The sequence below is a fragment of the Streptomyces sp. NPDC057302 genome (assembly GCF_042667685.1).
GTDB lineage: Bacteria > Actinomycetota > Actinomycetes > Streptomycetales > Streptomycetaceae > Streptomyces.
Map to the genome: position 1 here is coordinate 1 of NZ_JBHUZJ010000060.1, position 56,850 is coordinate 56,850.

Here is a 56,850-nt window from a genome sequence, read left to right on the forward strand (position 1 = left end):
GATGGTTCACCGGCGGCCCGGGTGAACCATCCGCGGACGGGCGCCGTAGGTCCCGTCAGTGGCACGGGAGCCGCCGGGTGCGGCTGCCGAGCCCCCATTCACGCTGGCTGGAGGACGTTTTCGTGTCGTTGATGTTGACCGTGGTCGAGGAAGGCGGTGACGCGTTCGACGTCCATCTCGACGCCGACCCCGACACGCCCGTGAGCGCTGTCGCCCAGGCGCTGGGCGGGGCGGGAGGCGTCCACCTGCCTCCGGAGGGCCTTGGCCTCTACGCCGACGGGCGGCTGCTGCCCGCCGACCTGCGGCTGCGGGACGCACCCCTCCACCACGCGGCCATCGTGGGCCTCGGCCGCCCCGCGGGCACCGCCTCGGCCGAACCCGCCGGTCTGGTCGAGGTCCGCACGGTCGGCGGGACCGGCGCGGGCACCGTGCACCGGCTCGACATGGGCGAGTACCGGATCGGTCTCGCCCACGACGGATCCGCCCAGGTGCTGCGCGCCGTGCCGGACCGCCCCTTCGCCGTCCTCGCGGTGGGCCCCGGCGGACGCTGCCGCATCGCGCCCGACCCCTCCGCGCCGGGCGGCGGCACCCTGCAACTGGACCGCGAGGACCTCACCGAGGCGACCGCCTGGCAGGCCGGCGCGCAGCTCCTCGCCGGCGAGTGCCTGCTCGAACTCGCCCTGCCGCAGAAGCCGGACGCGGCCGTGCAGCCCTCCGAGGACGGCACCGGCTGGGACTACAACCGGCCGCCGCGGCTGCGTCCCGCCGAGAACGCCACCCGCTTCACCCTGCCGTCCCCGCCCGCACCGCCCGCCGCCCGGCCCCTCCCGTGGATCACCGCGCTGGCCCCGCTGGTGATGGCGGGGGCCGGGGCGCTGATCTTCGGCCGCATGACGATGCTGCTGTTCGGGCTGCTCTCCCCGGTCGCGATCCTCGGCAACTACCTGATGAGCCGGCGCACCGGGCGCCAGACCCACTCCGGCAGCGTCGCCGCCTACGAGGAGAAGAAGGCGCGCATCGAGGGCGACGCGGCGAAGGCCCTGGCGGCCGAACGCACCGCCCGGCGCAGCGGCTTCCCCGACCCGGCCGAGGTCGTCCTGACCGCCGTCGGCCCCCGGCGCCGCCTGTGGGAACGCCGCACCTCCGACGCGGACTTCCTCGAACTGCGCGTCGGGACCGCCGACATGGACTCCGACGTGGTGCTCCAGGACCCCACGAAGGACGAGCACCGCCGCGAGGACCCCTGGACCGCGTACGACGTCCCGGTGACCGTTCCGCTGCGGGAGCACGACGTCCTGGGCATCGCGGGCGAAGGCCCGGCCGCACGAGCCGTGGCCCGCTGGGCGGTCGCCCAGGCCGCCGTCCTGCACAGCCCCCGCGACCTCCAGATCCACCTCCTGACGACCGGCGAACAGGGCCGCGACGGCTGGTCCTGGCTGCGCTGGCTGCCGCACGTGCGCAAGAAGTCAGGCGACACCCCGGCCAGCATCGGATACGGAACGGAGACCTGCGCCCGGCGGGTCGCCGAACTCACCGCGCTGATCGTCGAACGCGCCGGACGCCAGGACCGGCGCAGCCGTCCCGCGGGCCCCGACGTGCTCGTCATCCTCGACGGCGCCCGCAGGCTGCGTTCGCTGCCCGGCGTGGCGCAGATCCTGCGCGACGGACCGGCCGTCGGCGTCCGCGCGGTCTGCCTGGACGCCCAGGAGCGCCTGCTCCCCGAGGAATGCCAGGCCGTCGTCGCCGAGGAGCCCGGCGGGACCGTACGGGTGGGACGCTCCGGGCGGGGCACCGTCGGGGGCATCCGGCCCGACGCGGTCTCCCTGGACTGGTGCCGTTCCCTTGCCCGCGCGATGGGCCCGCTGCGGGACCCGGGCGGCGCCGACGAGGAAGCCGCGGTGCTCCCCGGCTCCGCGCGGCTGCTCGACGTGCTCGCCCTCGACCCGCCGCAAGCCGCGGCTATCCGGGCGCGCTGGACGGCCGGGGGCCGCTCGACCCGGGCGGCCGTCGGCGTGTCCCTGGACGGCCCCTTCCACCTGGACCTGAAGCGTGACGGCCCGCACGGTCTCGTCGCGGGCACCACAGGATCCGGCAAGTCCGAACTCCTCCAGACGCTGGTCGCCTCGCTCGCCGTGGCCAACCGCCCGGACGCCATGACGTTCGTCCTGGTCGACTACAAGGGCGGCTCGGCGTTCAAGGACTGCGTGGACCTGCCGCACACCGTCGGCATGGTCACCGACCTCGACGCCCACCTCGTCGAGCGGGCCCTGGTCTCCCTCACGGCGGAACTCACCCGGCGCGAGCACATCCTCGCCGCGGCGGGAGCCAAGGACATCGAGGACTACGTCGAACTCCTCGAACGCGACCCGGCGGGCCACGCGCCGATGCCCCGGCTGCTCATCGTCATCGACGAGTTCGCCTCGATGGTGCGCGACCTGCCGGACTTCGTGAAGGGCCTGGTCAACATCGCCCAGCGGGGCCGCAGCCTCGGCATCCACCTGATCCTCGCGACACAGCGCCCCAGCGGCGTCGTCTCCTCCGAGATCCGCGCCAACACCAACCTGCGCATCGCGCTGCGCGTGACGGACGCGGGCGAGAGCCAGGACGTCCTCAACTCCGCCGAAGCCGCCGGAATCTCGCAGGGCACCCCGGGACGCGCCTACGTACGCCTGGGCCAGAACTCCCTGGTGCCCTTCCAGTCCGGACGCGTCGGTGGCCGCAGGCCCGGCGCCGCCGCGACCTCGCTGCCCGCGCCCTGGGCGGTGAGCGTCGGCTGGGAACGCCTCGGCGAGCCGCTCCCGGCCCGGCCCCGCGGCGCGGCCGTACCCGCCGAGGTGGAGACCGACCTCACCGGGCTCGTCACGGCGATCCGCGCGGCGGACCGGGAGATGGGCATCCCCGCGCAGCACAGCCCCTGGCTGCCGCCGCTGCCCGAGGTCCTGGTCACCGGCGAACTGCCGCCGCCCCCGGCCTCGGACTACGACCTCGCACCGGTCGCGTACGGAGTGGTGGACCTGCCCGCGCAACAGGCGAGGCTGCCCCTGGTCATCGACCCGGCGACGCTCGGGCACCTGCACATCATCGGCTCGCCCCGGCAGGGCAGGTCGCAGACGCTGCGCACCATCGCGGGCACCATGGCCCTCGCCCATTCCACGGACCAACTGCACATGTACGGCATCGACTGCGGCAACGGCGCGCTGCTGCCCATCGAGGGTCTTCCGCACTGCGGGGCCATCACCCAGCGCACCCAGCCCGACCGGGTGGCCCGGCTGCTCGCCCGCCTCACCGCAGAGCTGACCCGGCGTCAGGAGATGCTCGCCGCCCGCGGCAGCGCCGACCTGCCGGAGCTCCGCCGCGCGCTGCCCGAGGCCGAACGGCCGCCGCACATCCTGCTGTTCATCGACCGGTGGGAGGTCTTCGACAAGCAGCTCGGCGAGTACGACTCGGGGAATCTGCTGAACTCCGTGCTCAACCTGCTCCGGGACGGCGCGAGCGTCGGCATCCACCTGGTGATGACCGGCGACCGGGCGCTGTTCTCCAGCCGGGTCAACGGCTCCACCGAGGACAAGCTCGTACTGAAGCTGAACGAGAAGTCCGAGTACGGGATGATCGGCATCACCCAGCGCAACGTGCCCGACGAGATCCCGCCCGGCCGCGCCTTCCGAGCCGCCGACAAGGCGGAGGTACAGATCGCGCTCCTCACGGAGAACCCCGAGGGCCAGGCGCAGGCCGGGGCGCTCCAGCGGATCGCCGAGCACTGCCGCGAGCGAGCCACCCAACTCCTCAACGTCACACGGCCGTTCCGTGTCGACACCCTGCCGGACCGGCTCACCTGGGAGGAGGCGGCGGGCTACGTGCCGCAGCCGCTGCCGTCCGCACGCTGGGCCCTGGCCGGTGTCGGCGGCGACGAACTCACCGCGTCAGGCCCGGACTTCACCGTCACGTCGACCTTCCTCGTGGCGGGTCCCGCCCGCTCCGGACGCAGCACCGTCCTGGCGACGCTGGCGCTCTCGCTCCTCGCGGCCGGAACGCCCGTCGTCATCGGCGCGCCCGCCAGGTCGCCGCTGCGTCAACTCGCGGGAAGGGAGGGGGTTCTCGCGGTCTTCGACGAGTCCGACATCGACCCGGCCACCCTTGAGGAGGCGCTCGCGTCCTCGCCGCAGGGAGCCGTGGTGATCCTGGACGACGCCGACCTCCTCCTGAAGACGAAGGCCGAACCCGTCCTCACCCAGATCGCCAAGTCAGGCGCCGAGAACGGCCGGGGCCTGGTCATCGCCGGACAGACCGACCGGCTCTCCTCCGGCTTCTCCGGCTGGCACACCGAGGCCCGCCGCAACCGGTGCGGCCTGCTCCTGAAGCCGCAGAACATGAGCGACGGCGAACTGATCGGCGTCAAGGTGCCCCGCAGCCGCCTGGGCGCGACCCGGCCGGGGCGGGCGATCCTGCACCTGGGGGACGGGGTGCTGCGTACCGTTCAGGTGCCGGAGACGGTGATCGTGTCGCCGTCGGCCGGGAGCTGAAATCCCGCAAGGTCCCACGAAACTTCGTGGGACCTTGCGGGAGCCGGCCCAAGGCCCAAGGCCCAAGGCCCAAGGCCCAAGGCCCAAAGCCCAAAGCCCAAAGCCCAAAGCCCAGAGGCCAGGGATCAGGTGGAGCCCTCCACATAGCTGGAGTCGTGCACGGTCGTGCCCGTCGTGCCCTTGGGGACGGCGCCGTTGATCGCCCAGGCGAAACCGGCGAGGCCGACGGCGTTGTTGCCCTGGTCGATCCACGCCCCCGCCTTCGTCCAGATGTTGGTGACCCCCGGCAGCTGCTTCAGGACGTCCGGTGTCTTCAGCAGGCTGCCCGGGATGTTCTTCATCAGGTTCGCGACCAGGTCACCCGGCTTCTTGAACCCGGAGAACGACTTGAAGGCGGGGACCACGCTCTTGACGTTGATCTGGATCGCCTTGAGGTCGTTCGTGACGGTCTTGAGGGTGTTCGCGATCCCGCCCAGATTGGCGATCTTGATCAGGCCGACGCCGCCGAGCACGAGGCCCAGACCGCTCAGGACCATGTCGAGCACATCCCACTCGCCCGACTCGATGCTGTCGACGATGTTCATGATGAAGGGGACGGCGGCGGTGACCAGACTGGCGATCGTCAGGATGAGCCCGAGGCCCTGCAAGCCGGGGATGAGCATGGCGATGATGCCCAGGGCGGCGCTGATGAAGCCGAGCACCTTCTTGAAGATGTCCTTGATCTTCTCCCACAGGCTCTTGCCCGGGACCGCCTCGCTCGTCGCGTCGTCCAGGGCGCGGGCCGCCGTCGACGCGTCCGTCTCGCGCAACTCCCGCGCGTCCTCGGCGAGCATCCGGGCGGCGTCGAGATCCCCCTGGGCGCTGTCGGCGTCCCCCTGGGCCGCGGATTGATCACCACGGGCGCCCTCCATGGCCTGCCGCGCGCTGCGCCGGGCCGCCTCGTCGTCCGGCGGGGGAGGGGCCGCCGCGTCCAGGCCGCTGATCACGGACCCCGCCGCGGCGGCGGCATCGGTGGCCCGCTCAAGACGCTCCTTGGCGTCCCGCCCCTCGACCAGGGCGTTGTCGGCCTTGCGCTGGTGGTCTCCCAGTTGGTCGGCGTACGTGTCCAGGGCGCGGGCGGCCTTGTCGTACGAACTGTGCAGCTTGTCCACCTGATGGGCCAGGTCGCCGAGCTTGTCCCGGAGTTTCTCCATGGCCTTGCCCTCGCCGAGCTGGCTGTTCTTCAGGCCGCTGACGACGGGGAGCGCCTGGTCCGCGTCGTCGGCGACGGACCGGTACTGGCCCGCGAGCTTGCCGAGCATCTCCGCGTCGCCCGGCGTCGGGTCGTCCGAGAACCCGAAGACCGTCTCCCAGTCGGACACCGCTGGCCGCGCCATTGCCGCGCCCTCACTTTCCGTTCTCGTACGTGCGCTTGTCCTTGATCTCCACGAAGCGCAGCGTCCCCGCGATGGCGTCGAACACCTCGAAGAACTGGTCCTTGAGCTCCACGTTGGGCGTGGAGCTGGAGACCAGCAGATACTCCCGGCGGTCCGGGATCGGGAACAGCGTGTGCAGCAGGGCGGTGCGCACCGGCGTGCCCTTGTGGTCGATGTCCTCGACCGAGGCGATCCGCCCGACGGGACCGACGCCGGGAAGCTCAAGGAGCTCCACCTCGCGCGGCGGATACCCGCTGCTCTGCGGCGCCCCGGCCTGCATGCCCGCCCCGAAGAGGACCTCGGCCAGATCCGCCGACTGGTCCTCCGGCACAGGCATCCGCAGCACGACGGACGTGGCGCTGAGCATCGCGTCCCCGCCGGGGAACCTGACCATCCCCGCTGCCTGGAGCGCCCCCCGGGAGTAGGCCTCGCGGGCGGTCCTACGGGTGTCGCGGATCAGGCCGTCGAGCCGCTCGCGGGAGAGTTGCGGAAACCCCTTCGCCTGGTGCTCGATACGGCGGCGGATGGACGCGTCCCGACTGCTCGGGTCGAGGTCCAGATACCACCAGGAGCCGGGGTAGCGCAGCTTGTAGTGCGCGGGCGCCCCGGTGGCCCGGTCCGTGACCGGTTGCGTCATGACGCGTGTGTCCCTTCTTGCCGCAGGCGCTGCCTAATGGCTTCGCCCGCAGGCGCTGCTACTGGCTTCGCCCGCAGGTGCTCGTCAGCCCTTCTTGGAGTCGTCGAGCGCCTTGCCGGTCTCGTCGTCCGTCTGTGTGAAGGCGTCGGAGATCTTCTTGGTGTTCTCGGAGAACACCTTCACGTTGTCCTGCACCTTCTCGTGGCCCTTGCCCCACGCGTCGTCGAAGTCCGCGAGGGAGTCGGCGAGCGTCGAATCGCCCACGTCGCCCTTCGACCCGACGTCGCTGAGCCGAGCGGTGTCGTTGATCCGCTCCCCGATGTCCTCAAGTGACTTGACGGTCTCGTTCAGGTCCTCGAGGGGAACGCTGATGCGCGTCATCGGCTCCTCCTCTCCCCGCCGACCGGTCCCGCCGCGTATGGGCGGGACCGGTCGGACACGAGGGCACGTCAGCCGACGGAGTTGGCCGTCTGGTCGTCGGTGTCGACGAACGCGTCGGCGACCTGCTTGATGAACTCGCTGACGCCCTGCAGCCCCTCGATCGCCTTGTCGGTGCCGTTCTTGTACTCCTCCCAGAACGGACGGAACTTGGTCTCGGAACCCGGCGTCGCATAGGCCGCCTCGACCATCTCGTCCATCTTGGTGCCGGCCTCGTGGAGGCTCTGCTGCATCAGTTCCTTCTGGTTCTGCAGCCAGGTCGACGCCTCCCGCATCTCGTCCGGGCTGATGTTGATGTTGCCGCCGGCCATGTCGCATCCTTCTCTCGTCTCGAGTCGCCGCGGTCACTGATCCGCGCACACCGGGCTGTACGGGGCATTCGGCGGGACGGTTCATGCCTGTTGCGGAACGGTGACGAAACGGGCGGTGTAAGAGGTGACCAGCGGGTTTGGCGGCAGGCAGGCAGGCAGGCAGGCAGACGGGCAGGCAGGCGGGTCGGCCCTAGAGCCAGTCGCGCCGCTTGAAGATGAAGTACAGGCTGACGCAGACCACGGCCATCAGCAGGATCGCGAACGGGTACCCGGCGGCCCACTGCAGCTCGGGCATCGTCTCGAAGTTCATCCCGTAGATCGTTCCGACCAGCGTGGGCGCGAACAGAATCGCCGCCCATGACGAGATCTTCTTGATCTCCTCGTTCTGCTCGAACCCCGCCTCCGCCAGCGCCCGCATCTCCGCGTTCTGCTGCTGGGTGACGAGCGTGGAGTTGACCGTGAGGATGTCGGCGAGGGCCTGGCGGAAGCCGTCGACGCGTTCGCTGGTGTGCGTGACGTGGTCGGCTACGTCACGCAGGTAGCGCTGGAGTTCCTCGTCGGTGCGGTACTTGGCGAAGCCTGCCATCAGGGAGTGCAGCATGGCCACCAGGGGGCGGGTCGCGCGCTGGAACTCGACCATTTCGCGGGAGAGTTCGTAGATGCGGCGGGAGACCGCCGGGTCGCCGCTGAAGACCTCGGTCTCGATCTCGTCGATGTCATTCTGGACGCCGGCGACGACCGGGGCGTACCCGTCGACCACCGCGTCCAGGATCGCGTACAGGACCGCCTCCGGGCCGAGCTTGAGGAGCTCCGGGCTCTCCTCCATGCGGCGACGTACGGCGGTCAGGTCCGGGGCGGCTCCATGGCGCACCGTGATGACGAAGTCGGGGCCCACGAACACGTGCAGCTCGCCGAAGTCGACTTCTTCCGATGCGTCCAGGTAGCGGGCCGCACGCAGGACGACGAAGAGAGTCTCCCCGTACCGCTCCAGCTTCGGCCGCTGGTGGGCCTCCAGCGCATCCTCCACGGCGAGCTCGTGCAGGTCGAACTCGGCGGCCAGCGACAGCAGTTCGGCCTCCGTCGGCCGGGCGAGGCCGATCCACGCCATGCCGTCACGTTGCTCGCGCAGCTCCCGGAAGGTGTCGGCGAGGGAGGCGGGCGTCGCGACGCGGACCCCGTCCCGGTACAGCGCGGCCTGTACGACGCTTGCGGCGTCCGCCGGTGCGGGGGAGGGGGAGTCGGGCGCCGCCCCGGGGTTGGCGGAGTCCCCGTTCCCCGCGGCCGAAGCGGCGGCCTTGGCCGGGGCGGTGCGCCGCCAGCCGTGCCTCTTCGCGCTCGGTACGGGCCGGGCCCGGCGCTCCGCCATGCTGGCTGCCTCCGTTGTCAGACGGTGTCAGGTGATGTCAGGTGATGTCAGGGGGTGTCAAGGGGGTGTCGAACGTGCGTCTCGACGGCTTTGACGGCTTCGACGCAGGATATACGTCCCAAAAGTCGCGAGCGCGGCACCATCTCGACGCGCTTGCGGACAGCCGATGTCCGCAAGTCCCGCTAGCGTGCGGAGCATGACGAAGACACGGGGAAGCGGCCCCACAGCCCCACATCCCCACCCCACCCCCGTACTGACCCCCCGTGCCCTCAACCGCGCCACCCTCGCCCGTCAACTCCTCCTGCGCCGCTCGGCCGACCTCTCCGCCGAGCAGGCCGTCGCTCACCTCCTCGGGCTTCAGGCGCAGAACGTGAAGCCGCCCTACTACGCGCTCGCCGCCCGCCTCGAAGGGTTCGACCCCGAGGAGATGTCCGGGCTGCTGGCCGCGCGGGCCCTCGTACGCATCGTCACCATGCGCTCCACCATCCACCTGCACACCGCCGACGACGCCCTCACCCTGCGCCCGCTCGTGCAGGCCGCGCGCGACCGGGAGCTGCACGCCTTCCGCAAGGGGCTGACCGGCGTCGACCTGGGAGAACTCGCCTCGCTCGCGCGTGTCGCCGTCGAGGAGGAGCCGCGGACCATGAAGCAGCTGCGGGAGATCCTGCTGCCCCGCTGGCCCGACGCCGACCCGCAGTCGCTCGCCGTCGCCGCCCGCTGTTCGCTGCCGCTGGTCCAGGTCACCCCGCGTGGACTGTGGCGGCAGAGCGGGCAGGTCGCGCTCACCACCGCCGAGCACTGGATCGGCCGCCCGAGCGAGCCGGTGCCCACCCCGGACGCCACCGTCCTGCGCTACCTCGCCGCCTTCGGGCCCGCCTCCGTCAAGGACATGCAGACCTGGGCCGGCCTGACGCGCCTGCGGGAGGCCTTCGAACGGCTGCGGCCCCACCTGCGTACGTTCCGCGACGAGAGCGGCGTCGAGCTCTTCGACCTCCCCGACGCGCCCCGCCCCGACGCGGACACCCCGGCCCCGGCGCGCCTCCTGCCCGAGTTCGACAACCTCCTCCTCTCGCACGCCGACCGCAGCCGGGTCGTGCCGCCGGAGTACAAGGGACGCACCTGGAAAGGGAACCTCGCCCACAACGTCTTCCTGATCGACGGCTTCCTTGCGGGCGTGTGGCGCGTCGAGGAGGGGGTGGGCGAGGGCAAGGACTCCGCCGTCCTCACCATCGAACCGTTCGGCACCCTGACCAAGGCCCAGCGCCGCGAACTGACCGATGAGGCCGAGAGGTTGCTGCGCGGCCCGATGATCCAGGCCGCCACGTCGTACGACGTCCGCTTCGGCACCGTCATCGAGCGTTGATCTGAGGCAGGTCTGGGAGACGGGCCTGCGAGGCAGGTCTCAGAGGCAGCCTGGGAGGCAGGTCTCAGAGGCAGGCCTCAGATCAGCTCTCCCCCCACGCCCACATCCCGACGGCTCAGTCCGCCCGGCCCGTGGCCGCGACAGTCACCCCGAGCCCGATCATCGTGACGCCCCCGGCCCCGCCGATCAGCGAAAGGCGCCGCTCGGAGCGTGCGAACCAGGAGCGGGCCGCGGACGCCGTCAGCCCCCACAGGGTGTCCGTGACAAGGCCGATGCCGATCGGTACGAGCCCGAGGACCAGCATCTGCGCGGGCAGATGACCCGCCGAGTGGTCGACGAACTGGGGCAGCACCGCCGCGAAGAACACGATGCCCTTCGGGTTCGTCACGCCGACGAGCGCGCCGTCCAGGACCGTACGCAGATCGCTGCGCCCCTCACCGGGGGAGGCCGTTCCCATGGACGTGGCCCGCATCTCCTTGCGGTGCCGGAAGGCCTGCACGCCGAGGAAAACCAGATACGCGGCGCCCGCCAGCTTCACCACCATGAACACCGCGGCCGACCGCTCGACGAGCGAGCCGACGCCGAACGCCACCGCGACGACCAGGACGTACGACCCCAGGAGATTGCCGAGTGCCGTCGCCACGGCAGTGCGGCGGCCGTGGGCCAGGGCCCGGCCGATCACGAACAGGACGCTCGGCCCCGGAATCACGATCACCAGCAGGGACATCGCCGCGAAAGCCAGAAAACGGTCCGTGGACACCATGTCCGTCACCCCCTCCGCGGCCCACCTGATCCGCAGTCGTAGTAGCCGTAGCCCTAGCCCTAGCAGGCGCCGTCGCAGTCTCAGGCGCCGCGCCTCGTAATGTACTCACGGCAGCAGTCCCGCCCTCCGCGCCGCCACCACCGCCTCCAGCCGCGTGTGCGCCCCCAACTTCCGCATGGCCGCCCGCAGATACCCCTTCACCGTCTCGGGCCGCAGCCCGAGCCGTTCCGCCGCCACCGCGTTCGTCGCGCCCCCGGCCACGCACGCCAGGACGTCCACCTCGCGCGGCGCGAGGGACACCGACCGCTCGCGTCCCTGCGGCACCGTGGCCGCTGAAGCCAACCGGCCGCACACCGCCAGGATTTCCGCCCGCAGTGCCGGATCGGTGATCCGTGGGGCAAGACCCCGTAGCGCGCCGTGCGCCTCGCGGACCTGCTCCCAGGCGGGCCCGGCGCCCGCCTGCGGCTCCCGCGCCGCCACGAGGAGTTCGTGTACCTCGTCCCGTACGACAAGGGCCTGCTCCACGTCCCGCGCCGCCGCCACCGCCGCCGACAGCGTGCGGTCACCCAGCGGCTGGGCCGAGCGCAGGGCCCCGTACAGAACGCCCCGCACCCTGCGCCGTACCACCACCGGCACCGCCAGCACCGAGCGCAGACCCTCCGCGGCCACGGCGCTGTCGTACTCATGGCTGATGTGGCGCGAGTCGTGGTAATCCGTGACCGCGCAAGGACGCGAGAGCGCGACCGCCTTGCCGCCGAGGCCGTTCCCCGACGACACCGCGAGCCCGCACAGCGCACGCGTCCCCGTGCCCGTCAGCTCGCCGATCCGCATCACCCGCCCCTGCCCCTCCACGAGGCCCCCGAAGGCCACCGGCAGCCCCGTGCCGCGCCGCAGCCGCAGCAGCGCGGCCCGCAACTCGACCGCCTCGCCTCCGTCAGCCGTCACGCGCACGACCCTTCACTCCGAGCACTCCGTACCGGGCGTCGCTCCGATCACTTCGGGACACCCCCGTCCGGGGGTGGTGAGCCCCGCACCACGAATTACACGATGTTACGTAGCGTCCAGCAATGACTCCGGCGAAGAGCACGGTAAAGCTGCCGGGTATCGGACCGGCGACGAGGAGAGCGCAATGACGACGACGGACACCGGCGGCACGGAACAGTTCCGTACGGCTCGGGACTTCCTGCTGCGGCATCGGGAGGACTACGAGGCGGCCTACGAGGGGTTCGGCTGGCCTCGGTTCGATCGGTTCAACTGGGCGCTGGACTGGTTCGACGCGATCGCCGACGGCAATGACCGCACGGCCCTGCACATCGCTGAGGAGGGCGGGTCCGAACAGCGCTTCAGCTACGCCGAGTTGTCGGCGCGCTCGAACCAGGTGGCCAACTGGCTGCGGGAGCAGGGCGTCGCGGCCGGTGACCGGATCCTGGTGATGCTCGGCAACCAGGTGGAGCTGTGGGAGACGGCGCTCGCCGCGATGAAGCTGCGGGCCGTGCTGATCCCGGCGACGCCGCTGCTCGGCACGGTCGATCTGCGGGACCGGATCGAGCGGGGCAGGGCGCGGCATGTGATCACCCGTGGCGAGGACGTAGAGAAGTTCGACGGGGTGCCGGGGGCGTACACAAGGATCGTGGTCGGGGAGGGTTCACCGAGCGAGGGCTGGCTGACGTACGCCGACACGGCATCAGCCCCGAAGGACTTCGCGCCGGACGGACCCACGGCGGCCGACGACCCGCTGATGCTGTACTTCACGTCCGGGACCACCTCGCAGCCCAAGCTGGTGGAGCACACCCATGTGTCGTACCCGGTGGGCCACTTGGCGACGATGTACTGGATCGGCCTGAAGCCCGGCGACGTACATCTCAACATCTCGTCGCCGGGCTGGGCCAAGCACGCCTGGTCGAATCTCTTCGCCCCGTGGAACGCGGAGGCGACGGTCTTCATCTACAACTACACGCGCTTCGACGCGGGCAGCCTGATGGCGGAGATGGACCGCGTGGGCGTCACCAGCTTCTGCGCTCCTCCCACGGTCTGGCGGATGCTGATCCAGGCCGACCTGACCCAACTGCGCACGCCACCACGGGAGATCGTGGCGGCCGGCGAGCCGCTGAACCCCGAGGTGATCGAGGCGGTGAACCGCGCCTGGGGCGTGACGATCCGGGACGGCTTCGGCCAGACGGAGACCGCGGTCCAGGTGGCCAACTCCCCGGGCCAGCGCCTGACTCCCGGCTCGATGGGCCGCCCGAGCCCCGGCTACCGCGTCACGCTCCTGGACCCGATCACCGGCGAACCGGGAGCCGCGGAGGGCGAGATCTCCCTGGACCTGTCGGCGAGGCCCGTCGGCCTGATGACCGGCTACCACGGGGACGAGGAGCGCACCGCCGAGGCGATGGCGGGCGGCTACTACCGCACGGGGGACATCGGCTCGCTCGACGCCGATGGATACCTCACCTACGTGGGTCGGAGTGATGACGTCTTCAAGTCCTCCGACTACAAGGTCTCGCCCTTCGAGCTGGAGAGCGCGCTGCTGGAGCATGAGGCGGTGGTGGAGGCCGCGGTCGTGCCCGCACCGGACGAGCTGCGGCTCGCCGTCCCGAAGGCGTATGTCGTCCTGGCGAAGGGCTGGGAGCCGGGCGAGAAGACGGCGGAGGCGATCTTCCAGTACACCCGATCGGTGCTGGCCCCCTACAAGCGCATCCGGCGCATCGAATTCACGGAGGAGCTCCCCAAGACCATCTCCGGCAAGATCCGGCGGGTCGATCTGCGGGAGCGGACGGCGTCGGGGGCGGTGGATGGTGAGTGGCTGGAGCGGCAGGGCAAGCGGTGAGGGGTGTAGGCGGTGAGCGATGTGGGCGGTGACGATCACGCCGATCGGCTCGGCTGAGTGGCTGGCGGGACTGTCGTCAGCTGTCGTCAGCTGCCGGGAGCCGTCGGGAGCCGTCGGGAGGCGGGCGTCCCGGTCGAGTGCCCGGTCGAGTGCCCGGTCGAGCGCCCGGTCGAGTGCCCGGCCGGGGTCCGATCGGGGTCCGACCGGGGGCCCGTTCGGCGGTACGCCGGGCTGGTTCCGCGGCGATTGCGGGTATTCGATCCGACATGCCCCCAGCACCCGATGCGCCGGACCACGGCGGCCCCGCGCGTAACGGACCGCGGTTCCAGCGCTCCCACCGCCACCACCTGGCCTCGGTCGTCGGGCTCGCCTGGAACCGTGGGCGCGAGATGGAGCTGATGCACCGCGCCATGGGTTTCGCGGCGCTCAGCTTCCTCACCCTCGTGCCCCTCCTGGTCGTCGTCGCCGCGGCCGACCTCGCGAGAGGAGAGGGCTTCGCCCGGTGGCTGGTGCAGGGGCTCGGGGTGTCCGAGGTGCCGGAGGAGGAGATCGAGCAGCTGTTCGGCGTCCCGGGCCAGGCGTTGCAGCGGACCACGGCACTGGGCCTCGCCGCGCTTGCCGCGTTCGGCGTGACCTTCGGATCCGCCGTCCAGACGGGCTACGAACGCGTGTGGGACCTGCCGTCGGCGCGCTGGCACACCATGTGGCGGCACGTCGTCTGGCTGGCCGTGCTGGTCTTCGTCCTGCTGCTCTTCGTCACCACGCCCTCGCCGGAGGAGTCGTCCACCGCCGGGACCGCCCTGGTCACCGCGGGCGACACCATCGGCGTGTTCCTCTTCTTCTGGTGGTCGCAGCGCATGCTCCTCTGCGGCCGGATCCGCTGGCGGGCGCTTGCCCCGGGGGCCGCCGCGACCGCCCTCGGACTGCTCGGGCTGCGGGTCTTCTCGCAGTTCGTCTTCTCCCCGCTGATCGCGTCGAGCGCGGTGACGTACGGCCCCTTCGGGACCGTGCTGATCCTGCAGTCGTGGCTGGTGGGCGTGGGCTTCGTCGTGTACGGCGGGGCGCTGGTGGGCCGCCTCGTCCACGAGCAGCGGCTGCGGCGCGGACTGCTGGACGACGGACCGAGCTGATGCTCCGGGCCGGCCCGAGGCCCGTACTCCCGGGACGGCCCCGCTGACGCGGGCAACTCACACCTGCCCCAGGTATTGACGCTTCTTTATTGGAGTTTTACGTTCCTCGACATCTGAGAGCGCTCTCACGACGCCCTTCCCGTCATGACTTCGAGGTGCCGTCCATGCCAGAAGCCCGCTCATTAACCGCTCCTTTCCGCAGACCGGCCACCGCTCTGTTGCTGGTCGCCGCGCTGGCCGCCGTCGGTCTGGGCCCCGCCGCCACTCCGGCGGCGGCAGCCAACGTCCCCGTTGGATCCGGCAGTTACTCCGACTCCCGCCCCGCGGGGACGTCGGGACCCACCACCAACACCGGCGCCCCGGTGACCCCCAAGGTCACCCCGGCCGCCAAGGACAAGCCGGTCCCCACCAACGACTGGTGGTCCTCCCTGGCCTTCCAGCGGTACGGCGACAACCCCTACTCCACCCCGATGTACGGGCACCCGCTCACCTACCAGGCCACCTCCGGCGGCCTTGAGGTCGGCTACCCCACCACCCCCGCGGTCGTCGGCGAGGGCCGCCAGTACGAGTACGCGCACAAGCGCGACCTGACCCTCGGACTGACCGGCCTCAACTCCCCGGACACCAAGGCCGACGCCTGGTCCGACTGGACCGTCACCCCCTACTGGTCGGACGGCACCCGCACCCTGCGCACCACCATCGGCCACGGCCTGCCCTTCGTGTACGCCAAGGGTTCGGGCGGCAACGCCCAGATCACCACCGCCGCCGCGCCCACCGTCTTCGCCGACCAGGGCAATGTCCTCGGCATCACCGTCGGGGGCCACCACTACGCTCTCTTCGCACCGAGCGGCAGCGACTGGAACGTCTCGGGCTCCACGGTCACCGCGGGCCTGGGCGCCAAGGACTACTTCTCGCTGGCCGTCCTCCCCTCGGCCGACACGCTCGCCACGTACAAGAAGTACGCCTACAGCTTCGTCACCGGCTCCAAGGCGACCTGGTCCTCCACGGCGGGCTCGGTGAAGGCGGGTTACACCCTCACCACCCAGGCGCAGGAAGGCAGCGAGACCGGCACGCTCCAGGCGCTCTACCGCCACCAGTGGCTGCACACGACCGATCCGCTGACCTCCTACACCTATGTGTCGCCGCGCGGCACGATGAAGGTGCGCGAGGGTACGTCCTTCACCACCACCCAGAAGTCGTCCTCTGTCCTGCCCGCCCTCCCGAAGTCCTCGGGCGTCGACCGGGCGCGGCTGAAGACGTATCTCGACGAGGCGGCGAACGCGGCCGACCCGTTCTCGGGCGCCACGGACACGTACTGGACGGGCAAGGCGCTGGGCAGGCTCGCCCAACTCGTCCCGGTGGCCGACCAGATAGGGGAGAGCGCCACCCGCGACAAACTCCTCGGTCTGCTCAAGGGCCGGCTCCAGGAGTGGTTCACCGCCGGTGGTGCGAGCGAGTTCTCGTACGACAAGGACTGGAAGACCCTGACCGGCTACCCGGCGTCGTACGGCAGCGACACCGAACTGAACGACCACCACTTCCACTACAGCTACTACGTCTACGCGGCGGCGATCGTCGCCCAGTACGACCAGGCCTGGGCCGCCGACTCGGCGTGGGGCGGCATGGTGAAAACCCTCATCAAGGACGCGGCCAACCCCGCCCGCGGCGAGTCGGCCTTCCCCTTCCTGCGCGGCTTCGACGTCTACGCGGGCCACAGCTGGGCCTCCGGTCACCAGGGCTTCGCGGCGGGCAACAACCAGGAGTCGTCGTCCGAGTCGACGAACCTCAGCGCGGCCCTGGTGCTCTGGGGTTCGGCCACCGACAACACCGAACTGCGCGACCTGGGCGCCTACTTGCTGACCACCGAGTCGGAGGCGATAGCCCAGTACTGGTTCGACGCCGACGAGCAGGTGTTCCCCGCCGGCTTCGGTCATGACACGGCCGGGATGGTGTGGGGGAGCGGAGCGGCGTACGCGACGTGGTGGACGGCGAACCCCGAGGAGATCCACGGCATCAACGCCCTGCCGATCACCGGGGGTTCACTCCATCTGGCCGGTCACAAGTCGGCGATCCGCCGCAACCTCGCCGAGATGGTGCGGGAGAACGGCGGCCCCGCGGCCGAATGGCGCGACATCCTCTGGGAGTTCGAGTCGCTCGCCGATCCGGCGGCGGCCAAGGCCAAGTGGGACGCGGGCAACGCCGGTTACACGCCCGAGCAGGGAGAGTCCAAGGCGCACACCTACCACTGGATCAACACCCTGGACGCGCTGGGCGCCCCCGACACGACGGTAACGGGCGACATCCCCACATCGGCGGTCTTCACCAAGGGGACGGCACGCACCTACGCGGCGCACAACTTCGGCGCCTCGCCCCGCACGGTCACCTTCTCCGACGGCAAGACCCTCACGGTCCCGGCCCGCTCCACGGCGACGGGCACCGGAACGGGCGGCGGCGACCCGGACCCCGACCCGGACCCGCCCACGGGGAACGTCTTCCAGCTCCGTACGGGAGGCGCGCTCACCACGGCGACCGGTGCCACGGCGGGCAGCGACACCGTCGCGTCGGCGGGCGGCGCGAACCACGACGGCACGCCGTACCAGCCGCTGGTCTACGAGGCGAAGAAGGTCAACGGCACCTTCACGGCGGGCAAGTCCACGGCCTTCCGCCTCCAACTGGACGCGGGGACCGCGGTAGGCCTGGGCCAGCAGGCCAGGATCAGCTACGACCTCACGGGCGACGGAACCTTCGAACGCGCGGAAACCTACCGCTACTTCGCCACGGACCCGGTGACCGGCTGGGAGCCCTACGGCGAAAGCAGCGGCGTCAAATCGGCGACGGGCGCACTCGGGGACCTGAAGGGCGGGACGGTACGCCTGGAAGTGTGGTCGGCCATCGGCAACGCCCCGGCAAAGCTTCGCACCGGGACGGCCGATTCAACGCTGACGATCCCGTTCGGCTAGCCACCCCGACCGAACGGCGAGGCCAACAGGCGCCGACGGTGGCGATCCAGCCCCGTCGGCGCCTACGTGCCAAGCGGCCGGCAACTTGTATCGCCTGATGTGCGGTACGCCACAGAGTGCGGTGGCCATCTTCAGGAACAATGCGCCGATGAACCTCCCTCGTCAGCTCGTCCCGATTCCCGACACCGCAGGCCTGCATGTGTGGATGCCCTACGACAGCGGCAGTTGGGGCTACGCGAACTGCTTGTGGATCATCTCCGGCGACGATGCCGCGCTCATCGACACTCCCTACGACGGGCCGCTGACCGAGGCGATGATCCGGGCTGCCCGCCCGGTCCTGGGAACGCGGCAGGTCACCACCGTGGTCAACACCCACGCCAATGGCGACCACAGCTGGGGCAACCACATGTTTCCCGGCGCGGCGGTGATCTCGACCCATTGCGGATCCGAGCACCTGGAGCACGAGCCGACCCCCCAGGAGATGCACCGACTGCTGCACGAATCAGCGCCCGACGGGCCGTTGGGCTGGTATTTCCGCCGTTACTTCGGCGCTTTCGACTTCCTCTCGGCCCGTGTCCCGGCCCCCACCGTGACCTTCAGCGGACACCACGCGTTCACGGTCGGCGGGACGGACGTAGAGCTCATCGAGGTGGGGCCCGCGCACCATGCAGGCGACCTGATCGTCCGCGTCGGCGATGTGGTCTGCGCGGGTGACGTCTACTTTCCCGACGATCACCCCCCTCACTGGTCAGGTCCGATACAGAACGTGATCAACGCCAACGAGACCATCCTTGACCTGTCTCCTCGGGTCATCGTTCCCGGACATGGCCGGCTCAAGGGCCCTCATGACCTGAGCGAGCACATCGACTATCTGCGCACCGCCCAGCGCGAGATTCGGCTGCGGTTCGAAAGCGGTCTGACGGTCCGCGAAGCCATGGATGACATCTTCCGGCGTGATTTCTATCCGCAACTCCGCCTTCCTGAACGCCTCATGATTGTCATCGCGGTGGAGTACAGCCACTTGCAGGGCGGGAGTGCCAGTCACAGCATCATGGAACTCGCACACGGCGCTGCCCAGTGGGCCTTCGACCGTCATACCCAACCGCACATGCCTGCCGCCTGACGGCTACCCATGGTGAGCGGGGGGTGCTGCCCGCCGCGCCGGGCAGCACCCTCAACCGAACGTGGGATGGCCAGGGGCGGCCGGTTCGGCACCCTGGACGCACACACCCGCTGGGGTTCGGCGTACAGGTGTGAGCATCAAACAGGGGCAGTTGAAGCCGTCGCAAGGTGCAAGCCCTCAGAAGCCGTCCCGATTTCATTCATCGAAATGGGCCCCTGCCGTGGCTCCGTTCTGCGGCAAGTCGGGATTGAACACCAGCATGGTGAACCGGGCGCCGGGCGAGCCCAGCGGCATGGCCGTGCACATGGTGACGTCACCTACTCGGCTGGGTGCGTGCTGGTCACAGCACTGGTCCAAATAGGCTTCTTCGTCCGGGCCCCCGTATGCGTGATAGCGCATCTTGCGTGTGTCCCCGTTGGGATGGACGTATGCCACATGCCGTGCCCGGTAGATGGGTCGGACCACCGGGTCCGCGTCGACCTCCTGGTCGAGCTGCTGCAGATCGGCGTTCTCCGGATGCGCGGCGACGGCGGTCCGCAGCTGGGCGGTGAGCGGTATCGCCCACTGGGAGGCCCAGTTGACCATCTGGTGTTCCCTGACGTCTTCCCGCAGCAGCATGTAGCGCATGAGGTTCTTCTCGGGAAGTGCCGGCGGGGCTCCGTGCGGGCGGGGAAACATGCGAAGGAAGTCCTCGTTGCAGGCAAGGACGTTCCACGCGACGTCGTTGACGTAGCACGGTTGTCCTGTGATGGCCTCCACGGCCACCTTCCAGGCAGGATGGACGTTCGTGCCGGCCAGCGGGTCCTGCGGGTGGGGCGGCTCGTGGCCGACGGAGTAGACGTAGAGCGCGATCCTCTCCCGCTCCTTCAGTTGCAGAACGTTGGACACCCGGTCGAGGAACTCGGCTGTGGGGGCGGGCATTTCGCCGCGCTCGAGCTGCGCGTACGTCCGCTCGGAAACGTAGAGGAGCTGCCCGACCTGGGCCTGTGAAAGGCCCGGGGAGCGACGGCCGCGGCCGGTGCGGGGAGGCCAGCCCAGGGTTGAGGGATCCACCTGTTTGCGCTTCCACTGCAGCAGTTGCCGCAACGCTGCCTTGTTGTCCACAGATCACCCTTTCCTTTGCCGGGGGCCGTCCAGTCCCGGCTCATATACCGGAAGGACGTTTTCCTGAAATTCGCAGACAGGAAAAAGCTGGTCCTGGTGGTGCCAGTGGGACCGCAGTGACAATGGGCGCTCGGATCCGCTCGTGTTGTGGGAGACGCGGCGATTCTCAATTGCGAGGGGGAGTTCGCGTTGTCGCAGACGGCTGCCGCCATGCCGCCGGAGCGCAGTGGTGTTTCTGTGGGGCGTACGCTCGCGGTGCTGCGTGCGCTGCGGCAACTCGGCGACGGCGCCCATCCTCTGGCCTCCGTCGCCCGGCGGGCGGGACTGCCCTCCCCGACCGCCTATCGCTATGTGCAGGCGCTGGTCGGCGAAGGAGCCGTGGAACGGCGAGGGCCGCGCGGCCACTACGCCCTCGCAGAGGCTCCGCATGTCTTCTCCGGCTCCTTCGCAGATTCGTCCGGGCCGCCAACCAGCGCGGGCTCGGCCACAGTTCGTGCCGAGCTGATCACATTACAGTCGCGTACTGGTCAGATCGCGCTGGCATACGTGCCACTCCTGATCGGAAAGCCGATGCGTATCCAGGCGGAACAGGCGCTGGGAGCGCACGCACGGCAGGTTCAGGCCACCCCGCAGGCGTCGCTTCAGGCCTTGTGGCGTGCTCCGCTCGAGGCGGACCCGCCGGGATGGGCGATTCTGGCCTGTCTCGGAGATGTCGCCGCGGCACGGCCTCAGCTCGCCCGTGTACGCACGGACGGCTACGCAGTCGGCCCATCGCCCCTGCTCGGCAGGGATGCCATCGCGGCTGCGGTCTGGCGGGGCTCCACCGTGGCCGGCGCGGTCAGCCTGCTCGCGGCGCACCGCCAGGTATGCAGTCCCTCGGTCCGAAACCGCCTGGTCGGGGCCGTGATGGACACGGCGGCGACCATCAGCAGGCAGTTGACGCGCTCCGGTATGCCCGCATCTACTCTTTGACCCGTACCAACTCATTTTCTCCACAGCGCTTTCAGAAGGGGATCCCCCATGTCCCGATCAGTCCTGATCACCGGAGGCAACCGCGGCATCGGTCTGGCCGCTGCGCGCGCCCTGCAAGCGGCGGGTGATCGAGTAGCAGTCACCTATCGCACCGGTGAACCCCCCGAGGGGCTGTTCGCCATCCGCTGCGACATCACCGACACCGACCAGGTACAGGCCGCTTTCAAGGAGGCGGAGAACGAACACGGCGCGGTGGAAGTACTGGTCTGTTGCGCCGGCATCACCAAGGACCAACTGCTCATGCGCATGAGCGAGGATGACTTCACGTCCGTCCTCGACACCAACCTCACGGGCACGTTTCGCGTCGTCAAGCAGGCGACCAGGGCGATGCTCCGGGCCAAGTACGGGCGCGTCGTCCTGGTCTCCTCGGCGGTGGCCCTGCGCGGCGAGAGCGGCCAGGCCAACTATGCGGCGTCCAAGGCCGGTCTCGTCGGATTCGCGCGATCCATGGCCCGTGAACTCGGCTCCCGCAACATCACCTTCAATGTCGTCGCACCGGGCCTCACCGAGACGAAGATGATCGAAAGTCTCACGGATGAGCAGCGGGAGAGCCTCGTCCGGCAGATACCCCTGGGTCGCCTGGCCCGCCCCGAGGAGATCGCCGCGACCATCGCCTTCCTCACCTCACCTGCCGCCGACTACATCACCGGCGCAGTCATCCCGGTGGATGGCGGCGGAGGCATGGGGCACTGAGCTCGGGACGGGACGGGGCGGGCGCGAAGCCGCGCGGCCAGGTCGTCCACCAGGTCGGCTGCCGGTCGATCCTCACAGCGCGGACGGGGGCGGGGGGCGCCTCACCGATCGAGGTGCCTGAGGCGCCTGATAAGCCACGCTGATGGGGAGCAGGGGCAAGGGCAGTCACAAGCACAGTCTCAGGTGTTCGCGTTCGTTTGCGTTCAACGGCGCGGACAGGCAGAGGAGTTCACTCCGACCGTCATCGCGCGGCAGCCTGATCACCCGGTCCGGTGGGACGTCCGCGATGCGGCCTCCTGCCGGGCCGTCCTGCGGGAGGGTTGCCTCGTGCGTCGCCGGATGGTCACCCTTGTAGCTTTCGCCCTGCTGAGTACCGCCGGGTGCACCTCCGTGGCGCCGGGTGGCGTCCCGGACCGGCTGCCGGTCGGTCGGGAGCTCGTACCGCCGGATGGCGAGGCCCCGACCACCCCTGAGCCCCACACCCCCGCCGTGCAGCCCTCGGCCCGTGACGCGTTGGTCAACAGCGGCGCCCGCACGTCCAAGGGCAGCAAGGCCGGGAAGGCCAGGGAGGCCGGCGGGGGAGCGCCTCGGCACGAGAAGAAGCCCGCCGCCGTTGCTCGCGAGCGTCCGGCGCCGGCTCCTCCACGCACCCCCGCCCGCCGCGCGCCGGCGCCACCCCCGCCACCGGCACGCCGTCCCGCACCGGTGGCGCCGCGACCCGCGTGGCCGCGGCAGACGTACGACGGCAAGGTGGTGTGCCGCATGGCGGAGGGTGTGGCGGACCCGGCCACCGTGGCCTTGTGCCGGGAGCAGTTGGGGTGATGGAGCGGGCGGCCGCCGCCGGACGACGCGTGGTCGTCGCAGGTCGAGCCGTTCTTCCGGGCGAGGCAGGGTCGACGCGGCGCTGCCCCCGGGTCACACTTGGCGCCGTGCCGCACAAGGCCCGCAGGGGGTGTGCTTGGTCCGAAGCCGAGTACCGCGAGGAGGACTACCAATGACCTTGGGTGTGAATGTGAAGTCGAGTGAACTGTCGTACGCCCATGGGGTCAGTACGACTCCACTGCTCGGTGACACCATCGGGCGCAATCTCGACCGGGCGATCGAGGCCTGGCCCGAGCGGGACGCGCTGGTGGACGTGGCGGCCGGGACCCGCTGGACCTACGCCGAGTTCGGTGCGTCCGTCGAGCAGCTGGCGCGGGGGTTCATGGGGGTTGGGGTCGGCAAGGGGGATCGCGTCGGCATCTGGGCCGTGAACTGTGCCGAGTGGGTGCTCGTGCAGTACGCCGCCGCGCGGATCGGCGCCATCATGGTGAACATCAACCCCGCCTATCGCGCACATGAGTTGGAGTACGTGCTGAAGCAGGCCGGGGTGACGGTGCTCGTCGCCTCGCAGTCGCACAAGTCCAGCGACTACCGGGCGCTGGTGGACCAGGTGCGGGGCAACTGCCCCGAGCTGCGGTCCGTCCACTACATCGGGGACGGGTCCTGGGATGCCCTCCTGGATGCGGCGGGGGCGGTGGGGTGTGGTGAACTGCGCGCCCGTGAAGGTGAGTTGAGCTGTGATGACGCCGTCAATATCCAGTACACCTCGGGCACTACCGGCTTCCCCAAAGGGGCGACCCTCTCCCACCACAACATCCTCAACAACGGGTACCGGGTGGGCCGTACGGTCGGCTACACGGAGCGGGATCGCGTGTGTCTGCCCGTGCCCTTCTACCACTGCTTCGGCATGGTGATGGGGAATCTGGGGGCCACGTCCCATGGCGCCTGCATCGTCATCCCCGCGCCCTCCTTCGATCCCGTCGCCACGCTGCACGCGGTGGAGCGCGAGCGCTGTACGTCCCTGTACGGCGTGCCGACGATGTTCATCGCGGAGCTGAACCTCTCCGACTTCGCCACGTACGACCTGAGTTCGCTGCGCACCGGCATCATGGCGGGCTCGCCCTGCCCGGTCGAGGTGATGAAGCGGGTGGTCGCCGAGATGCACATGGAGGAGGTCTCCATCTGCTACGGGATGACGGAGACGTCCCCGGTCTCGACGCAGACCCGCCGCACGGACGACCTGGAGCGGCGGACCGGCACGGTGGGGCGCGTGCTGCCGCACATCGAGGTGAAGGTCGTCGACCCCGTCAGCGGTGTGACGCTGCCGCGGGGCACCTCCGGCGAGCTGCGCACGCGGGGATACAGCGTGATGCTCGGCTACTGGAACGAGGCGGCGCGGACGGCGGAGGTGATCGACGCCGGGCGGTGGATGCACACGGGGGACCTCGCGGTCATGCGGGAGGACGGATACGTCCAGATCGTCGGCCGCATCAAGGACATGATCATCCGGGGTGGCGAGAACATCTACCCGCGCGAGATCGAGGAGTTCCTGTACGGCCACCCGAAGATCGCCGATGTCCAGGTGGTCGGAGCTGCCCACGAGCGGTACGGGGAGGTTCCGCTGGCCTGCGTCATCCTGCGGGACGCCGAGGATCCGCTGACGCTGGAGGAGCTACGGGCCTTCTGCGAGGGGCAGTTGGCGCACTACAAGATCCCGGCCGCGCTGCGCATCCTGGAGAGCTTCCCCATGACGGTGTCGGGGAAGGTGCGGAAGATCGAGCTCAGGGAGCGGTACGGGGTGTAGTACCGCCGATGGCGAGCTCGCGGCGCATGGCCACGCGGGGCCAGCGGTCGAGACCCAGCTCGGCCTCGTGGGCGCGGATCTTCCGCAGCCCCGGGGTGAGTTCGGCCTCGGTGAGCACGCGGAAGCCGATGCGGGCGTAGTACGGGGCGTTCCAGGGGACGTCCGCGAAGGTGGTCAGGGGGGGGCTTCGCGGCCCTCGTCGCGGGCGCGCTCGGCGGCGTGCTCGATCAGGGCCCGGCCGATGCGGTGGCGCGCCGCTCGGGGGTGCACGGAGATCTGCTCGATGTGCTCGGCGGTGTCCACGGGCTCGCTGATGAGGTACGCCATCGGGGCGCCGTCGCTGGCTACCCCTTCGTTGGCCACCCCGTCGGTGGCCACCCAGGCCCGGCCCGCGCTGCGGAACTCTTCCAGGAGTTCGATGCCGGGAGGTTCGTCGTCGGCGACGGCTGCCATGCCGAGGGCGCGGAAGGGTTCGCCCGCGGCGCGCTCGATGTCCTGGAGCGCGGGGAGTTCCGCCTTCGTGGCGGGGCGGATGCGGATGCGGATGCGCATAGGTCGAGTATGCCGAGTGTGCCGGTCCGGGCGTCGGCGGCTGCCTGCCTTCTCGTCCCGGCAGCCGGTCGCCCATCCGGTCAGCCCGCGGACATCAGCTCGTCCGCCGCGTTGTTCACCGGCTGGGGCGTGCCCATGAGGTCGATGACGAACAGGGGGATGGACAGCTTGTCCGCCCGTGCGCGGGCCGTCTCTTCGTATCCCGCGAGGGAGAAGCAGACGCAGCTCACGGACTCGGCCATCGCGCTGAGCCACACGCACTCCACGTCACGGAGCGTCGTCGGCTGCACGGACGGCTCGATCAGCGCGATCATGCCCCGGGCCGCGACCCGCACCCCGGAGGGCGCCCGCTTGACCGCTCCCCGGATGTCCCCGTAGCCGAGCCACCGCAGGTACAGCGACGCCACCGTCACCGCGTCCCGCGCCGTGCGGACCGGCACCGGCTGGAAGGCGGGCCGAGGAGGGGTCGGGGTCGGTCGCGGCCGTGAGGTGCGCGGGGGAGGTTCTGGTGCTGCCGCGGCGTCCGGCGAGGCTGCGGGGGCTGGTGGGGTCGCCGCGGTGGCTGGTGGTGCGCCAGATTCCGGAGCCGCCGACCCAGCTACTGGTTCCGCTGGCGCAGCAGCCGGAGCTGCAGCGTCTGTGGGGCCCCCAGTTCCCGGAGCGGCGGTTTCCGGACCCTGCGATGCAGCTTCCGGATCCGCCGGTGCAGCAGCCGGAGCTGCAGCGGCTGGTGCGGCCCCAGCTTCCGGAGCTGTGGTTTCCGGGCCCCCCGACGAGGCTTCTGGTCCCGCCGACGCACCCTCCGGACCCACCGGCCCAGCAGCCGAAGCCGCCGGTGCAGCCGGAGTGGTGTCCGCCGAAGGCTCCCGTCCGGCCGGGTCCACCGAACGCTCCCGCCCCGCCGACTCCGCCCATCCCGCCGAAGGCGCCTGCACCGCCCGTACCGGAATCCGCAGCAGTGCCCCGCACCCGCACCCCAGCTCAGGCTGTGGCCACTGGTCCCGGCGCCCGCACCTCCGGCACCGCACGGTCACCCACTCCTCCGCCCATGTCCGGTCCGTCACCGGGGTCACCGTCGCGCCTCGTGCCACCGGCGGAACCACCGGGGCGCCGCACACACAGGGGTAGGAGGGAGGGGCGTACACATGTTCGCGCCGGCAGACCGGGCACCGTACCGGGACGCCGCTCTCCGTCATCACCCTCACCCGTCACCGTAACCGTCACCGCTCGCCGGTTCGTGACCTCCATCGTCCACCAAGTGGGCCCGCCACGGCAGGCAGTTGAGCCAAGAACAGTGTGCCCGCCAGGGACAGGGCCCGGCGGCGGCTGCCCGGCAGGGGCAGGCCTGCCATGCGGGCGACGGTGCGCGGGGCCGGCCTGGCCGTGGGGTGCCCGGCCAGGCAGGCGGTGATCAGGGGCAACAGCTCCCTCGGCACGTCCGCGAGGTCCGGGGCCCCGGCTTCGCCCCCGGCGTCGAAGGGGGCGCGCCCCGCCGCCGCGAAGGCGAGCACCGCGCCGAGCGCGAAGACGTCCGCGGGAGGCTTGCGCGCGCCCGGCGCCCGCAGCTCGGGCGCCGTGTACCCCGCCCCGCCGCCACGCCCCTCCCTGTATTCGGCCCGCTCCACGCACCCCGCCGTGCCGAAGCCGACGACGCGGGGGCCGTCGGCCGCCAGGATCACGTTCGAGGGCCGGAGGCCGCCGTGCACCAGGCCCGCCCGGTGGATGTCGTTCAGCGCCCCGGCGAGCGCGTTCGCCAGGGCGCGCAGTTCCGGCGTACCGAGAGGCCCGCCCAGATCCCGTACCCGTACGGCCAGCGTCGGGCCGTGGACGTACTGCGTGGCGAGCCAGGGCGCCGTGCCGTGCGGATCGGCGTCGACGAGCGCGGCGACGCGGCGCCCCCGCACCGCGCCGATCGCGTGGACCTCGCGGGCGAAGCGGGCGCGGAACTCCTGGTCACGGGCGAGGGAGGCCCGCACCACCCGCAGGGCGGCGGCGCGCCCCGTTCCGTCGTGCGCGAGGAAGACCCGCCCGAGACCGCCCTGCCCGAGCAGCGGTCCGGGCGTCCAGCGCCCGTAGCGCGGCGGGGGCGGTCCCGGCCGGGCAGGCGAGGCGTCCGGCGGAGTGTCTGGCGGAGTGTCCGGTGACGTGCCCGGTGAAGTGGCCACGCGCGACCCCCCCCGATGGTGTGGCCCGAATTCCATGCCGAATTCAACGACTGGGACGCGGCCTTCGGGCAGCTCGGTTCCCGGTCCTCTCTTGACGGTCTCCCTCGCCCCGGCCTACATTGCTTCCATATAGCAGAACATCTTTTCCACAATGCGGAAACAGAAGCTCACCGCGGGGCGCGACGGGAGCCGGATCCGCCAGCCGTAAGCGTCAGCCGAATAGCTGATGAAGCTGTCGAAGCTGTTGTCGAAGCAGGAGAACCCCATGGCCCGTATGACCGCTGTCCGCGCGGCAGTTGAGATCCTCAAGCGCGAGGGCGTCACCAACGCGTTCGGTGTGCCCGGCGCGGCGATCAACCCGTTCTACAAGGCGCTCCAGGAGGGCGGTGGCATCGACCACACGCTCGCCCGGCACGTCGAGGGCGCCTCACACATGGCTGAGGGCTACACCCGCGCCAACCCCGGCAACATCGGTGTCTGCATCGGTACGTCGGGGCCCGCGGGCACCGACATGATCACCGGTCTGTACTCCGCGACCGGCGACTCGATCCCGATCCTCTGCATCACGGGTCAGGCGCCCACGCACCTGCTCCACAAGGAGGACTTCCAGGCCGTCGACATCGCGTCGATCGCCACGCCGGTCACGAAGATGGCCGTCACGGTCCTGGAGGCCGCGCAGGTCCCCGGCGTCTTCCAGCAGGCGTTCCACCTGATGCGCTCGGGCCGTCCCGGCCCGGTCCTCATCGACCTGCCGATCGACGTCCAGCAGACCGAGATCGAGTTCGACATCGACACGTACGAGCCGCTGCCGGTCTACAAGCCGGCCGCGACCCGCGCGCAGATCGAGAAGGCGATCACGTACCTGGTCGAGTCCGAGCGTCCGCTGATCGTCGCCGGTGGCGGCATCATCAACGCCGACGCCTCCGACCTCCTGGTCGAGTTCGCCGAGATCACCAACACCCCGGTCGTGCCGACCCTGATGGGCTGGGGCACCATCCCCGACGACCACGACCTGAACGCGGGCATGGTCGGCCAGCAGACCGGCCACCGCTACGGCAACGCCACGTTCCTGGAGTCGGACTTCGTCCTGGGCATCGGCAACCGCTGGGCCAACCGTCACACCGGCTACAAGCTGGACGTGTACACCCAGGGCCGCAAGTTCGTGCACGTCGACATCGAGCCGACCCAGATCGGCAAGATCTTCGCGCCGGACTACGGGATCGCCTCCGACGCCAAGGTCGCCCTCGAGCTCTTCGTCGAGGTGGCCAAGGAGCTCAAGGCCGCCGGCAAGCTCCCCGACCGCGCCGCGTGGGTCGCCTCCCACTTGGAGCGCAAGGAAACCCTGCAGCGCCGCACGCACTTCGACAACATCCCCATGAAGCCGCAGCGCGTGTACGAGGAGATGAACAAGGCCTTCGGCCCCGACACCCGGTACGTCACCACGATCGGCCTCTCGCAGATCGCGGGCGCCCAGATGCTGCACGTCTACAAGCCGCGGCACTGGATCAACTGCGGCCAGGCGGGCCCGCTCGGCTGGACGATCCCGGCCGCGCTCGGCGTCGCCACGGCGGACCGCGACACCCCGGTCGTCGCCCTGTCCGGCGACTACGACTTCCAGTTCATGATCGAGGAGCTGGCGGTCGGCGCGCAGCACCGCATCCCGTACGTCCACGTCCTGGTGAACAACGCCTACCTGGGCCTGATCCGCCAGGCCCAGATCGGCCTGGACATCAACTTCCAGGTCAACCTGGAGTTTGAGAACCAGAACAGCCCCGAGCTCGGCGTCTACGGCGTCGACCACGTCAAGGTCGCCGAGGGCCTGGGCTGCAAGGCCATCCGCGTCACCGACCCGAACGAGCTCGGCGCGGCCTTCGAGCAGGCCAAGAAGCTCGCCCAGGAGCACCAGGTCCCGGTCGTCGTCGAGGCCATCCTGGAGCGCATCACCAACATCTCCATGAGCCCCACGGCCGACATCAGCGCGGTCAAGGAGTTCGAGGAGATCGCCACGGAGCCGGGCCACGCGCCCACGGCGATCCGCCCGTTGAAGGTCTGACGGCAGCGCCACAAGGCCCACTGAGGGGCGGTCCACCCGAGCGGGGTGGACCGCCCCTTTAGTGTGTGCGCATGGACTCGCCGGAGGGCTCACGCCGGTCCTGTGGCTGAGGGAACTGGCCGCCGAGGGGCGCGTGCCACCCCTGGAGCGGATGGTTGCGACCTGGCTGCGGGGGAGCGGGTGCGTCGTGGCTTGTCGCGCAGTTCCCACACACCCCTGAGGGGCGAGAGCGCCCCGTCAGGGGCGCGGGGAACTGCGCGCTCAGCCCCCACACGCTCGCAGAAGAAGGCGGACCAGAAGGGGCCCGCCCAAGCCAAGCCGCCCAAGCCAAGCGCACGCAAAAGAGCGGCGAGTACGGGACCGTCCGTACTCGCCGCTCTGGCTGAGGAGTTGTAGCCGTCCGACCGCGCGCGACTGGCGGAACATGCATACGCGCTGCCGGACGGAGTCTTATGGGTCCAAGGCCCAGGGGCCCGAGAACGGCTGGGACCGCGGCGGCTGCGAATGGACCGGCGGCGGTCCCCTCCCTCAGGTCGAGAAGGGAGCCGCCTGACCTTTACCACCGCACTGGCTCGCAGAGCCGCCGCGATCCTCGTCCGGCCCGAACACCACGGGACCACCCCTCATCCGGGTCCGTGATGGTGCGGGCACAGCACCGGTGAGCTGACCTCCCGTCAAATCACCGGTGCAGCTGGGGAGTTCTAGTCCTCGCGCAGGGCGCGGACAGCCTCCTCCACGCGCTTGCCGTACTCGGCGTCGGCGGCGTGGAAGTGGGCCAGGTTCTTCTCGATGACGTCGTCACGGGTGACCTGCGAGAGGCCTCCGGCGATGTTCGCCACCAGGCGCGCCTGCTCCTCGGCCGACATCAGGCGGTAGAGCTCACCCGCCTGGAAGAAGTGGTCGTCCTTGGTGTGCAGCGGCGCCTCGTGCGTGCCCGTGTGACCGTTCACGGCCAGCGGGGCGGAGAGCGGCTGACCGGTCTCGACCGGGCCGTCGTACGAGTTGGGCTCGTAGTTCTTGCGGTCGCGGCCGTACGCGTTGGACGCCATCAGGCCGTCACGGCCGTAGTTGTCCGCGACGGTCGCCTTCGGGGCGTTCACCGCGAGCAGGGTGTGGTTGACGCCCAGGCGGTAGCGGTGCGCGTCCGCGTAGGCGAACAGGCGGCCCTGGAGCATCTTGTCGGGGGAGGGGCCGATGCCCGGAACGAAGTTGTTCGGGGAGAAGGCGGCCTGCTCGACCTCGGCGAAGACGTTGTCGGGGTTGCGGTCAAGGACCAGACGGCCCACGCGCTGCAGCGGGTAGTCGCTGTGCGGCCACACCTTCGTCAGGTCGAAGGGGTTGAAGCGGTAGTCCGCCGCGTCCGCCGCCGGCATGATCTGCACGTGCAGCGTCCAGGACGGGTTCACGCCGCGCTCGATGGCCTGGAGAAGGTCCGTCTGGTGCGAGTTGGCGTCCTTGCCCGCGAGCTCGGCGCCCTGCTCGGCGGAGAGGCTGCGTACGCCCTGGTTCGTCTTGAAGTGGTACTTCACGAAGAAGGCCTCGCCCGCCTCGTTCGTCCACTGGTAGGTGTGCGAGCCGTAGCCGTTCATGTGGCGGTACGACGCGGGGATGCCGCGGTCGCCCATCAGCCACGTCACCTGGTGCGTCGCCTCGGGGGCGTGCGCCCAGAAGTCCCAGACGTTGTCCGGCTCCTGCTTGCCCGTGAAGGGGTCGCGCTTCTGGGAGTGGATGAAGTCGGGGAACTTGATCGGGTCCTTGATGAAGAACACCGGGGTGTTGTTGCCGACGAGGTCGTAGTTCCCCTCCTCGGTGTAGAACTTCAGCGCGAAGCCGCGCGGGTCACGGACCGCGTCCGCGCCACCGAGGCTGTCGGCCACCGTGGAGAAGCGCAGGAACGTCTCGGTGCGCTTGCCGACGGTGTTCAGGAAGTCGGCCGAGGTGAAGCCGGTGACGTCGTCGGTCACCTCGAAGTAGCCGTAGGCACCGGAACCACGGGCGTGCACGACACGCTCCGGGATGCGCTCGCGGTTGAAGCGGGCGAGCTTCTCGAGGAGGTGCTGGTCCTGGAGGAGAAGGGGACCACCGACGCCGGCGGTGGCTGAGTTCTGGTTGTCGGCGACGGGGGCGCCGGACTCGGTCGTGAGCACACGCTTCGACATGGTGGCGGGGTTGACCTTCCGTACGGACTACTGAAACTGCTGAAGTGACGTGAGCGTAAGTACGCCTGAACAGCTACGTCAACAGTTTGTTGAAGTTTTGGGTGGGGCGTGATGCGGCTTGCGGGTGAGGCTTGGGTTCCGGACCGCGGCGACGCCTGGGCGCGACAGGACAGGTGTCAGCGCCGCCGCGGCCCGGAAGTTGAGGGAGCTCTCGAAGCCTCTGAGGGCTTCTGGGGGCTCGGGTTTAGAGCTCGGCGCCCGAGAGGCGCTCGACGCCGCGCAGCAGCGCGGAGTGGTCGAGGCCGCCGTCACCCTGCGTGCGCAGCGAGGCGACGAGCTGGGCCACCACGGCGCCGACCGGGAGCGAGGCACCGACATTGCGGGCGGCGTCGGTGACGATGCCCATGTCCTTGTGGTGCAGGTCGATCCGGAAGCCGGGCTTGAAGTCGCGCTTGAGGAAGTTGTCCTTCTTGCGGGTCAGGACGGTCGAGCCCGCAAGCCCCCCGTTCAGGACGTCGAGGGCGGCGGTCAGGTCCACCCCGGACTTCTCCAGGAAGACGACGGCCTCGGCGCACGCCTGGATGTTCACGGCGACGATGAGCTGGTTGGCGGCCTTCACGGTCTGACCGGAGCCGTGCGGACCGCACAGCACGATGGTCTTGCCGAGGGCGTCCAGGAGCGGCTTGGCCTCGTCGAAGTCGGCCTTCTCGCCGCCGACCATGATGGAGAGCACGGCCTCGATGGCACCGGCCTCGCCACCCGACACGGGGGCGTCCAGGACGCGGATGCCCTTGTCCTTGGCGGCCTTGGCCAGGTCCACGGAGGTCTGCGGGGTGATCGACGACATGTCGACGATCAGCGCGCCCGACTTCGCGTTCTCCAGGATGCCGTTCTCGCCGTACGCGATGGCCTCGACCTGCGGGGACGCGGGCACCATCGTGACGATGACGTCGGCGTCCTTGACGGCCTCGGCGATCGACTTCGCGACGGAGCCGCCGGCCGCGGCGAGGCGGTCCAGCTTGTCCTGCTCGAGGGTGAAGCCGGTGACGGAGTAACCAGCCTTGATCAGGTTCTCGGACATGGGGGAGCCCATGATGCCGAGTCCGATCCACGCGATCTTGGGAAGGTTGCTCATGGTGGAGCCTTTCTAGCTACGGGGTAACGGGTGGGCGGGCGGGAAGATCCGCCGCGAAGCGGTGGCCTAGGCGGAGGGCAGCCAGCCGAAGGCCTCGGCGCTGGGCCGGTCCCCGGCCTTGTACTCCAGCCCGACGTACCCCTCGTAACCCGCCTTGCGGAGCTGATCAAGCAGCTCCTCCAGCGGAAGCGACCCCGTGCCCGGGGCCCCACGGCCAGGGTTGTCGGCGATCTGCACGTGCGCGGTCTGGGCGACGTACCGATCGATGACGGCCGGCAGGTCCTCGCCGTTCATGGACAGGTGGTACAGGTCCATGAGGAACTTCGCGTTGCCGAGCCCGGTGGCCGAGTTCACCTTGTCCACCACGGCGATCGCCGCGTCCGCGCTGACGATCGGGCAGCGCGGCGACTCCGGCTTGTTCAGGGCCTCGATCAGCAGCACCGCACCCACGCGGTCCGCCTCGCGGGCCGCGAGCGCCAGGTTCTCCAGGGCGAGTTCGTCCTGGACCGCGGGCTCAACGCCCTCCACCCGGTTGCCGTACAGCGCGTTGAGCGCCTTGCAGCCGAGGGACTTGGCGAAGTCCGCCGCCACCGGGAGGTTCGCGCGGAACTTCTCGCTCTCCTCACCCGGAATGGACAGCGCGCCGCGGTCCGGTCCGGGCAGCTGCCCGGCATAGAAGTTCAGGCCCACCAGCTCTACGCCGGCGTCCGTGATCGCGGCCCGAAGGGCGTCGAGCTCGGACTGCTCGGGGGTGGGGGCGTCGACCCAGGGCCACCACAGCTCGACCGCCGTGAAGCCCGCCGCGGCGGCAGCCGCGGGGCGCTCCAGGAGCGGGAGTTCCGTGAAGAGGATCGACAGGTTCACATTGAAGCGCTGGTCGGAGTATCCCATGGGGCTTCCGCGCTCCTTCCGTATAGCGGAAGTTAATTTCTGTCTGATGGAAGATTGCCGTCGAGGCTCCGCGCTTGTCAAGAGGGGGCTGCCGGAAAATCACCACGCGGCAGTAGGTTGTGCGCGTGCGATTGAGAGTGGAGTTCACGACCGAACCCTTCGACCTTGACGAGGCGCCCGCCCATGCGGTGGTGGCCCGTGACGTCATCCAGGGGGCCGAGCTCGACGCCGTGGACGTCGGCCCCTTCGGCAACACCGCGGAGGGCGGCGCCGACGAGGTCCTCACGGCCGTCGACGCGCTGCTGCGCAAGGCCCTGGAGGCGGGCGCGACGCGCGTCTCCCTCCAGGTGAACGTGCTCGGAGAGTCGGGGGAGGCCATCGAATGACCGGTCCCAGAGACGATCGCGACCCCTTCGTGGCCGCCGTCAAGCCGCTCGTGGACGCCATGGGCGGCGAGATGGTGCCCCCCGACCAGGCGGGCACCGACGACGTCGTCCTGGCCTGGGAGGGCGAGGATGTGGTCGCCGTACGCCTGCCGCAGCTCGCGGACTCCCTGGATCACATCCTGCTCGCCCTGGAGCGCAAGCGTGGGATGCCCCTGTCGGACCTCGACCGCAAGGCCAAGCAGGAGGTCGTACGGATACTCGAGGCGCGAGGCGCCTTCGCCGTGCGGCACGGGGTGGAGACGGTCGCCGGCGCGCTCGGCGTCTCGCGCTTCACTGTCTACAACTATCTCAACCGCTCCACCTGACGTCCCGGGTCGTCCCAGAACGTCCCAGGTCAGAGCACTCCCCAAGGCCGCCGTCCGTTAACCGGACGGCGGCCTTTGTTACCCGAAGTTTTCAACAAAGTGTTGACGTGGTGTTTCGGCTGGCGTTAGCTATCCGCAGCCCGTCCAGCACAAGGCCTTATGGCCACGGAGGCACCCGTGACTTCGAGCTCGACGCCGGGCCCAGCCCGGTTCAACGCCTTGACGGAGAGTGCGGCCACCGCCGCCCTCCACGAGGCATGCGCCTCATCGGCCTGGGGAAGCAAACTGCTCTCCCAGCGCCCTTTCCCCACCGTCGAAGCCCTCTTCGCCGCCAGTGACGCCGCCATGGCCGAGCTGACCGCCGAGGATCTGGCCGAGGCGATGGCGGGGCACCCGCCGATCGGCCGCCCGAAGCCCGGGGACCCCACCTCGTCACGCGAACAGCGCGGCATGGCGGGAGCCTCAGAGGAGCTCAAGGCCGAGATGCTCGAACTGAACCTGGCCTACCAGGAGAAGTTCGGCCATGTCTTTCTGATCTGCGCCACCGGCGCGACCGGTGAGCAGATGCGCGACGCGATGAAGGCACGGATCGGCAACACCGCCGAAGCGGAGCGCGAGATCGTGCGCACCGAACTCGGGAAGATCAACCGAATCCGGCTGACCCGTCTCGTGGAGACAGAAGAAGAGGACAAGCACTGATGAGCACTGACACCACCGCCTCGGTGTCCACGCACATCCTGGACACCAGCGTCGGGCGCCCCGCCGAGGGCGTCGCCATCTCGCTCACGGCCCGCAGCGGCCGTGACGCCGAGTGGGTGGCGCTCGGTGGCTCCGCGACCGACGCGGACGGGCGCTGCAAGGACCTCCCGGCCCTGCCGGAGGGCACGACCCACGTACGACTCGACTTCGAGGTCGAGGAGTACTTCTCCACAAACCAGCAGAGTGACACGAAGAAGCAAGCCGAGGCGCAGCAGGACGCCCCCCGCGTAAGGGACAGCGGTGCGTTCTTCCCGGAGGTGGCGATCACTTTCGCCGTCAACCCGGGCGAGCACTATCACGTACCGCTGCTGCTCAACCCGTTCGGCTACTCCGTTTACCGAGGGAGCTAGCAGACATGCCCACGATTCTCGGCCAGAACCAGTACGGCAAAGCAGAGAACCGCGTCGTCAAGATCACGCGGGACGGCGACACCCACCACATCAAGGACCTGAACGTCTCGGTCGCGCTCTCCGGCGACATGGAGGACGTCCACTACTCCGGCTCGAACGCCAACGTCCTGCCGACGGACACCACCAAGAACACGGTGTACGCGTTCGCCAAGGAGTACGGCATCGAGTCCGCCGAGCAGTTCGGCATCCACCTGGCCCGCCACTTCGTGACGTCCCAGGAGCCGATCAAGGTCGCGCGGATCCGTATCCAGGAGTACACCTGGGAGCGCATCGCGACCTCGGACAACAACTCCAGGTTCATCGGCTCGGACGAGGTCAACCACTCCTTCGCCCGCAAGGGCCAGGAGCTGCGCACCACGCAGATCACCTTCGACGGTGAGAACTGGGAGATCATCTCCGGGCTCAAGGACCTCACGGTCATGAACTCCACCAACTCGGAGTTCTGGGGCTACGTCAAGGACAAGTACACGACGCTGAAGGAGGCGTACGACCGCATCCTGTGCACCGACGTCTCCGCCGCCTGGCGTTACAACTGGACCAGCGACGCGGACCGGATGCCCAACTGGGAGAAGTCGTACGACCAGGCCAAGAAGCACATCCTGCAGGCCTTCGCCGAGACGTACTCCCTCTCGCTGCAGCAGACCCTCTACCAAATGGGTTCGCGCGTCATCAACAGCCGGAGCGAGATCGACGAGATCCGCTTCTCGCTGCCGAACAACCACCACTTCCTGGTGGACCTCGAGCCCTTCGGTCTCAAGAACGACAACGAGGTCTACTTCGCGGCGGACCGTCCCTACGGCCTCATCGAGGCCACGGTTCTCAGGGACGGGGTCCAGCCGAAGATCCCGGTCGACATGACCAACCTCTGATACGGGACGCGCGCCCCCGACCGTCCGCAGCGGACGGGGGCGCGCCACACCGGAGGGAACAGCAGCAATGGCACAGCCTGCATCGGGGCCGGCGAAAGGCCCGTGTTCCACCCCATCGGACATAGCCGACGGCGAGTCGACTCCCGGCGAGTCAACTGCCGCCTGTCACCCGGTGGATGAGAAGCTTCACCCCTCGCGGCTCGTCCCCGCCGCGCTCCAGCACATCGCCGCCATGTACGCGGGTGTCGTCACTCCGCCGCTGATCATCGGCCAGGCCGTCGGCCTGGACACGGTCGCGCAGACCCGCCTCATCGCCGCGAGCCTGCTGATCGCCGGACTTGCCACGATCCTCCAGACGCTCGGCGTCAAGGGCTTCGTCGGCAACCGGCTCCCCTTCGTGAACGCGGCCTCGTCCGCGGGCATCGCACCCATCCTCGCCATCGCCGAGAACAGCGCCAAAGGTCATCAACTCCCGGCCATCTACGGCGCGGTGATGGTCGCGGGCGTCTTCTGCCTCGCGGTCGGACCGTTCTTCGGACGGCTCCTGCGCTTCTTCCCGCCGCTCGTCACGGGCGTCGTCATCACCCTCATCGGTGTGACGCTGATGCCCGTGCCCGTCACCTGGGCGCAGGGCGGCGACAAGACCGCCGCCGACTTCGGCGCCATGAAGTACCTCGCGCTGGCCGCCTTCACGCTCGTCGTGATCCTCTTCTTCCAGCGGTTCGGACGCGGCTTCCTCAAGCAAGTCGCCCTGCTCCTGGGCATGTTGGTCGGTACGCTCGCCGCGATCCCGTTCGGCATGGCCGACTTCAGCGCCATCAAGTCGGCGCCGGTGGCCGCGCTGCCGACGCCGTTCGCCTTCGGCGCACCGGAGTTCCAGCCCGCCGCGATCCTCTCGCTCTGCATCGTGATGCTGGTCCTGATGACCGAGTCGTCGGCCGGCATGCTCGCCCTCGGCGAGATCTGCGACCGCAAGAGCGACGGAAGGACCATCACCCGCGGCCTGCGCACCGACGGCATCGCCACCCTGGTCGGACCGGTCTTCGGTGGCTTCCCCACCTCGGCCTTCGCACAGAACGTCGGCGTCGTCTCCCTGACACGTGTACGCAGCCGCTATGTCGTGGCCGTCGCGGGCGGCGCCCTCATCATCCTGGGCGCCTTCCCGATGCTCGGCGCGGTCGTCAGCCTCGTACCGATGCCGGTCCTCGGCGGCGCGGGCATCGTCCTCTTCGGCTCCATCGCGGTGAGCGGCATCCGCACGCTCTCCGAGGCGGGCCTCGACGACAGCTCCAACATCATCCTGGTGGCCGTGGCGCTCGGAGCGGGCATCATCCCGCTCGCCGCGCCCACCTTCTACGCACAATTCCCGGCCTGGGCGCAGACCGTCCTCGGCTCCGGAATCAGTGCGGGAGCGCTGACCGCGGTCCTGCTCAACCTGTTCTTCAACCATCTCGGCACCCGCAGCCCCGCGGCCGCGGCACTCAAATCTTCCTAGGGTCATGCCGTGCCCACATCGCCACAACGCAGAGAAGGAAGAAGCACCATGGCAGCACCGGCAGACCGGCAGCGCATCGTCATCGAGAACTGTGCCATCGCGACCGTCGACGCGAACGACACCGAGTACGCATCGGGATACGTCGTCGTCGCGGGCAACAAGATCGAGTCCATCGGCGCGGGTAAGGCCCCCGAGGGCCTTGCGAACGTCGTACGCCGCGTGGACGGGACCGGTCACCTGGTGACCCCCGGCCTGGTCAACACGCACCACCACTTCTACCAGTGGATCACCCGTGGCCTGGCCACCGACCACAACCTCTTCAACTGGCTCGTCGCGCTCTACCCGACCTGGGCGCGCATCGACGAGCAGATGGTGACGGCGGCGGCCCAGGGTTCCCTCGGCATGATGGCCCGCGGCGGTGTCACCACCGCGATGGACCACCACTACGTCTTCCCGAAGAACTCCGGTGACCTCTCCAGCGCCATCATCGGCGCGGCGAGCGACATGGGTGTCCGCTTCACCCTGGCCCGCGGATCCATGGACCGCAGCGTCAAGGACGGCGGCCTGCCGCCGGACTTCGCCGTCGAGACCCTGGAGGGAGCGCTCGCCGCGACCGCCGCCACGGTCGACAAGCACCACGACGCCTCCTTCGACGCGATGACCCAGGTCGCCGTCGCCCCCTGCTCCCCCTTCTCGGTCTCCACCGAACTCATGAAGCAGGGCGCCGAGTTGGCGCGTGCCAAGGGTGTACGACTGCACACCCACGGCAGCGAGACCGTCGAGGAGGAGAAGTTCTGCAAGGAACTCTTCGGCATGGGCCCCACCGACTACTTCGAGTCGACCGGCTGGCTCGGTGACGACGTGTGGATGGCGCACTGCGTCCACATGAATGACTCCGACATCGCCGCATTCGCCCGTACGGGTACGGGAGTTGCGCACTGCCCCTCCTCCAACGCGCGTCTGGCCGCGGGCATCGCCCGCGTCCCCGACATGCTCAAGGCGGGCGTTCCGGTCGGCCTCGGTGTCGACGGCACCGCGTCCAACGAGTCGGGCGAGCTGCACACCGAGCTGCGCAACGCACTCCTCATCAACCGCCTCGGCGCCCACCGCGAGGCCGCCCTGAACGCACGTCAGGCACTGCGTCTCGGCACCTTCGGCGGCGCCCAGGTCCTGGGCCGCTCCACGCAGATCGGGTCGCTCGAGCCGGGCAAGCTCGCCGACCTGGTCCTCTGGAAGATCGACGGCATCGGGCACTCCTCGATCGCCGACCCGGTGACCGCCATCGTCTTCGGTGCGGCGGCCCCGGTCACGCTCTCCCTCGTCAACGGCCGGCCGATCGTCGAGGACGGCCGCCTGCTGCACGTCGACGAGGACGCCATCGCCCGCTCGGCGCGGGACGAGGCGCAGCGCCTCGCGCGGATCGCCGCGCAGGCCTGACCCCAAGAACTCCGGTCAGGGGGGACGGCCCCTGACCGGACTTGAGCAGCCGAGCGGGTTGCTCAAGTGCCGCCCCGGAACGTGGCCCAAAGCTTCGCGTTCCCGGGGCGGTCAGTACTACCTGGGCGCACACCACCACAACTTCATACCGAGCAAGTCCTTGCACCACGCACCACCTCCCAGAAGCGAAAAGTGCCGGCAATGCCGCCCGTACTGGAAAACAACCGGAGGAGCCACAGTGGCCACTCAGCCCAGGTTCACCAAGCAAGGCACGACCCCAGGCACCACCCCAGACCCATCCGAAGCCGACGGCGAAAGCGCCATACACCCCGTCGACCAGAAACTCCCGCCGCTCAAGATGGCGACGACCGGCCTCCAGCACGTGGCGGCCATGTACGCGGGAGTCGTCGCCCCTCCGCTCATCGTGGGCGCGGCGGTCGGCCTCTCCGCGAAGGAACTCACCTTCCTGACCGGCGCCTGTCTGTTCACCGCGGGCCTCGCCACCTTCCTCCAGACGCTCGGCATCTGGAAGATCGGCGCCCGACTGCCCTTCGTCAACGGCGTCACCTTCGCCGGTGTCGCCCCCATGCTCGCGGTCGTCGACTCGACCAAGGACAAGGACGACGCGCTCCCGATCATCTTCGGGGCGGTGATCGTCGCGGGTGTCCTCGGCTTCATCGCGGCCCCCTTCTTCTCCAAGCTGGTGCGCTTCTTCCCGCCGGTGGTGACCGGCACGGTCATCACGCTCATCGGCATCTCGCTCATGCCGGTCGCCTTCGGCTGGGCGCAGGGCCCGGTACCGGGCGCCGACGACTACGGCTCGATGAAGAACCTCGGTCTCGCGGGCCTCACCCTCGTGATCGTCCTGCTCCTGCGCCGCTTCACCACCGGCTTCGTCAAGCAGATCGCCGTGCTCCTCGGCCTCGTCGTCGGCACGGTCATCGCGATCCCGTTCGGCGTTACGGACTTCAGCCCGGTCGGCGACGCGGACATCGTCGGCTTCCCGACGCCGTTCCACTTCGGCGCCCCGCAGTTCGCGGCGGCGGCGATCGTCTCCCTCTGTGTCGTCATGGTCGTCTCGATGACCGAGTCGACGGCCGACATGCTCGCCCTCGGCGAGATCGTGGAGCGCCCCGCCGACGAGAAGACCATCGCGGCCGGTCTGCGCGCCGACACCCTCGGCTCGGCGCTCAGCCCGCTCTTCAACGGCTTCATGTGCAGTGCGTTCGCGCAGAACATCGGCCTGGTCGCGATGACGAAGATCCGCAGCAGGTACGTCGTCGCCGTGGGCGGCGGCTTCCTGGTCCTGATGGGCCTGTGCCCGATGGCCGCCTCGCTCATCGCCGTCGTACCGCGTCCGGTGCTCGGCGGCGCGGGCATCGTCCTCTTCGGTTCGGTGGCGGCGAGCGGCATCCAGACGCTGGTCAAGGCGAACCTGGAGCGTGACAACAACGTCCTGATCGTGGCGGTCTCGCTGGCCGTCGGTCTCATCCCGATCGCGGCGCCGGAGTTCTACCACGCGTTCCCGGAGACGGCGAACATCATCCTCGACTCGGGCATCTCCACCGGCTGTGTCGCGGCGGTCCTGCTCAACCTCGTCTTCAACCACATCGGCAAACGAGGCGAGGACGACGACGTGACCAACCCGATGGAGCCGGGGGGAGAAATCGCTGAACAGAGGGTGCACGAAGGGTCTTCCCCGGCGGGGGCCCACTGACGTAACGTGCGTGACGCCGCCCGCATCGCGGAAGTTACTTTCCAGTCGGACTGATGGTCGGTCCCGCCGCGCGCCTCGTGAACTCCCGCGCGACGGGCCCGACTTCCGGCGTCACGCACACGGAAGAAGCGCCCCCCATGAGTTCTCAGCCCCGCCCCGCCGTCAAGGCCGCACCTGCCGATCCGCCCCCCGAGGTGCACCCCGTCGACGAGATCCTGCCGCCCGGCCGGATGCTCGTCGCCAGCCTCCAGCACGTCGCCTCCATGTACGCGGGCGCCGTCTCGGTCCCGCTGGTCGTGGCCGTCGCCGCCAAGATGTCGCCGGGGGACACGGCCGTACTCATGGGCGGCAGCCTCCTGATGGCGGGCATCGCGACGCTGCTCCAGACCCTCGGGATAGGCAACTTCATCGGCTCGCGCCTGCCCTTCGTCAACGGCGTCTCGTTCGCGGGCGTCGGCGTGATGCTGACGATCATCACGACTCAGGGCGGTGTCGAGGCGGGGATGCCCGTCGTCTTCGGCGCGATCATCGTCTCCAGCCTCTTCGGTTTCCTGGTCAGCTCGTACTTCTCACGCCTGGTCCGCTTCTTCCCGCCGGTGGTGACGGGCTCGGTCATCACCCTGATCGGCGTCTCGCTCATCCCCGTCGCGTACGACTGGATCGTGGACGACTCGCCGTCCGGCACCCCCCAGCCGGGCAGCATCGGCCTCGCGGGCGCGACGGTCCTGATGATGCTCCTGCTCCAGCGCTTCACGAGCGGCTTCCTCAAGCAGATCAGCATGCTCTTCGCGATGGTCTTCGGTACGTTGCTCGCGATCCCGATGGGCCTCGCCGACTTCTCCAAGCTGGACGACGCGGCCCTGGTGGGCATCCCCTCGCCCCTCCACTTCGGCGCACCGCAGTTCAACGTCCCCGCCATCATCTCGATGTGCGTCGTGATGCTGGTGATCCTCACCGAGTCGACCGCCGACATGATCGCCCTCGGGAAGATCGTCGACAAGGAGGTCGACGAGAAGACCATCGCCCGAGGCCTGCGCGCCGACGCGCTCGGCTCCGCCCTGAGTCCCCTGTTCAACGCCTTCCACGCGAGCGCGTTCGCCCAGAACATCGGCCTGGTCGTCATCTCCAAGGTGCGCAGCCGCTTCGTGGTGGCGCTCAGCGGCGCCATCCTCGTCCTGATCGGCCTCAGCCCCGCGGCGGCGGCGCTGATCTCGGTCGTCCCCATGCCGGTCCTGGCCGCCGTCAGCCTCTTCCTCTTCGGCTCCATCGCGGTCAGCGGCATCCAGACACTGCTCCAGGCGGACCTGCACCGGGGCGACAACGCCCTGATCGTCGTGGTCACCCTCGGCGCGGGCCTGGCCCCCGCGCTCTCGGACGGCTTCTACGACGCGTTCCCCGCTTGGGCGCAGATCGTCCTCGGCTCCGGAATCTCGACGGGCTGTCTGCTGGCGGTGGCGCTGAACCTGGTCTTCAACCACCTGGGCAGCAGGGGGAGTTCACCCGATGCGGAGCCTGTGGTCACGCACTGAGCCGGTGGCTGGTGTGGGGGCCGCGGCACGTTGACGTCGCATACGTGCCGGACGGGTGCCGTACGTTGCTGCTGAACTCGGCAGCATGCCCACACCCGCTACGTCGTCGGCCTCGCCCACGTCCGCCGATGCCCTCTCCGCCCGCCGACGGCGGGGCGGCTGGCCGGCCGTGATCGCCGTGACTCTGGGGATCTTCTCCATCGTCACCACCGAGATCCTGCCGATCGGCCTGCTGGCCCCCATCGGCGGGACCTTCGGCATCTCGGACGGCACGGCAGGACTGATGATGACCCTGCCGGGCATCCTCGCCGCCGTCGCCGCACCGACCGTGACGGTCACGACCGGCCGCGTCGACCGGCGCCGCATGCTCTGCGCCCTGATCCTGCTGCTCGCCCTCGCGAACTTCCTCGCCGCGATCGCGCCCGGGTACTGGCTGATGCTGGTCTCCCGCGTCCTCGTCGGACTCGTCATCGGTGCCTTCTGGTCCATCGGGGCGAGCCTCGCCTCCCGCCTGGTCCCCGAGGCGCAGGCCGGGCGGGCGACGGCCGTAATCTTCTCCGCTGTGCCGTTGGGCTCGGTACTGGGCGTCCCGGCGGGAACCCTCCTGGCCCAACTGGCAGGCTGGCGAGCGGTGTTCACCGTCATGGGCGCCCTGACGCTGGCTGTACTGGCCGCGCTCATGGCATCCCTCCCGCCCCTCCCGCCGGAACAGGTCACGCGGCTGACCGTCCTCCGCGACCTGCTCGGCACGCCCCGCGTCAGGATCGGCCTGACCGCGACCTTCCTCGTCGTGACGGCCCACTTCGCCACGTACACGTACGTCACGCCGTTCCTGGCGCGGGAAACGCATGCGGGCCCGCGCTTGATCACCGTCTTCCTGCTGGCGTACGGAGCTGCGGGCATCGCAGGCAACTTCCTCGCGGGAGCGTGGGCACCCCGCGAGCTGCGCGGCACGTTCGCCACCGCAGCATGCCTGCTCGCCACCGCGACGCTGCTGCTGCCGGTGCTCGGTACGGGAAAGCCGGGCGCGCTCGTCCTGCTCCTGGCCTGGGGGGTGGCGTACGGCGCGGTGCCGGTCTGCTCGCAGAGATGGTTCGTGACGGCGGCACCGGGCACACCCGAGGCCGCGTCGGTCCTGTTCACGTCCTCGTTCCAGGCGACGTTGTCGTTCGGTGCGCTGGCGGGGGGTGTGGTGGTGGACGCGGGGTCCACCACCGTGGTCATGACGCTCGGCGGGATCGTCGGGACCCTGGCGGTGGCGGTGGTGCTCAGGCCGCCGCGGCGGGCGCCCGGTCCGTCGCGAGCTTGACCGCCAGCGCGCCGAGCACCGTACCCATCACGTATCGCTGCACCCGCAGCCAAGTAGGGCGGCGGGAGAGGAATACCGCGATCGTGCCTGCGGCCATGACTATGGCGAGGTTCACGGCCAGGCTGATGGAGATCTGGATGCCGCCCAGCACGAAGCCCTGGAGGAGGGTGTGGCCGGACTCCGGGGTGATGAACTGCGGGATGAGCGAGACGTACATGATGGCGACCTTCGGGTTCAGGAGGTTCGTGAGCACTCCCATGGAGAACAGCCGCCGGGGCGAGTCGGGGGTCAGCTCCTGGTGGGCGAAGACGGATGTGCCGCCCGGCTTGAGCGCCTTCCAGGCCAGCCACGCCAGGTAGGCCGCCCCTGCCAGCTTCACCGCCACGTACAGCTGGGGGACGGCGAGGAAGACCAGGGACAGGCCCAGGTTGGCCGCCGTCAGGTAGATGAGGAAGCCGACGGCGACCCCGGCCAGGGAGATCGCTCCGGCCCGCCTGCCCTGGGTGATGCTCCGCGAGACGAGGTACATCATGTTGGGGCCGGGTGTGAGGACCATGCCGAGAGACACGACTGCGACGCCGAGGAACGCGTTCATTCCGATCATGCGGCAAGGATCGGACGGCGGTACCGTCCAGCACCAGCGAAGAATGCTTCACGCAACGTGTAAGCGTTGCTACATCGGCTGCATGTGCTGTGTCGGCGCGGGGTAACGGAGCCCCGCGCCGACGCGAGCGGCTCAGCCGATGCGGTACGGGTCCCCGTAGACCTTCCACTCCAGCGGAGTGTTCAGGTTCAGGTTGCCCTTGTTCAGGAACACCCGCTGCGCCGTGTCGACGCGGCTGGTGTCCTCGTGCGCCTCCTCCTGCTTCATCGCCCAGACGCGCGCGTCGAGGAAGGCGTTGAGGTAGGTCACCTCGTTGCCGCCCTGGGCCGGCGGCTTGGCCGAGTTGAGGGCGCGCTTGCGGATGTTGCGGAAGCTGGTGCTGTCGCCGCCGTCGCCGTGCATGACGATCGCGTCGTAGTACGCGAACTGCCCGAGGACACCGAGGCCGTCCGCCTTGCCCTGCTTGACGGCCGGGTTGAAGTAGACGCGGTCACGCTCGTCGTTCTGCGCCTTCTGGAACTCGGGGTCCTGGGCGGCCTTCTCCCAGTCACGCTTGTAGTTGGGGTCGAGCCCCTCGTGGGAGTCGGTGCCGTCCACCTCGCGCAGCGCGGGGAGGTACTTGGCGAGGACGTTGCCCGGCTTGCGCTGGGTGTAGAGCTCGACGAGGTCGAGCATGTCGCCGGTGCCCGAACAGAAGCCGATGATCCCGGCGGTGTAGCCGCGGCCGTCGTCGATGTCCTCGCAGTAGCGGTAGTAGTCCTTCCAGTTGAGGTCGGAGTTCTCGGCGCTGCAGACGATCTTCATGGCGATGTCCTTCTTCGCCGGATCGTCGAGTCCGCCCGCCCTGGGGGTGGGAGCGGCGCCTGCCGTCTGGGACGCGATGACCGGGCCCGCGACGAGCGAGGCGCCGAGGAAGGCGAGCAGGGTGCGGCGTGAGGTGTGTATGCGGGGGGTGGGGGCGTGTTGGGGGGTGGGCACGGGACCTCCAAGGTGGGGGAATTCGTCGTTCCGATGACGCTTGGGCTCTTCCGCGTACTGTTAGGAAGGTTTCCTACCAGAGTTTGAGGATGACGTATACCCGTCAAGGGAAGGCGAGTTGGTGATCTTGGAGGTCCCGCCCCGGCCGATTACCGCGTCCCGGTCAGCCGTTCGTGCACCTGAACAGCGATTTTGTACGTGTCTCCGGTCGGCCGGGTGGCCAGGCTCCCCGGGTCACGAATCCAACCGTCCTCCAGGGTGAACCAGTCGATGGCCTTCGGGGCGCGCCCTTCGCCGAGTGCCGCCCGCAGCTCCTTGAAGTACGTTTCCCAGCGCAGCCGGTAGAGCCCGCCGACGAGCCCGGCCCACTCCCGGTTGGCGTAGTCGCGCAGCCCCGCGTCCGCCCCGGAGCGCGTGCCCCACACGGTGAGCAGCGACAGCTGGTCGTACGCGAGTTGGTCCCGCTCCTCGGCGTCCGCGCCCCACGATCGGGCGTCGGCGACCCAACGGCCAAGGAGATGACGGGAGTCGGTGGCGACCAGCTTGTCCAGGAGGTCCATGAGGCCGAGCCAGGTCCGGGTCAGCTCGTCGAAGCGGGCGGTGTCCCGGCCGTCGTACGCCTGCTTGATCCGGGGGAGGAGCACTCGGCTGCGATTGGAGAGGGCCTGGCGCGCCACGTCCAGGAGGTCGCGACGGTAGGCCGTCGAGTGGCGCAATTTGCCTCGTACGTCGATGAGTTCGGTGAGGGCGGGCTCGAAGTCCGCGGGCTCGTACCGCATCGCCTCCGGAGACCAGGCCGCCGCCGACTTCGCCGACAGGTCGGGCCGCGCGCCGAAGAGGCCGTCGGCGCCCTCGGCCCACTCGTCGGCGCGGGTCGTGCCGTACGCGGTGCGGCGAAGGATGTCCCAGGCGGCCGCCGCGTGCGGGTCGGCCGCGCCGTAGCGGGACATGGACCAGTCGGCGAACCAGGCGTCCAGGTCCAATTCGCCGGTGCACCAGGCCAGTTCGGAGAAGAGCTCGAAAGCGGCCGGGTTGTTGTCGGCCGCCTCCGGCATCAGCGAGATGCCGCGCTGCGTGCTGCCTTCCTTGGTCCGCCACTTCTCGTAGAGCGCCGCCCAGTCGGGGGTGTTGGCGCCGAGAGTCGTGTGTCCGCCGAAGTTCCAGATCGAGCCGAAGGTGTACGGGGTCGCGTTCCAGTCGGACTCGCGGTCGGTGACCTTCGGGAAGCGGTCGGAGAGGCCGTCGACCACCAGCATCCTCGACTTGTCGACGGCGTCGACGATCGCCTTGGGCGGATTGTTCTGCCAGCCCAGGATCACCCAGGTGGCGCCCGGATGCGCGGCCTGGAGCGCCTTCTCGACGGCCTTCGCCGCGGCCGGCACGGGGACGTCGCCCGGCTTGCCGCCCTCGTGGAGGAGGTCCATCTTGTACATCGTGGAGGCGCCGAACAGCTCGTCCTGGGCGCGGTAGAAGGCGGCGGCCACCCGGCCGAAGTGCTCGGTGCGCGGGTCCAGCCAGTCGGGCCGCGTGAAGCCGACCCAGTCGCCCTGCGGCACGGTCGTCGCGCCGGGATTCTTCGTGGTGAAGCCGGGCGGGACCGTGCCGAAGTAGCCGGGGAGGACCGGAGTCATGCCGAGCTCGCGCAGCCGGTCGGCGATGCGGCGGCCCAACGCGGCGCGTCTGTCGACGAGTTGACGTGAGACGGGGTGCGGGAAGGCGGACATGTTCTGGAGCAGCCACCACGGCTGGTGCGCCGGCGCCGGTATCCACTCGCGCAACTCCCGGCCGGAGTAGCCGAACTCCTGGAACACGCGGTGGTAGAGGGCGTCGGCGCCGACGTACACGAGTACTTCGTTGTAGCCGTGCAGCGCGAGCACGTCGATCTCGCGCTCCCAGTACGACCAGTCGTGGTACGCCCCCGTGTAGCCGTCGTTCGTGTCGTTGAGGACGAAGCGGTGCGGGGCGTTGGCGCGTCCGGTCACCGGCTTGTCGAGGCCGGGGAGCCGGTCGGGCAGGTCCAGCTGATCGCCGGCCCAGGTGATGTTCGCGTGCGCGGTGTGCTTCAAGTAATGGCGAAGCCCGGTGAGTTGTACGGAGGGAGACGACCCGGAGACGGTGATGTGCCCGCGCCGCCCGGACACCCGGAAGGCGTCGGCGGGCCCCGCGGTGACGAACGTCAGCTGCTTCCAGTGTCCGGGCAGCAGCCGCCGGGCCGCCTTGAGCGCGGGCGCATCGGAGGCGGGGGCGGGGGCGCCATCGGCGGCGGAGCCGGAACAGGCGACGGCGGCGCCGGTGGTTCCGGCGAGTGCGGTGAGAAAGGTGCGGCGGGCCAGGGGCATGACGTAGGGATACCCTCCCGTTTCGACGCTGCTCGGGCGGACGCCCGGGCGATGCTGGACGGCGCACACGATGAACGGCCCGCGGACCATGGTCAAGACGGGGTGCCGGGAGCGGGCTGCCCGTGAACGGCGCTCAGAGTGCCGTGAGGGCCCACCCGCACCGCCGGTGAGGTCGGCGCACCCCCGTCCGCCTGCACCGCCGGTGAGGTGGGCGCACCCCCGTCCGCCTGCACCGCCGGTGAGGTGGGCGCACCCCCGTCCACCCGCACCGCCGGTGACATCGGCGGGCCCCGCCCTCCCGCACCGCCCCCGGCGGCCGACGCCCCGGTGCTAGCGTCGGCGGATGACCGCACCGCTGCCCGGCAGACCGACCCGCGCCTCCACCACCGGACGGCCCCTGATGGCCGCCCTCGATCTGTTCGGGCGGCGCTGGAGTCTGCGGATCGTCTGGGAGCTGCGGACCGAGCCGCTGGGGTTCCGGGCGTTGCAGGAGCGGTGCGATGCCATGTCGTCCAGCGTGCTGCGCCAGCGCCTGACCGAACTGCTCGAAGCGCGGCTCGTGCGGCAACTGCCCGACAGCTCCTACGCCTTGACCGCGCTCGGCCGCGAGGCCCATCAGGCCCTGCGCCCCCTGGACGCGTGGGCCGAGCGCTGGGCCACGGAGGTCAGCGCCGACTCGGCAGAGGGTCTGCGCTGAGCGCTTCGCGCATCCGGTGGACCGCTGCCGTCAGCGCGGCGAGCGGCCGGATCAGCAGCGTCGCCTCCGTCAACCGGCCCTCGGCGTCGAGCTGTTGCACGAGGGCCCCGTACACGGTCTCCTCGCCCACGCCGGCGGTGAAGGTCGTCACGGAGTGCTGCTCCTGCCCGCGCTCGGTCAAGTACCGCAGCGGTTCGATCCCCGTCAGGCACTCCCCGATCTTCGGGAGCAGGTGCCCCACGTCGTCCCGCCCGCTGTAGTCGGCGACAGGGCTGTGGAAGACGACGTCCCGCGCGAGCAGGAGTCGGGTCCGGTCGGGTGCGCCGGGCGCCAGTACGTCACGTACGTCGAGGCTCATCGGTATCGCTCCTCCTGACTGCTTCGGTTTCCGAAGCGCTTCGTCGAGCGTAGCCCAGTCGGCCGGGCTCTGTCCGGCACTCGCGGGCGAGAGTCGCCGACGAGCCGAGTCATCGGAGCGATGTCGCCAGTTCGCGCCAACTTCAGCACCGCTGGTGTCAGTTGGAGTCATTGACATCCGATGTATTCAACCCTACGTTCCCGAGCGACCCCTCAACCTCAGGGAGCCGCCCCCATGCGCACACAGCTCAGCCGTACCCGGCGAAGAGTCGCCGGGATCGCTCTGCTCCTCGCCTCGGCCCTCGCCGCGACCGCCGTCCCCGCGGCGGTCGCGGCCCCGACGGAACCCCCCGCGACCGCTGCCGCGACGGACTCGATGGCCTCGACGGCCGAGCGGTCCGCGCCGCCCACCGGCCCCGGAACCGGCCCCGGAACCGGCCCCGGAACCGGCCCCGGAACCGACCACGCCACCGACGACCCCTTCACCGCCGACCGCACCAACTGGTTCCGGCAGGACCGCTTCGGCATGTTCATCCACTTCGGCGCGTACTCCAACCTGGAGGGCGAGTACAAGAAGGCCGACGGCTCCGCGTGCCGTGACGCCGAGTGGATCCAGCGCCAGTGCGACATCCCGAAGGCGGAGTACGAGAAGCAGGCCGCGACGTTCAACCCGGCCGACTTCGACGCCAAAGCCGTGGTGAAGGCGGCCAAGGACGCCGGGATGCGCTACATCGTCATCACCTCGAAGCACCACGAGGGGTACGCGATGTGGCCCACGAAGGTCAACGACTGGAACCTGCGCGACCACTCCTCCTTCGACAAGAAGCGCGACATCCTCGCCGAGTTGAAGAAGGCCTCCGACGACGCGGGCATCAAGCTCGGCTTCTACTACTCGATCTGGGACTGGCACGACCCGGACTTCCCCGACCCGGCCACGTTCCCCAAGTACGAGAAGCGGATGCGCGCCCAGCTCAAGGAGCTGGTCGACACCTATGACCCGGCGCTGCTCTGGTTCGACGGCGAGTGGGACACGGACAAGCCCAACAACCCCTGGACGGCGAAGGGCGGCGAGAAGCTGGAGGCCTACCTCCGCGACCTCGACCCGGACCTGGTCATCAACAACCGCGTCGGCAAGCGCCGCGTGGTCGACGGCGACTACGGCACCCCCGAGCAGGAGATCCCCGGCGCCCCGGTCGACGGCCAGCTCTGGGAGTCCTGCATGACGCTCAACGGCCACTGGGGCTTCGCGCGCTACGACACCGACTGGAAGTCGTCCTCCACCCTGGTCAAGAACCTCCTCTCCACGACCTCCCGCAGCGGCAACTACCTCCTGAACGTCGGCCCCGACGCCCGCGGCCGTGTCCCGCAGCCCTCCGTCGACCGCCTGAAGCAGATGGGCGACTGGCTGCGTACGGCGGGCCAGGGGGACGCGGTGTTCGGCGCCCGCTACGGCGGACTCGTCGAGGAGCCCTCCTGGGGCTCGGTCAGCCGCAAGGGCGACAAGCTGTACGCGGCGGTCACCCAGTGGCCCGCGCCCGGAGCCGCCCTGCACCTGAAGGCACGTACGGACTTCGAGGTCACGTCGGCGCGGGTGCTCGGCAGCAGCCAGAAGGTGACGGTCACGGAGGCGGGCGACGGCATCGACGTGAAGCCGTCCGGCGCCGCGACCAACGACACCGCCACGGTCGTCGAGCTGACGGTGGACCCTGGCCCGACGGCCCGCCCCGGCAGGGGCAAGGGCCTGAAGCAGGAGGTCTTCGACAACGCGGACCTGACCGGAACGCCGAAGATCACGCGCACCGACGCCACTCTCAACCACGCCTGGAAGTACGAGGGTTCACCGGCCGCGAGCATCCCCTCCGACAAGTTCGGCGTCCGCTGGACCGGAAAGCTGGAGCCGCGCCGCTCGGAGACGTACACCCTGACGACCGTCTCGGACGACATGGCGCGGGTGTGGATCGACGGCAAGCTGGTCATCGACTCCTGGACACCGCACGAGCCGAAGATCGACAAGGCGCGGGTCGCCCTCACCGCGGGGAAGCGGCACTCCATCAAGGTCGAGTACGCGGAACAGACCGGCGAGGCGCACATGAAACTGCTCTGGTCCAGCCCCGGACAGGAGCAGCAGATCGTGCCCGCGACCCAGTTGTACGCGCGCTGAGCGGCCCGCGGGGCTGCTGCTGAGCTAATACGTCCGCTGACCGGACCGGGTCCCAAGTCCTCCGGAATCAGGACTTGGGACCCTGCCGGTGAGGACCAATGGCGGGCATTTTCCGTTCTCCGGAATGGGCAGTGTTGATCGTCGCCCAGCTGGGCAGACGTCCGAATGTCGATGTACCGGCCACCCAGGTCGGTCCTTCGGTGCACGCCCATCGCCGACCAGAGAGTGACTGCCCCGTGAGTGCCCCCGAAGCCCCCGAATCACCAGTCCCAGCTCCGGAGGCCATGGCCCGGCACCGCGCCCTCTTCCGCGCGATACACCGCAGGAAGAACCCGCGCCTGCGCCAGTCGGACATCACCGTCACCGAAGAAGCCCAGGTCAAGCGCGCGGTGAAGGCGACCGCCCTCGGCAACGCCATGGAGTGGTACGACTTCGGCGTCTACGCCTACCTCGCGGTGATCATCGGCAAGGAGTTCTTCCCCTCCGGCAACGACACCGCGCAGACCCTCTCCTCCCTGGCCACCTTCGCCGCCGCCTTCCTGGTGCGCCCCATCGGCGGCATGTTCTTCGGCCCCCTCGGCGACCGGGTCGGCCGCAAGAAGATCCTCGCGCTGACCATGATCATGATGTCGACGGCGACCCTGGCGATCGGCCTGATCCCCAGCTACGCCACCATCGGCGTCTGGGCCCCCGTCCTCCTCGTCCTCTGCCGCATGGTGCAGGGCTTCTCGACGGGCGGCGAGTACGGCGGCGCCGCGACCTTCATCGCCGAGTACGCGCCCGACAAACGCCGCGGATTCTGGGGTTCCTTCCTGGAGTTCGGCACCCTGATCGGCTACACCGTCGCCGCGGTCCTCGTCACCTCCCTCACCATGTGGCTCAGCGACGACGCCATGCAGTCCTGGGGCTGGCGCATCCCGTTCCTGGTGGCGGCGCCGCTCGGCCTCATCGGCCTCTACCTGCGGCTGAAGCTCGACGAGTCGCCCGCCTTCCAGAAGATGGCGGAGGCGGAGAGCGGACCTGCCGCCGAACGCCAGAAGAAGTCCTTCAAGGACTCCTTCTTCGGCCAGTGGCGGGCGATGCTGCTCTGCATCGCGCTGGTGGCCGCGTTCAACATCACCGACTACATGCTTCTGTCGTACATGCCGACGTATCTGACGCAGCTCGGCTTCGGCGAGACCGGCGGCCTGATGTCCATCGTGGTCGTCATGCTGATCCTGATGGCGCTCATCAACTCGGTCGGCCGCCTCTCCGACCGCATCGGCCGCAAGCCGGTCCTGATGGCGGGCTCGGTGGGCTTCTTCGTCCTGGCCCTGCCGGCCTTCCTCCTCATCAAGCAGGGCGGCACGGTCGCGGTCTTCACCGGCCTGCTCATCCTCGGCCTGGCCCTGGTCTGCTACCTGGGCGTCATGTCCTCCTCGCTCCCGGCCCTCTTCCCCACGGACGTCCGCTACGGCTCGCTGTCCATCGGCTTCAACGTCTCGGTCTCGCTCTTCGGCGGTACGACACCGCTGGTGGTCGCGGGGCTGATCGGCCTGACCGGCAACGACCTGATGCCCGCGTTCTACACGATGCTGGCGGGCCTCGTCGGCATCATCGCGGTGGCCACGATGAAGGAGACGGCCCGCCAGCCCCTGGAGGGCTCCCCGCCCTCGGTTGCGACGGACGAGGAGGCGCGGGAGCTGGTGGCGGCACAGCGGGCCTGACCGCTCGGCCGCACCGACCCTCCAAGACAATTGCGGACGGCGCCGGGGTCAGTCGCAGAGGCGGTGTGTGGTGACGGAGCCGCCCGCGTTCTCGTCGTCCGTGCCGAGGGCCGCGAGGGGTGATTTCGGGAGGCAGTGCAGCGCCTCGATCTTGTGGCCTTCGAACTTCTTCAGGAGCTCGGGCGACTTGTCGACCGACAGCCGCACCTTGCCCGCGGAGTTGACAAAGAGCCTGCCCGCGTCACTCACGGCGGAGTCGAACGGTCCGTCGTCCCCGGCGTCGGACGCCGAACTCACCAGCAGGCGGCCCGACTTGGTCACCTCGATGTCCGAGGCGTGGCGGACGTCCTCCTTCGGGTAGGGCGCGCGGAGGGTCGCCTTCTGCACCGCGCCGAACTTCGACTCACCGTAGGAATTGATCGAGAACGGCGCCGCGTACAGCGTCGCGGGGCGGTCGGCGCCCGCGCCCCGGTCCGCCCAGATCGCCGCGGTCTTCCCGTGCCGCGAGGTCAGGGCGAAGCTCTCGAAGTCGTCGCCCGTGCCGATCGCGGGCAGCGGCGCGATGTCAAGGACCTGCACGGCCTCCCCGGCGTCCATCAGCTTGAGGTGGTAGGCGAGCCCGCGGCTCGCCACGGCCACGTACTCGTCGGACGTGCCCGGCACCGCGTCGATCGCCTCCAGGTCGATGGGCTCGGCGCCGCCCTGCCAGGTGACCGGCGTGGCCACGGCTGCCTGGCCGGGGCGGTAGGTGACCTCGGCGATGCGGTTCTCGCCGGGGCGCTTGTTGTCGCGTACGACGAGGGCGTGCAGAGCGTCACCCGAACGCGAGGTGACGGCGAGGCCGCTGATGCCTGATTTGATGTCGCCCCCGACCTGCTGCCACGGGGCGGCCTTCGGCTGCGCCGAGGACAGGCCGGTGCTGAGCACCACGGCAAGTCCCGCGCCCGTGGCGGCAATTGCGGTCAGGACGGTCTTACGCATGGTCAGGGACCTCTCGCTCGGTGCGTGACGCGCGTAGATTCGCGGCTGGCCGGACCGTAGTGGCCCGGACGCCGTGAGGCAAGGGGGAGTACCTTGACTGGTCTAATCGGCGGTTCGGGCCGCTGGTGCTGGTGCTGATGCCGCCGCCGGTGCGCGGTGCTCCTGCTTTTGCCCGGCGCTCACGGTGGCGCCCGGCCCGCGCTCCGGCCGGAGCAGCGTCGCCGCCAGGGCGATGCCCGCCGCCGCGATGCCCGTGGCCACCCAGAAGGCGAGGCGGTAGCCGTCGGCCGTGGCCGCCACGGCCTGCTCACCGTCCGCGAGCAGGCCCTCCGTGCGGCCGGCCGCCAGCGTGGTCAGGATCGCGAGGCCCAGCGAACCGCCCACCACCTGCGTGGTGTTGAACAGCCCGGAAGCCAGGCCCGAGTCCTCCGGGCGTGCCCCGCTCATCGCGAGCCCCGTCACCGCGGGCATCGCCGCGGCAAACCCGGCGCCGAGCAGCAGCATCGCGGGGAGCACGTCGACGACGTACGAACCGTCGGCGGGCAGGCGGCCGAGGAGTGCGAGGCCCGCGGTGATGAGGACGAGGCCCGCGAGCAGCGAACGGTAGGGGCCGAAGCGGCCGATCAGCCGGGCGGACAGGCCGACCATCAGGACGCCGATGGCGACAGGCGCGGGCAGGAAGGCGAAGCCGGTCTTCAACTCGCCGTAGCCGAGGACCCGTTGGAAGTAGAGCGCGCCGATGTACTGGAAGCCGTACATCCCGGCGATCATCAGGATCTGCACGGCGTTGGCGCCGGTCAGGGTGCGCGAGCGGAAGACGCGCAGGCGCAGCAGGGGGCGGGCCGTGCGGGTCTGGCGTACGGCGAAGGCGGCGAACAGGGTGAGGGAGAGCGCGGCGAGCGCGAGCGTGGTGGGTGTCCCGTGCTCGGCGGAGCCGACGATCGTGTAGACGGTGAGCATCAGCGCGCCGGTGATGAGCGCCGCGCCCGGGTAGTCCGCGCCCTCGGCGAGGCCCGTGCCGCGGTCGTTGCCCAGGACGCGGACCGCCGTGACGAGGGCCACGGCTCCGATCGGCAGGTTGATCAGGAAGATCCAGTGCCAGTTGAGCGCCTCGGTGAGCGCGCCGCCCAGGAAGGTACCGAGCGCACCGCCCGCCGCGCCGACCGCGCTGAACACCGCGATGGCCTTGGCCTGTTCGCGCGGCTCGGGGAAGAGGGCCACCAGCATGCCCAGTACGACCGCCGAGGTCATCGCCCCGCCGACGCCCTGCACGGCACGCGCCGCGATCAGCAGGCCCTGGTCGGTGGCGACTCCGCACAGCACGGACGCCGCGGTGAACACGGCGAGACCCGAGACGAACATCCGCTTGCGGCCGATGAGATCACCGAGCCGCCCGGCGAGCAGCAGCAGCCCGCCGAAGGCGATGAGGTAGGCGTTCACGACCCAGGCGAGGCCCGGCGCCGAGAAGCCGAGGTCGCTCTGGATGGCGGGCATGGCGACGGTCACGATGTTGCCGTCGATGATCGTCATCAGGAGTCCCGACGACAGCACGGCGAGCGATGTCCGGCGGGAGCGTGGGGTGGTGGACGGGGTCTGGACCCTGACGTCGGACACGACGAAAACCTCCATGAACTGCATAGGTGCACGACTTGTAACGGGGCTCATCGTGCGTGACCATGGAGGCCGCGAGAAGGAGGAACTTCGATGTCCCAAGGGAACACCGGTGTTACGGCGCAGGTGGTGAACGCGCAGGCGTGCCCGCTGCGCGAAGTTCTTGACAGGGTGGTGGGGAAATGGAGCATCCCGATCCTGGTCGCGGCGGCCCACGGCCCCATCCGCTTCACCGAACTGGAGCGCAGCATCGAGGGCATCAGCCGCCGCATGCTGACCCTGACCCTGCGGAACCTGGAGCGTGACGGACTGGTCACGCGCACGGTGTATCCGACGGTGCCGCCGAAGGTCGAGTACGAACTGACCGAGGTAGCCCAGGAGTTGCACGGCACGCTGCTGACCCTGACGGGGTGGGCGGAGCGGCACCGGGTGACGATCGCGCAATCGCGGGCTGACTATGACGAGAAGCGGGGGCTCGTGGACGCGTAGCCCCCGCCGCTCTGCGTGCGCCGGGGTCGGAACGGGGCCCAGGGCCGGGGTCGTGGCCGGGGCCGGTTACGGCTTGCGGGCCACCGCGCCATAGGCGTCGACCGGCGCAGCGTCCTCGGCTTCGGGGCGCCACCGCGTGACCTGGGAGACGCCGGGATCCACGAGCTCCAGGCCGTCGAAGAAGCCCGCGATCTCCTCGACGTCCCGCACGTGGTACGGGATCGCGCCGCTCTTGTTGTACGCGTCGGACGCCGCGATCATGCCCTCGCTGGTGGCGGTGCTGTCACTGATCACCAGGTAGCTGCCGGACGGCAGGCCCGCCATGAGCCGGGACACCAGGTCGCGCGCCTGCGCGTAATCCGCCACGTGACCCAGGGTGTTGAGGATCATCAGGGCGACCGGCCGGGAGAGGTCGAGCGTCGCGCTCGCGGACCGCAGGATCGCCTCGGGGTCGTAGAGATCGGCGTCGATGTACGCGGTCTCGCCCTCGGGCGTGCTGGTGAGCAGCGCGCGGGCGTGGGCCAGGACGAGCGGGTCGTTGTCGACGTACACGATCCGTGCGTCCGGGGCCGCGCGCTGGGCGACCTCGTGCGTGTTGTCGGCGGTCGGCAGGCCCGTGCCGATGTCCAGGAACTGGCGGATGCCCTGCTCCGTCACCAGGTGCCGGACCGCGCGGCCGAGGAAGTGCCGGCTCAGGAGCGCCACGTCGACCAGGCCGGGGAAGATCTCCTTGATGTGGTCGCCGAGTTCGCGGTCCTTCTCGTAGTTGTCCTTGCCGCCCACGAAGTAGTTCCAGAAGCGCGCGGAGTGCGGTGTGCTGGTGTCGATGCGCGCGCGTATGTCCGCGGCGGCGTCGGCTTGGGGGTCGCGGTCCGACACGGGGGCCTCCTGTAGGTGAGCGGTCCTGCTCGGTACTTGAAAGTCGGTACTTGAAAGAACGATCACCCGTCAATCTAGTTCCCGTGGCGATCCGGTTTCCGGTCGTTCCCGTTCCCGTGGGCCGGTCGGCGGCCTGTCAGAGGCCGGTCAGAGGCCGATCAGGGTCGGGTCGTCGGCGAGCGCCCTGAAGTACTCGCGGGGATCCGCCACCATCTGCCGTTCGGTGAGGTCCAGGAGGCCGCCGACGGCGTGCAGTTCGGCGGCCGTGGTGCCGTCCGTCTTGCGGATCACCTGCTCGATGCGGAACGTCTTGCGCTCGCCCCACAGGAACACGCAGGTCACCTCCACCTCGTCCCCCGCGCGCAGCTCGCTGAAGTAGCGGATGGTGTTCTCCAGGGCGACGGGACCGACCCCCTTGGCGAGCAGATCGGCCTGGTCGATGCCCGCCGCGCGCAGCACCGACCAGCGGGCGTGCTCGGCGTACTGCAGATAGACGGCCTGGTTGAGGT

46 protein-coding genes and 1 pseudogene (1 of these 47 only partly in view) are annotated in these 56,850 nt (G+C 69.8%); 25 read left to right on the forward strand and 22 right to left on the reverse strand.

All coding sequences use genetic code 11. The features are described from left to right. Window positions 1–131 precede the first annotated feature (131 nt). On the forward strand, window positions 132–4,520 hold the full coding sequence (locus ACFUPX_RS31515; RefSeq protein WP_383330447.1) for an FtsK/SpoIIIE domain-containing protein: 4,389 nt from the start codon (window positions 132–134) through the stop codon (window positions 4,518–4,520). A 125-nt stretch (window positions 4,521–4,645) separates the two neighbouring features. Here ACFUPX_RS31515 and ACFUPX_RS31520 read toward each other — a convergent pair whose 3' ends face one another. The 5 genes from ACFUPX_RS31520 to ACFUPX_RS31540 form a co-directional block, all read right to left on the reverse strand. Continuing rightward, on the reverse strand, window positions 4,646–5,896 hold the full coding sequence (locus ACFUPX_RS31520; RefSeq protein WP_383330320.1) for a hypothetical protein: 1,251 nt from the start codon (window positions 5,894–5,896) through the stop codon (window positions 4,646–4,648). Window positions 5,897–5,906: 10 nt separating this feature from the next. Continuing rightward, complete coding sequence (locus ACFUPX_RS31525) at window positions 5,907–6,572, reverse strand: hypothetical protein (RefSeq protein ID WP_383330323.1); 666 nt, start codon at window positions 6,570–6,572, stop codon at window positions 5,907–5,909. 84 nt (window positions 6,573–6,656) lie between these two features. After that, window positions 6,657–6,953: a hypothetical protein gene (locus ACFUPX_RS31530; protein WP_383330326.1), complete on the reverse strand. Its 297-nt coding sequence runs from the start codon at window positions 6,951–6,953 to the stop codon at window positions 6,657–6,659. Window positions 6,954–7,021: 68 nt separating this feature from the next. After that, window positions 7,022–7,321, reverse strand: a complete 300-nt coding sequence (locus ACFUPX_RS31535; RefSeq protein ID WP_383330329.1) for a WXG100 family type VII secretion target — start codon at window positions 7,319–7,321, stop codon at window positions 7,022–7,024. A gap of 190 nt (window positions 7,322–7,511) precedes the next feature. Further along, window positions 7,512–8,687, reverse strand: coding sequence for a magnesium and cobalt transport protein CorA (locus tag ACFUPX_RS31540; RefSeq protein ID WP_383330332.1), 1,176 nt, complete (start codon window positions 8,685–8,687; stop codon window positions 7,512–7,514). Between the two features lie 196 nt (window positions 8,688–8,883). Here ACFUPX_RS31540 and ACFUPX_RS31545 point away from each other — a divergent pair, with 196 nt between their 5' ends. Then, on the forward strand, window positions 8,884–10,050 hold the full coding sequence (locus ACFUPX_RS31545) for a winged helix DNA-binding domain-containing protein (protein WP_383330334.1): 1,167 nt from the start codon (window positions 8,884–8,886) through the stop codon (window positions 10,048–10,050). Window positions 10,051–10,165: 115 nt separating this feature from the next. On the opposite strand, the gene ACFUPX_RS31550 is transcribed toward ACFUPX_RS31545, so the two are convergent. Together ACFUPX_RS31550 and ACFUPX_RS31555 are read right to left on the reverse strand one after the other, a co-directional pair. Continuing rightward, the gene (locus ACFUPX_RS31550; RefSeq protein WP_383330337.1) at window positions 10,166–10,813 is read right to left on the reverse strand and encodes a LysE family translocator; all 648 of its coding nucleotides are present in this window, start codon (window positions 10,811–10,813) and stop codon (window positions 10,166–10,168) included. Window positions 10,814–10,918: 105 nt separating this feature from the next. Next, window positions 10,919–11,758, reverse strand: coding sequence for a response regulator transcription factor (locus tag ACFUPX_RS31555; RefSeq protein ID WP_383330340.1), 840 nt, complete (start codon window positions 11,756–11,758; stop codon window positions 10,919–10,921). Between the two features lie 184 nt (window positions 11,759–11,942). Here ACFUPX_RS31555 and ACFUPX_RS31560 point away from each other — a divergent pair, with 184 nt between their 5' ends. The 4 genes from ACFUPX_RS31560 to ACFUPX_RS31575 all read left to right on the forward strand — a co-directional run bounded on the left by ACFUPX_RS31560 (window position 11,943) and on the right by ACFUPX_RS31575 (window position 18,853). Further along, a complete protein-coding gene (locus ACFUPX_RS31560) occupies window positions 11,943–13,640 on the forward strand; it encodes an AMP-binding protein (protein WP_383330343.1) in 1,698 nt (565 codons plus the stop codon). Window positions 13,641–13,906: 266 nt separating this feature from the next. Further along, window positions 13,907–14,770 (forward strand): YhjD/YihY/BrkB family envelope integrity protein, encoded by an 864-nt coding sequence (locus ACFUPX_RS31565; protein ID WP_383330346.1) that lies wholly within the window; start codon window positions 13,907–13,909, stop codon window positions 14,768–14,770. 164 nt (window positions 14,771–14,934) lie between these two features. Then, window positions 14,935–17,730 (forward strand): glycosyl hydrolase, encoded by a 2,796-nt coding sequence (locus ACFUPX_RS31570; protein ID WP_383330349.1) that lies wholly within the window; start codon window positions 14,935–14,937, stop codon window positions 17,728–17,730. 148 nt (window positions 17,731–17,878) lie between these two features. Further along, on the forward strand, window positions 17,879–18,853 hold the full coding sequence (locus ACFUPX_RS31575; protein ID WP_383330352.1) for an MBL fold metallo-hydrolase: 975 nt from the start codon (window positions 17,879–17,881) through the stop codon (window positions 18,851–18,853). A gap of 195 nt (window positions 18,854–19,048) precedes the next feature. Here the strand turns inward: ACFUPX_RS31575 and ACFUPX_RS31580 are convergent, their stop codons facing one another. Then, window positions 19,049–19,957 carry a helix-turn-helix domain-containing protein gene (locus tag ACFUPX_RS31580; protein ID WP_383330355.1) on the reverse strand — a complete coding sequence of 303 codons (909 nt, stop codon included), beginning with the start codon at window positions 19,955–19,957 and terminating at the stop codon, window positions 19,049–19,051. 147 nt (window positions 19,958–20,104) lie between these two features. On the opposite strand from ACFUPX_RS31580, the gene ACFUPX_RS31585 reads away from it, so the two are divergent. The 4 genes from ACFUPX_RS31585 to ACFUPX_RS31600 all read left to right on the forward strand — a co-directional run bounded on the left by ACFUPX_RS31585 (window position 20,105) and on the right by ACFUPX_RS31600 (window position 24,308). Next, a complete protein-coding gene (locus ACFUPX_RS31585; protein ID WP_383330357.1) occupies window positions 20,105–20,929 on the forward strand; it encodes a helix-turn-helix domain-containing protein in 825 nt (274 codons plus the stop codon). Window positions 20,930–20,977: 48 nt separating this feature from the next. Next, entirely contained in the window at window positions 20,978–21,682 is a 705-nt protein-coding gene (gene fabG / locus ACFUPX_RS31590) for a 3-oxoacyl-ACP reductase FabG (protein WP_383330360.1), read from the forward strand. 339 nt (window positions 21,683–22,021) lie between these two features. Further along, window positions 22,022–22,504 carry a hypothetical protein gene (locus tag ACFUPX_RS31595; protein ID WP_383330363.1) on the forward strand — a complete coding sequence of 161 codons (483 nt, stop codon included), beginning with the start codon at window positions 22,022–22,024 and terminating at the stop codon, window positions 22,502–22,504. Between the two features lie 172 nt (window positions 22,505–22,676). After that, the gene (locus tag ACFUPX_RS31600; protein ID WP_383330366.1) at window positions 22,677–24,308 is read left to right on the forward strand and encodes an AMP-binding protein; all 1,632 of its coding nucleotides are present in this window, start codon (window positions 22,677–22,679) and stop codon (window positions 24,306–24,308) included. On the opposite strand, the pseudogene ACFUPX_RS31605 reads toward ACFUPX_RS31600, so the two are convergent. The 3 genes and pseudogenes from ACFUPX_RS31605 to ACFUPX_RS31615 all read right to left on the reverse strand — a co-directional run bounded on the left by ACFUPX_RS31605 (window position 24,286) and on the right by ACFUPX_RS31615 (window position 27,025). After that, window positions 24,286–24,848, reverse strand: a pseudogene (locus ACFUPX_RS31605) (GNAT family N-acetyltransferase). The gene ACFUPX_RS31600 and the pseudogene ACFUPX_RS31605 sit on opposite strands and share 23 nt — an antisense overlap. A 92-nt stretch (window positions 24,849–24,940) precedes the next feature. Beyond that, window positions 24,941–25,300, reverse strand: coding sequence for a hypothetical protein (locus ACFUPX_RS31610; protein WP_383330369.1), 360 nt, complete (start codon window positions 25,298–25,300; stop codon window positions 24,941–24,943). Window positions 25,301–26,080: 780 nt separating this feature from the next. After that, window positions 26,081–27,025 (reverse strand): protein kinase, encoded by a 945-nt coding sequence (locus ACFUPX_RS31615; protein ID WP_383330372.1) that lies wholly within the window; start codon window positions 27,023–27,025, stop codon window positions 26,081–26,083. Between the two features lie 265 nt (window positions 27,026–27,290). Here ACFUPX_RS31615 and gcl point away from each other — a divergent pair, with 265 nt between their 5' ends. Continuing rightward, a complete protein-coding gene (gene gcl / locus ACFUPX_RS31620) occupies window positions 27,291–29,078 on the forward strand; it encodes a glyoxylate carboligase (protein WP_383330375.1) in 1,788 nt (595 codons plus the stop codon). Between the two features lie 701 nt (window positions 29,079–29,779). On the opposite strand, the gene ACFUPX_RS31625 is transcribed toward gcl, so the two are convergent. From ACFUPX_RS31625 to ACFUPX_RS31635, 3 genes are all read right to left on the reverse strand, one after another. Then, complete coding sequence (locus ACFUPX_RS31625; RefSeq protein WP_383330378.1) at window positions 29,780–31,237, reverse strand: catalase; 1,458 nt, start codon at window positions 31,235–31,237, stop codon at window positions 29,780–29,782. A gap of 244 nt (window positions 31,238–31,481) precedes the next feature. Then, window positions 31,482–32,372, reverse strand: coding sequence for a 2-hydroxy-3-oxopropionate reductase (locus ACFUPX_RS31630; RefSeq protein WP_383330381.1), 891 nt, complete (start codon window positions 32,370–32,372; stop codon window positions 31,482–31,484). A 66-nt stretch (window positions 32,373–32,438) separates the two neighbouring features. Beyond that, the gene (locus ACFUPX_RS31635) at window positions 32,439–33,263 is read right to left on the reverse strand and encodes a TIM barrel protein (RefSeq protein WP_383330384.1); all 825 of its coding nucleotides are present in this window, start codon (window positions 33,261–33,263) and stop codon (window positions 32,439–32,441) included. A 125-nt stretch (window positions 33,264–33,388) separates the two neighbouring features. On the opposite strand from ACFUPX_RS31635, the gene ACFUPX_RS31640 reads away from it, so the two are divergent. The 10 genes from ACFUPX_RS31640 to ACFUPX_RS31685 all read left to right on the forward strand — a co-directional run bounded on the left by ACFUPX_RS31640 (window position 33,389) and on the right by ACFUPX_RS31685 (window position 43,539). After that, complete coding sequence (locus tag ACFUPX_RS31640; protein ID WP_249586930.1) at window positions 33,389–33,649, forward strand: hypothetical protein; 261 nt, start codon at window positions 33,389–33,391, stop codon at window positions 33,647–33,649. Continuing rightward, the gene (locus ACFUPX_RS31645; protein ID WP_383330388.1) at window positions 33,646–34,014 is read left to right on the forward strand and encodes a helix-turn-helix domain-containing protein; all 369 of its coding nucleotides are present in this window, start codon (window positions 33,646–33,648) and stop codon (window positions 34,012–34,014) included. The genes ACFUPX_RS31640 and ACFUPX_RS31645 overlap by 4 nt, the downstream gene beginning before the upstream one ends. Before the next feature lie 177 nt (window positions 34,015–34,191). Beyond that, window positions 34,192–34,713 (forward strand): 2-oxo-4-hydroxy-4-carboxy-5-ureidoimidazoline decarboxylase, encoded by a 522-nt coding sequence (gene uraD / locus ACFUPX_RS31650; RefSeq protein ID WP_383330391.1) that lies wholly within the window; start codon window positions 34,192–34,194, stop codon window positions 34,711–34,713. Continuing rightward, window positions 34,713–35,123 (forward strand): hydroxyisourate hydrolase, encoded by a 411-nt coding sequence (uraH, locus tag ACFUPX_RS31655; RefSeq protein ID WP_383330394.1) that lies wholly within the window; start codon window positions 34,713–34,715, stop codon window positions 35,121–35,123. The genes uraD and uraH overlap by 1 nt, the downstream gene beginning before the upstream one ends. 5 nt (window positions 35,124–35,128) lie before the next feature. Continuing rightward, window positions 35,129–36,052, forward strand: a complete 924-nt coding sequence (pucL, locus tag ACFUPX_RS31660) for a factor-independent urate hydroxylase (RefSeq protein WP_383272521.1) — start codon at window positions 35,129–35,131, stop codon at window positions 36,050–36,052. 67 nt (window positions 36,053–36,119) lie between these two features. Continuing rightward, entirely contained in the window at window positions 36,120–37,547 is a 1,428-nt protein-coding gene (locus ACFUPX_RS31665) for a nucleobase:cation symporter-2 family protein (protein ID WP_383330397.1), read from the forward strand. Between the two features lie 48 nt (window positions 37,548–37,595). Then, a complete protein-coding gene (locus ACFUPX_RS31670; RefSeq protein WP_383330400.1) occupies window positions 37,596–38,984 on the forward strand; it encodes an 8-oxoguanine deaminase in 1,389 nt (462 codons plus the stop codon). Window positions 38,985–39,342: 358 nt separating this feature from the next. Then, on the forward strand, window positions 39,343–40,701 hold the full coding sequence (locus ACFUPX_RS31675) for a nucleobase:cation symporter-2 family protein (RefSeq protein WP_383330450.1): 1,359 nt from the start codon (window positions 39,343–39,345) through the stop codon (window positions 40,699–40,701). Between the two features lie 137 nt (window positions 40,702–40,838). After that, window positions 40,839–42,230, forward strand: a complete 1,392-nt coding sequence (locus ACFUPX_RS31680) for a nucleobase:cation symporter-2 family protein (protein WP_383330403.1) — start codon at window positions 40,839–40,841, stop codon at window positions 42,228–42,230. 85 nt (window positions 42,231–42,315) lie between these two features. Beyond that, window positions 42,316–43,539, forward strand: coding sequence for an MFS transporter (locus tag ACFUPX_RS31685; RefSeq protein WP_383330406.1), 1,224 nt, complete (start codon window positions 42,316–42,318; stop codon window positions 43,537–43,539). On the opposite strand, the gene ACFUPX_RS31690 is transcribed toward ACFUPX_RS31685, so the two are convergent. From ACFUPX_RS31690 to ACFUPX_RS31700, 3 genes are all read right to left on the reverse strand, one after another. Beyond that, on the reverse strand, window positions 43,499–44,143 hold the full coding sequence (locus ACFUPX_RS31690; RefSeq protein WP_383330409.1) for a LysE family translocator: 645 nt from the start codon (window positions 44,141–44,143) through the stop codon (window positions 43,499–43,501). The genes ACFUPX_RS31685 and ACFUPX_RS31690 overlap by 41 nt on opposite strands. Window positions 44,144–44,275: 132 nt before the next feature. Then, entirely contained in the window at window positions 44,276–45,121 is an 846-nt protein-coding gene (locus ACFUPX_RS31695) for a chitosanase (protein WP_383330412.1), read from the reverse strand. A 149-nt stretch (window positions 45,122–45,270) separates the two neighbouring features. Beyond that, window positions 45,271–47,460 (reverse strand): alpha-N-acetylglucosaminidase, encoded by a 2,190-nt coding sequence (locus ACFUPX_RS31700; RefSeq protein WP_383330415.1) that lies wholly within the window; start codon window positions 47,458–47,460, stop codon window positions 45,271–45,273. 343 nt (window positions 47,461–47,803) lie between these two features. On the opposite strand from ACFUPX_RS31700, the gene ACFUPX_RS31705 reads away from it, so the two are divergent. Next, window positions 47,804–48,157, forward strand: a complete 354-nt coding sequence (locus ACFUPX_RS31705; protein ID WP_383330417.1) for a winged helix-turn-helix transcriptional regulator — start codon at window positions 47,804–47,806, stop codon at window positions 48,155–48,157. On the opposite strand, the gene ACFUPX_RS31710 is transcribed toward ACFUPX_RS31705, so the two are convergent. Beyond that, a complete protein-coding gene (locus ACFUPX_RS31710) occupies window positions 48,126–48,515 on the reverse strand; it encodes a hypothetical protein (RefSeq protein ID WP_383330420.1) in 390 nt (129 codons plus the stop codon). The two genes, ACFUPX_RS31705 and ACFUPX_RS31710, sit on opposite strands and share 32 nt — an antisense overlap. Before the next feature lie 234 nt (window positions 48,516–48,749). Between ACFUPX_RS31710 and ACFUPX_RS31715 the strand changes: the two genes are divergently transcribed. Together ACFUPX_RS31715 and proP are read left to right on the forward strand one after the other, a co-directional pair. Beyond that, the gene (locus ACFUPX_RS31715) at window positions 48,750–50,675 is read left to right on the forward strand and encodes an alpha-L-fucosidase (protein WP_383330423.1); all 1,926 of its coding nucleotides are present in this window, start codon (window positions 48,750–48,752) and stop codon (window positions 50,673–50,675) included. 284 nt (window positions 50,676–50,959) lie between these two features. Further along, a complete protein-coding gene (proP, locus tag ACFUPX_RS31720) occupies window positions 50,960–52,381 on the forward strand; it encodes a glycine betaine/L-proline transporter ProP (protein WP_383330453.1) in 1,422 nt (473 codons plus the stop codon). 48 nt (window positions 52,382–52,429) lie between these two features. Here proP and ACFUPX_RS31725 read toward each other — a convergent pair whose 3' ends face one another. After that, window positions 52,430–53,362 (reverse strand): hypothetical protein, encoded by a 933-nt coding sequence (locus ACFUPX_RS31725; protein WP_383330426.1) that lies wholly within the window; start codon window positions 53,360–53,362, stop codon window positions 52,430–52,432. Between the two features lie 102 nt (window positions 53,363–53,464). Beyond that, complete coding sequence (locus ACFUPX_RS31730; protein WP_383330456.1) at window positions 53,465–54,892, reverse strand: MFS transporter; 1,428 nt, start codon at window positions 54,890–54,892, stop codon at window positions 53,465–53,467. A 174-nt stretch (window positions 54,893–55,066) separates the two neighbouring features. Between ACFUPX_RS31730 and ACFUPX_RS31735 the strand changes: the two genes are divergently transcribed. Beyond that, on the forward strand, window positions 55,067–55,462 hold the full coding sequence (locus ACFUPX_RS31735) for a winged helix-turn-helix transcriptional regulator (protein ID WP_383330429.1): 396 nt from the start codon (window positions 55,067–55,069) through the stop codon (window positions 55,460–55,462). 66 nt (window positions 55,463–55,528) lie between these two features. Here ACFUPX_RS31735 and ACFUPX_RS31740 read toward each other — a convergent pair whose 3' ends face one another. After that, entirely contained in the window at window positions 55,529–56,341 is an 813-nt protein-coding gene (locus tag ACFUPX_RS31740; protein WP_383330432.1) for an SAM-dependent methyltransferase, read from the reverse strand. A 147-nt stretch (window positions 56,342–56,488) separates the two neighbouring features. Beyond that, on the reverse strand, window positions 56,489–56,850 hold the 3' portion of the coding sequence (locus ACFUPX_RS31745; protein WP_383330435.1) for an acyl-CoA thioesterase. 79 nt of this gene lie beyond the right edge of the window; the window shows 362 of its 441 coding nt (coding positions 80–441); its start codon lies off the right edge, out of view; the stop codon is at window positions 56,489–56,491.

What these genes read in the sequence shown, in the direction of transcription:
- ACFUPX_RS31515 (WP_383330447.1), top strand. Translation starts at nt 132, where the DNA reads ATGTTGACCGTGGTCGAGGAAGGCGGTGACGCGTTCGACGTCCATCTC.
- ACFUPX_RS31520 (WP_383330320.1), bottom strand. Translation starts at nt 5,896, where the DNA reads ATGGCGCGGCCAGCGGTGTCCGACTGGGAGACGGTCTTCGGGTTCTCG.
- ACFUPX_RS31525 (WP_383330323.1), bottom strand. Translation starts at nt 6,572, where the DNA reads ATGACGCAACCGGTCACGGACCGGGCCACCGGGGCGCCCGCGCACTAC.
- ACFUPX_RS31530 (WP_383330326.1), bottom strand. Translation starts at nt 6,953, where the DNA reads ATGACGCGCATCAGCGTTCCCCTCGAGGACCTGAACGAGACCGTCAAG.
- ACFUPX_RS31535 (WP_383330329.1), bottom strand. Translation starts at nt 7,321, where the DNA reads ATGGCCGGCGGCAACATCAACATCAGCCCGGACGAGATGCGGGAGGCG.
- ACFUPX_RS31540 (WP_383330332.1), bottom strand. Translation starts at nt 8,687, where the DNA reads ATGGCGGAGCGCCGGGCCCGGCCCGTACCGAGCGCGAAGAGGCACGGC.
- ACFUPX_RS31545 (WP_383330334.1), top strand. Translation starts at nt 8,884, where the DNA reads ATGACGAAGACACGGGGAAGCGGCCCCACAGCCCCACATCCCCACCCC.
- ACFUPX_RS31550 (WP_383330337.1), bottom strand. Translation starts at nt 10,813, where the DNA reads ATGGTGTCCACGGACCGTTTTCTGGCTTTCGCGGCGATGTCCCTGCTG.
- ACFUPX_RS31560 (WP_383330343.1), top strand. Translation starts at nt 11,943, where the DNA reads ATGACGACGACGGACACCGGCGGCACGGAACAGTTCCGTACGGCTCGG.
- ACFUPX_RS31565 (WP_383330346.1), top strand. Translation starts at nt 13,907, where the DNA reads ATGCCCCCAGCACCCGATGCGCCGGACCACGGCGGCCCCGCGCGTAAC.
- ACFUPX_RS31570 (WP_383330349.1), top strand. Translation starts at nt 14,935, where the DNA reads ATGCCAGAAGCCCGCTCATTAACCGCTCCTTTCCGCAGACCGGCCACC.
- ACFUPX_RS31575 (WP_383330352.1), top strand. Translation starts at nt 17,879, where the DNA reads ATGAACCTCCCTCGTCAGCTCGTCCCGATTCCCGACACCGCAGGCCTG.
- fabG (WP_383330360.1), top strand. Translation starts at nt 20,978, where the DNA reads ATGTCCCGATCAGTCCTGATCACCGGAGGCAACCGCGGCATCGGTCTG.
- ACFUPX_RS31595 (WP_383330363.1), top strand. Translation starts at nt 22,022, where the DNA reads ATGGTCACCCTTGTAGCTTTCGCCCTGCTGAGTACCGCCGGGTGCACC.
- ACFUPX_RS31600 (WP_383330366.1), top strand. Translation starts at nt 22,677, where the DNA reads ATGACCTTGGGTGTGAATGTGAAGTCGAGTGAACTGTCGTACGCCCAT.
- gcl (WP_383330375.1), top strand. Translation starts at nt 27,291, where the DNA reads ATGGCCCGTATGACCGCTGTCCGCGCGGCAGTTGAGATCCTCAAGCGC.
- ACFUPX_RS31625 (WP_383330378.1), bottom strand. Translation starts at nt 31,237, where the DNA reads ATGTCGAAGCGTGTGCTCACGACCGAGTCCGGCGCCCCCGTCGCCGAC.
- ACFUPX_RS31630 (WP_383330381.1), bottom strand. Translation starts at nt 32,372, where the DNA reads ATGAGCAACCTTCCCAAGATCGCGTGGATCGGACTCGGCATCATGGGC.
- ACFUPX_RS31635 (WP_383330384.1), bottom strand. Translation starts at nt 33,263, where the DNA reads ATGGGATACTCCGACCAGCGCTTCAATGTGAACCTGTCGATCCTCTTC.
- ACFUPX_RS31645 (WP_383330388.1), top strand. Translation starts at nt 33,646, where the DNA reads ATGACCGGTCCCAGAGACGATCGCGACCCCTTCGTGGCCGCCGTCAAG.
- uraH (WP_383330394.1), top strand. Translation starts at nt 34,713, where the DNA reads ATGAGCACTGACACCACCGCCTCGGTGTCCACGCACATCCTGGACACC.
- pucL (WP_383272521.1), top strand. Translation starts at nt 35,129, where the DNA reads ATGCCCACGATTCTCGGCCAGAACCAGTACGGCAAAGCAGAGAACCGC.
- ACFUPX_RS31665 (WP_383330397.1), top strand. Translation starts at nt 36,120, where the DNA reads ATGGCACAGCCTGCATCGGGGCCGGCGAAAGGCCCGTGTTCCACCCCA.
- ACFUPX_RS31670 (WP_383330400.1), top strand. Translation starts at nt 37,596, where the DNA reads ATGGCAGCACCGGCAGACCGGCAGCGCATCGTCATCGAGAACTGTGCC.
- ACFUPX_RS31675 (WP_383330450.1), top strand. Translation starts at nt 39,343, where the DNA reads ATGGCGACGACCGGCCTCCAGCACGTGGCGGCCATGTACGCGGGAGTC.
- ACFUPX_RS31680 (WP_383330403.1), top strand. Translation starts at nt 40,839, where the DNA reads ATGAGTTCTCAGCCCCGCCCCGCCGTCAAGGCCGCACCTGCCGATCCG.
- ACFUPX_RS31685 (WP_383330406.1), top strand. Translation starts at nt 42,316, where the DNA reads ATGCCCACACCCGCTACGTCGTCGGCCTCGCCCACGTCCGCCGATGCC.
- ACFUPX_RS31690 (WP_383330409.1), bottom strand. Translation starts at nt 44,143, where the DNA reads ATGATCGGAATGAACGCGTTCCTCGGCGTCGCAGTCGTGTCTCTCGGC.
- ACFUPX_RS31700 (WP_383330415.1), bottom strand. Translation starts at nt 47,460, where the DNA reads ATGCCCCTGGCCCGCCGCACCTTTCTCACCGCACTCGCCGGAACCACC.
- ACFUPX_RS31705 (WP_383330417.1), top strand. Translation starts at nt 47,804, where the DNA reads ATGACCGCACCGCTGCCCGGCAGACCGACCCGCGCCTCCACCACCGGA.
- ACFUPX_RS31710 (WP_383330420.1), bottom strand. Translation starts at nt 48,515, where the DNA reads ATGAGCCTCGACGTACGTGACGTACTGGCGCCCGGCGCACCCGACCGG.
- ACFUPX_RS31715 (WP_383330423.1), top strand. Translation starts at nt 48,750, where the DNA reads ATGCGCACACAGCTCAGCCGTACCCGGCGAAGAGTCGCCGGGATCGCT.
- proP (WP_383330453.1), top strand. Translation starts at nt 50,960, where the DNA reads ATGGCCCGGCACCGCGCCCTCTTCCGCGCGATACACCGCAGGAAGAAC.
- ACFUPX_RS31725 (WP_383330426.1), bottom strand. Translation starts at nt 53,362, where the DNA reads ATGCGTAAGACCGTCCTGACCGCAATTGCCGCCACGGGCGCGGGACTT.
- ACFUPX_RS31730 (WP_383330456.1), bottom strand. Translation starts at nt 54,892, where the DNA reads ATGACGATCATCGACGGCAACATCGTGACCGTCGCCATGCCCGCCATC.
- ACFUPX_RS31735 (WP_383330429.1), top strand. Translation starts at nt 55,067, where the DNA reads ATGTCCCAAGGGAACACCGGTGTTACGGCGCAGGTGGTGAACGCGCAG.